We start from the raw sequence: 56,424 nt of genomic DNA, 5'->3' as shown, positions 1-56,424 counted from the left end.
TACCGACACCTATTCGGAACTCTATCCGCATGCCAAGAGCGGCGATATCCGTCTGCTGGCCGTATTCGACACGGAGCGCCAGCCCAGCCTGCCGGACGTGCCGACCGCGCAGGAGCAAGGCTTCGACGTGGTGATGACGACGACGCGTCTCGTTATTGCTCCGAAGGATACGCCGGAGCCGGTGGTCAAGACGATTGAAACAGCGATCCAGGAACTGATCAACGACCCCGACTACCAGGCCCAGGCCAAGGAACGTTCGGTCAATATTCGTTTCCGGGCGTCCGCGGATGCGGCCAAGGTCTGGGAAGACATCGATACGAACTTCGGTCCGATCGTGAAGGAATTCCGCGAGAACAACTGAGACGCTGAGTCTCCGCGCTTCTTATGCTCATCAACACTAGGGGCGGCCACATCGGCGGCCGCCCCTAGTCTCCGTCAAGAGCGGCCGCTAGCCTTGCGGCCGAGATCGAGCCCGGTGAATGACTGCTCCGGCGCGGGCATCAGCCAGCGAAAACCTTTCTCCAGCAGTTGTTCGACATTTGCGGCATCGACATGCGGATGGCCGCAGACGACATTGTGCTCCTTGCAGATCGCCAATATTTCGTCGATCGCCTTGGCGACCTCGGGATGGTCGTATTGGCGGGGGAAGCCCATATCCTGCGACAGATCCCCCTCGCCGATGATGACGACTCCGATGCCCGGCACTTCCTTCAGCATCGACGGCAGGTTCTTGATGGCGCGAACCTCCTCGCACATGATTCCACAGATGATTTCGCCGCGCGGGTTGAGCGGCCAGACATCGGCACGCTCGTAGTATTCCTGCTGGGTCAGCCCCCAGTAACGGGCCGCGTGACGCGGCGCGTCGCCGCGCATACCAGCCGGATGGTAGTAGTCACGCGACGGCGGACGCGGATAGCGGCAGGCCGCGACAGCGTTCCGAGCCTCATCGACTGTGCTGACGTGCGGCCAGATCACCCCATAAACTCCGACATCGAGTACCTGCTTGGCGATCCACTGATTCATCTCGATGCCGTTGACCGGGATCCGCACCATCGGTGTGGTGTTCGTTGCGAGGCTCGCGGAGCCGGCGATCTGCCTGCGATCCAACATGTAGTAGAGACATTCGCGCAGCAGACGGACATCGAATGGCGTGTGCTCCATCTCGAACACCACGCCATCGTATTTCGAGCCTGCCATCGACACTGATGTGCCGTAGTCCGCTCCCGAAAAGGTGACAAAGGCGGGTTTGCCTTGTTCGAGCGCGCGGATCGCGCCGTTGAGCCGCGGGATTTCACTCATGTCCGGTTCTCCCTGGATTGATGCGATAGGCTGTATGGCATTGTATCCGCACGGATTCAACGGTATGACTCAAGCGGGTAGCGGGAGCGGGCCCGTAAGAAGCCGACCACCATTCATCGCATCGGAGCAGGAGTGATCGGAGGCACGCAAGGAATCATCATACGGCGGATCGATCGCATGCAGGCGACCGCCGCAATGCTGTGGATTGCATTTGGCGGAGCCATTTTCTATTTCGGCTGGCATCTCGCCATGTTCAGCCGCCGTGGCGGACCCGGACCGGGTTTTTTCCTCAAGGGTCTCGCGGCCCTGCTGCTTTTCCTCGCCATGATGAGGCTGGTGGCGCTCGTGAGGGAAGCGCTCCACGGCGACGCAGCATCGAGCGTGGACGACGTTGATCCAGCGCAGGAGCGGTTCGAGACCGCCAATATCGCCAGGTTTGCAGCGCTTGTCGCCGCCCTCGCTCTGTACGCCTATCTGTTGCCCAAGATAGGTTTCCTGCTGGCTACCGCAGCCTTGTGCTGGGCCACCCTGATGCTGGCAGGGCGTCATCCGCTGCGCTCGCTCGCCGAAGCGGCAATAGCCTCCTTCTTCGTGTTCTTCTGCTTCACGCACGGTCTCGGCGTGCCTTTGCCGGGGGCGCAGTTCACGCTGCTGCGCGGCCTCGGCTTCTAGAGTTCAGGACTGATCATCATGGCCGGCCTAGAGGGATTGCTTCACGGCTTTGCCGTTGTCTTGACCCCGGAAACTCTGCTGTTCGCCCTTCTGGGCTGCATTGTCGGCATGTTGGTCGGCGTGCTGCCGGGTGTCGGCCAGAGCACCGGCATGGCGCTGCTCATCCCGCTGACCTATCACATGGAAGCGGTCGACGCGATCGTCATGCTGTCCAGCATCTTCTATGGCGCGGCCTATGGCGGCACCATCACCAGCGTGCTGATGAATGTGCCTGGCGAATCCGAAACCGTGGTCACAACGTTCGACGGCCATCCGCTTGCCAAACAGGGGCGGGGCGGACCAGCGCTGTCCATCGCCGCGATCGGATCGTTTGTCGGCGGTTGCTTCGCCACGCTTATCCTGGCCCTTTCGGCCGCCGCGATCAGCCGCCTAGCGCTGCGACTGGGTCCGCCGGAGTATTTTTCACTGATGGTGCTCAGTCTCTGCCTGGCGGCCGGCCTGCTCGGACGCTCGGTGGTCAAGGGCCTTATCATGGTGGTCTTCGGGCTTATTCTGACCCAGGTCGGGCCAGACCCGGATCTGGGCGTGGCGCGGCTGACCTTCGGGCTGCCGACCCTCTACAGCGGCATTCCGCTTCTGGCCCTGATCATGGGCTTTTTCGGCCTCGCCGACGTATTGCTACAGGTGTTGAAGCCGCCGCCGCGTGAGCAAGGGCTTGCCTCCGTCGGCCGCATCCTACCGACCCGCGCCGATCTCAGGGAAAGCGTGGGGCCGATCGCACGCGGCAGCCTCGTCGGCTTCCTGCTCGGCTTGCTGCCAGGCATGGCCGGCGCGGTCTCGACTTTCTTTTCCTATTTGATCGAACGCCGCGTCAGCCGCACCCCGGAAATGTTCGGCAAGGGTGCGCTGGCGGGCGTCGCCGGACCGGAAACCGCCAACAACGCCTTCGCCAATGCCAGCTTTCTGCCGCTGCTGACACTCGGTATTCCCGGCTCCGCCGCCCTTTCGATCCTGGTCGGCGCCTTCCTCATCCAGGGGATCACCGTAGGGCCGCTGCTGTTCGTCGAACACGCCGACGTCGTCTGGGGGCTGATCGCCTCGATGATCGTCGGCAACGCTATTCTGTTACTGCTCAGCCTGCCACTTATCCGCATCTGGATATCGATCCTGTATGTGCCGCGCGACCTTCTGGCGGGCATCATCGTGCTGTTTGCCGTGATCGGTATCTTCAGCGTCAACAACAGCGCCAATGACATCTACATGCTGGTCGTCTTCTCGGTCATCGGCGTCGGTCTCAAGCTTGCCGACTTTCCGCTCGCACCGGCGATCCTTGCATTTGTGCTCGGCAGGCCGATTGAAGCTTCCCTGCGGCAATCCCTCGTTATCGCCAATGGCGATCTGTCGGTGTTCGTCACCCGCCCGATCTCAGCGGTGCTGCTCACTATCGCGACAATTGTGGTGTTGCGGACGGCTTGGTCCCTGTTGCGGCCGAACCACGTTACGGAGGTCCTCGATAAGGCCACGAGCACAAAAGACGACTGAACCAGCCCGCCCCGAGCCGCTCATAGCTTTCCTGCCCTAAGCTGAAATCGGTGCGACGTACGAGTTTGAACGGCCGAACGGCGGAGAAATACTTACAGCAGACCCTGGCGCTGGCGACCCCGTCGCCTGGGGCCGGTCGCCTGCGCAGGCACACGCATGGTGCTAACAACTCCGACCAAGCCGACGTCCTTACCGTTCGCTGACTTCCCACGCGCCGACGATCCGTTCTCGCAGCAGCGCAGCGTTTTCCTATGTCACAGCCAGTCTGCACGCAGCCGCATGTATCGCTCAAGGCACTTTGCGAGCCATCGGTTCTGCGATAAGCGTGACTGGTCCGCTGCAGAGAAGGAAAAGCAACAGCGATTAAGTCAGTTATGAACCAACTGCTTGAAAAGCCACACCAAAATTTTTGAAGATTTTGGTGTAAGCTATTGATATTTATAATATGGTGGGCCCGGAGGACGTGTTCAGACTGTTGATTTCATTATATTTTTCGTGGGCACATATCGACGAACCTTCCCGTATAATTCCGTATGGTTCTGCCGCAGGCATGCAAGCTGCCGCCCCTAAACCGCCTGATAGGCTCCCGCCATGGCGGATCGGCAACGCCGCCGCCTGCCTTATAGGCCTCACGGCCGACAAATCGGACCAGCCGGTCATTGCCGCGCACATGGGCGTTGGTAAGGAACGAGCGGATACTGCCCGGGTTACGGCTCCATACATCCTACTCGAACCACGCCGCCTCTTGTGCCATGTGGTCGTCGCTCACCACGCTGGCCCTGGCCTTCTTAAGGGTCATCGGCCTGCATATCATCGAGGATGCGCGGCGACAGGGTCGCCAGTTTGAGCCGCTGGCGCACCGTGACAACGGAGTTACCGAAGCGCGAGGCGATGTCCTCGGCGGCCATGCCCTGTTCCACAAGGTCGCGGTAAGCAATGACGTGTCCACCGGGTGCATGGCCTCCCCCCGGATCTGCACGGAGCGAAGTGGAGGAGATGAGGGAAACCGCCAGCGGCGGCTTGCTGGGAGAGAGGGCCGCGCGCCTATTTCCGGTCAAACAAGAAACGTGCCGCTAGGCACATCCGTCTCGGTGCAGCCGTGCCGCGTGAGCGTCCGCATCAAAGAAGGGCGTATAAGGCAGAAGCACCGAGATGCCCGTCAGCGGGATCAAGTCAGTTCGGTGCGGGAGAAAGTTCGTGGCCCTGAGACCGGTTAACGGGGCGGCCGTAGGAGCATCAGCATAGAGCCGCCGTCAGGCGGGATGCGGGGCCTACCGTCCCCGGCGAAGGGTGCCGTTCAGGATTCCATCCATGGAATTTTTTGGTCAGGACAAGATCGATGGCGCGTTCCGATCCTGAGCGCAGAGGCCGGCCTAAGAACGGCCCATCGCAAACACGGAATTCCGGGTTTCAGGATTTCAGGATTTCAGGATTTCAGGATTTCAGAAGGCGATGCCACCTGCGCCGTTTCGGTGTCTATGCGCGAGACGGTGAAGGCACCGGTCGGCAACGGCCGAAGTAGTATGTGTTCTGAGCAGGTCATATTGAACTAGGCCATGCGTCGCTCACGCCGCAGCATCTGGCGATCGTGATAGGGTGCTACGTCTGGGTTCCAGCGATCTCTGATGGCAAGCGCTCGTGCATAAGCCAGAAACCATATTGTTGATAACCGGTCGGACACTACTGGTTGGTAGCTTGACTCGATTGTTCGCAATGCGTGTGTTTGCGCAGGCGACATATTGGGGGTGCCATCATGGCTGCTGGGCTTTTGCGCGCGGGCGTTCTGACGCTCGGGCTTTTCGTTGTTGGTTGGAGCCTATCCGGCCAATTATACGCCCAAGAGCTCAACACCGAACCCGAACAGTCCCCAGCATTACCTCAGCCGGCCCCCGGATACGGCAATAGCGGTGGCGGCTTTAACGAACAGGCACCGAACGACCCGTCGAGTACGGCGAGCGATGACAAACCCGCGGTTGAGGAGCCCAACGTTGACGACGGCCTTGCCGAAATGCCAGCCCCGGATGCCGCCGAGGCACAGGCGTCGGCTGCCGCCGCAGCGGTGTCGGGCCCGATCATTCCCGACAAACTGGAAGGCACAATCGAAAAGCCATCAATGCCTGGCGAGATGGATAGCACTGGCAACCTCACTTACGACATTCCCATTGAAGTGCCGGCGTTCCGAGGTCTCGAGCCCTCCATTGCCCTGAACTTTAATTCTTCCCGCAAGACCAAAACCGGTGGGCTCTACCAAGGCTGGCTGGGCTATGGCTGGGGGCTCGACGGTTTCGACGTCATCGAGCGAGCAAGCCCGGGTTATGGACTTCCCGATTTCGACGCGTCTGATATTTATCTTCTCAACGGTGCGGAACTTGTGCCTTGCGCACAAGCTGCAGCCGGCGCACCCTCTTGTGCCGCTGGTGTGGGTGGGACGCATGTAACTGAAGTCGAGAGCTATCGTCGCATCGCCCTCACCGGCTCCGGTCCGTCAAGCTTATGGAAAGTGACGGATCTCGACGGAACGGTTTCGACCTTCAAGACAATTGCTGCATTGTCGGGGGTGACGCCGACGTCCGGCACACCCGCTTACAACTTGGCAGTCAACCGTTGGCTGCTGGCGGCGGTGACGGACACGCACGGCAATACGGTCTCGTTTGCTTACGCATGTCCCGATATGGCGGCATCGCCACTTACCGCAGTCTGCTACCCGAATACCATCAGTTACACTGGCGCCGTCATCACCTTCTACCGGGAGGCCCGGGCCGACGTGATTTTGATGGCCAATGGCTACGATATCGCGGCGACCAAGCAGCGCCTCAAGACGATCAGCATCAGATCCGGCGGGGTTTTGCGCTCTGCCTACACGATGACGTACGACCAAGCACCATTTTCCAACGCCTCACGGCTGATGCTGGTCGAGTTGCACGGCTTGCACGGCGATGCCGATGCGACGGTTTCGTCGGCAGGCGTGGTTTCCGGCGCCGTCAAGAAGCGCATTGCCAGTTTTGACTACCTGGACACGACAGCCAGTTACGTCGACGCACCTCTCGATGGCTTGCTGCCTTATACGGCGACACCACCAAACCCTGTCCAGGGTTCGACACGGGTGACGGGTGGGCTGCAAACAGCAAGCGATTTGAACTTCGATGGCAAGGATGAACTCGTCGCCACCGTCTCACCGCAAAAGTGGCAGGTTATTCCCGGCGGGGGTGGAGGGGGATACTGGACTTCAAATGGTGCTGCTTCCCAGTTCCATCTGATCTTCAATGCCAGCGGCACGATAACGAAGCGAAGTCCCTCCAGCTTGAATGTCCCTCTAACTGGCGTGCCGTTTGACGCAACTTATCCAGATGGAACAACAAGCTTAGCGGGGAGCAACCGCTATCTGGGGCGCTTTGATGCTGCGAGGGTGTTCAAGGACTACGCCATTTCAACCACGACAAAAACGGTTGCTCCTGAAGGCAGCAATGGAACACCAGGGCCGACTACCTTCAGGCGGAGAAATGCCATCTCCAAAACTGATGCCGACCTCGACGGCATCGGTTATCCCTGTGCTACAGCACCAGCCATCTATTCTCCTGTCTGCGCAAAGCTGCCACCTGAGATTAACGATGCGAGCAGCCTCGGCTCGCCGGTTCCGGTCTTTGTTGCTGATATGGAGGGCGACGGTATCGACAGCATTTATCGCTGGGTCGATCCGCGCGGATCAAGCTATCTGACGCGATTTTTGGGCGTTGGCGATTTCGAAGCCAACGGCCGCCAGCGGATGCTCACGTCGGATGGGACTGCCGAGCCCAATGGCAGCGCCTGGAAATTCGGGATGGCTGCGCCGGTAGCCGATTGCGCAAAACCTGTACCGTTTCCTCAAAGCCAGGGAACAATCACGCTGCATTCCTGCGCTTTGGTCGACATTAATGGCGACGGAGCAACAGACGTCGTTCGTTACTATGTCAGCTTCGTGCAAACCATCGACGGCAAGCGTCACGAGCCGGCTGACAGGCGGGCGTACGTTTATCTTTCAACGGGAAATTCGTTCAAGGCGCTCGCATCGGGCAGCCAAGGATACTTCACCATTTCTGGGCCGCCGAAATTTACCGACTACGACGCAGACGGCAAAACAGACATCATTTTTGGGCCGGAAAATTTCGCTGCAGGAAATACGCTTTACCAACAAAAGGTCTATGCACTGCAGTTCGGCGCGTCGAACCTGCTCGTTCAGTACGCACCGCTCACCTCGATGAGTGGCGATCAAATACACGATTACAATGGCGACGGTCTGCCGGATTTCCTGCGAGCAACACCAAACGGCGTCCAAGGCGTGGAATGGGCACTTAAGCTATCGGCACCCAGTTCGGGACGACCGAACATGTTGCGAACGATCGTCAACGAACTAGGTGCAATCATTTCTGCATACTATTCGCCGTCATCCTACTGGTCCAACGGCTACATGCCTGACGTGATGCACCCCGTGACCAAGCTATCGGTTAGCGACGGCCGCGATCAAATTGCAGACACGAGCTACACCTACTTCGGTGGAAAATACGATCCAAAGTCACGAAAGTTCTTCGGCTACCAGAAGATCGTCGAGACCAAGCCGCTCGCCAATGGCGAGACCGCCGCTCCGACCGTCGAGACGACCTACCGGCAGGATGTTGCAAGCTACGGCCTACCGGAACTCACGGTCTTCAAGGACGGCGCTGGCGTGGTGAGAAAGCAGGTCGACGAGACCTGGAGCGTCAACGCGGCGTCAAAACCTTATTGGTCTAAAAACACGAAAACAGACACGAGGTTGACGGAGCAGGTTACGCTGCCCCTCAGGGTGGAGCGCGCTTTCGATCAGTGGGGCAATCTCTATGATGAAAAGGATCATGGCCGGACGGATTTGTCAGGCGACGAACGCCGAACTTATCGCTTCTATATCCCCAACACAACGGCTTTCATCACGTCATTGCCAAGAAGCGAGGCGATATTCAATACCTTCGACAGTGGCGCTGATGCGGTCCGTTCTGACTATTTTTATTATGATGGTGCAGTCACCTATCTCGCATCGCCAATCAAAGGCAACGTCACCAAAATCCAGCATGTGAATAGCTCACAGGTCGACGTTTTCGAGAAGTTCACTTACGACGACGACGGCAACCAACTGACGGCGATCGACGGCGCCAACAACGTCACCGCGACAAACTATGATCCTACCTACAATCTTTATCCGACCTTGGTGCGCAGCCCGCGCTATTTCGCCAATGGCAGCCTGCCGGCCGACGTCAGGCACAAGACCACGGCGCTCTACAATCCCGCCTGTGGCCTGCCTTCCGAGCGAATCGATCTGAATCTTGTCCGACACACCTACACCTACGACCCGTTCTGCCGGTTGGCGGAATACAAGAACATGACGACCGGCAACTACCGGAAGATCACGTACTACAACGAAGGCAATCCCGCGAGCCAGAGCCGGTATGTCAACGAACCGCTGCCTAACAGTGGCATAGAAGCCAGCACCGCGATTTATTACGACGGTCTTGGCAGGATATGGCGTGAGTTTGCGCGCGGCGACGTCGCCTCCGTCAATCCCGTGCGCCTCATCGAAACCCAGTATGATCTCCGCGGCAATGTCGCGAAGAAAAGCCATCCCTATTTCTATCCTCCCGACCCCACCAAGTCGCCGCAATTCACGACGACCACCTACGACTGGGCCGACCGGCCGTTGAGGGTCGTAAATCCGGACGGCTCGGATCGAGAGTACGATTATTTCCTCTATCCCGCGATGTTGCCCAACATCGCCAACGTGCCGCTTAACGCGGTTTATCTCGTCGATGAGCTCGGCCGCGGCACCTACAGCTATTTCAACAGCTGGGGCGACCTGATCCGCACGACCTGGATGATGGCTGACGGCAGTGAGCAGGTCGAACTGCATACTTACGACCAGTTTCATCAACTGATCAGGGTGCGGGACAATGGTGGCGCGGCCTGGGCCTATGCCTACGACATGCTGGGCAACCGGCTGTACGCATCGGATCCTGATCTCGGATTGTGGACCTATAAATACGATCTCGCCAACCGGCTGATCGAGCAGCAGGATGCCCGCGGCCGGGTGACGATGATGAGCTACGACCAGCTCGGTCGGCTGCTGAAACGCTGGGTTGTCTCGACCGGCGAGGTGCTGGCGGAAAACACCTATGACGAACCGCGCAGCACCTTTGCCAATATAGGCCAACTCACCACCACAAAAAACGCAGCAGTCACGCATATCATCGACTATCACCCGAGCGGCGCCGTGACGCATCGCGAGGTCGAGATCGACGGGGTCGTCAGCGGATTCGCCTATTTCTTCGATGACGGCCACAAGCCGATCTGGCAGAGATACGGTCCGGCGCCTTACGTCGACATCGGCTCCAGCAACGCCAAATGGACCTACACCGCCAACGGGCAGCTCGATTCCATTCCAGGCTACATCACCTCGACCGAGTACGAAGCCGACGGCCAGACCAGAAAGATTACCTACGCCAATGGTGTGACCACTGAATTCTATTACTCCCCCACTCGCCGCTGGCTGACCGCCATTGCGACAAAGAGTGGAAACGGCTCGGTTCTCTTCAACACAGTTTATACCCGCGACGCCGCCGGCCGCATCACCGCCATCAACGGCGCAGCCGCCGTCGATGACTGGACCTACACCTACAACCATCGCGACTGGCTGTTGTCGGCGAACAATGCCGGCAACAATGCGCTCGACGAGGTTTTTTCCTATTCGGCCAACGGCAATCTGCTCTCCAGGGACCGGCTGACAGATTTCGGCAAGGGCGACTTCACCTATCCGGCGATGACCTCAGCCAAACCGGTGGGTGGCCTCCCCGGGCCGCACGCGCCGACGAAACTCGGCGCCGCGACCTTCGTCTATGACTCCAACGGCAATCTGACGTCCGATCCTTCCTATACGCCAGGCACGCGCACCTTCACCTGGGATGCCGCCAACCGGCTGTCCAGGGTGAACATCGGCAGCGCCGACACAAGCTTCTTCTACGGGCCCGACGGCGCGCGGGTGAAGAAGGCGCATTCACTTGGCGCCGTCACGCTTTACCCTTCCGCCGATATCGAGATCGACGCGACGGGAGGCGCCGCGGCGATCGGACCCAACGACATCACCCGCTATCCGCATCCGGACATCAGGGTCGTCGGCACGCAGAAATTCTGGCTGCACCGCGATCATCTGGCCTCGGTGCGTCTGGTCACCAACGAATCGGGCGCGGCGACGGAGAAGGCCATCTACGCCGCCTATGGCGAACGGCTCAAAACCGACGGCCTAGCCGAAGCCGACGCCATCGCCCGCAAGAAGGGCTATATCGGCGAGCGCTACGATCCCGAGACCGGGCTGCAATATCTCAACGCCCGCTACATGGATCCTCACTTCGGCCGCTTCATCTCGCCCGACGACTGGGACCCGGCGCTGCCCGGCGTCGGGACGAACCGGTATGCCTATGCGCTGGATGATCCATCAACAAGAGCGATCCAAACGGGCATGCATGGCCGGAAGCCTTTATGTCGCAGGATGCACGCGACGAACTAAACGCTGCGAACGCTGAAGTTCATGACGAGCTTGCCGATCAATTTGAGGAGCAAGGTCAAGCCGACTTAGCCAATGAGCACCGCGCGTTAGCCGACGGGCTCCGCGACAAGGTGGGTTCATCAACGACCGGAACCGCTGTCAGAGAAGGCCTGGATGTGTTGGGGTGGCAACCGCAGTGCCCATCGGCAAGGGCGCGGGTTTTGTTGCCGGTCTTGCGACCCAAGCTGTAAAGATGCAGGAATAGCACGCGCTGTTGATCGATCTGGTGTGGCGATCATCAACAAATCGCTGGCAGGAAAGGTTCATCCCGTAACAGGGATACGCTACGACGGGCTTGGATTTCCGATCTTTGATGGCCAGACGGTCAAGATCGGCAAATTCCGGAGCCGGAGGCTTGATGAAATTGCTGCCAATAGAGCCTTGGGGATCGAGCGAAAGCCTCGTGGTTATACATCGCATCATCACCAAGACGGCAAGACCATGCAGTTGGTTAAGAGCCAACCCCACAAAAATACGAGCCATTCAGGTGGGTTCTCGATCTCGCAGAAGGGCGGCTATTCAGGTGGCGGCGGATTGTGGGGGGCGATCAAATCAGCCTTTGGATTTTGAACTGAAAGGTAAGAGTTGTGGTCCTTGTCATTGACGACCCAGTCGCACGACCTGCTTCTGAGGAACTTGTGGATGAGTTTGAACGCCAGACCAGGCTTCCTTTGCCTGGTTCTTATCGGGACTTCCTGCTGAAGCACAATGGCGGTCACCCAGCGCCCGATTTTATTGACATGCCGCCCGAAGACGATTTTCCAGCTCAGTTTAATGTTTTCTATGGTTTGGACGCTGACGAATGGTTCGACGATGCTTGGACAAAGTTCAAGTTTTTCGACACCTGGATTCCGTTCGGCCTACTCATGTTCGGCGCATTAAGTCTCGAATGCGCCGAACTGTGCTTTGACTTTCGGAGATGCCCCGGCTCGTCGGTCTATACTCGCTTCCGCAATTTTTTGTTCGGCAGTGAGTTACTCGACCCAATGAAAGAAAATATTCCGGTGAAGTTCTTTGACTGGCGGTATTTCAATGAGACTCGAAAATTCCGAGAGAAAGGCCTGATGCAGCGCACGTTGCTCTCGGCCAGCAACTACTGGCAAAATTGAGCGCGGAACCAAAGGACTGGCAGCTTGAGGCAAATAGACCGCCACGGCTACCTACCCTGGTTCAGCGGAGGATTGCAGAGTTAGGTCGGAACTAGGCCACCGGAGTGGCGTTCCATCAGTCTTACCATGAAATACGCAACAGCTTTTCTGCGGAGAGGCAAGAGTAGACAGCGCCCCCAGAATTGCGAAAGCGTGGACCAAGATCGTCCGGAGCGAAAACGCACGTAGCCGCAACAAGGATTGCCTCCGCGTCCCCTCTGACTGCCGCCAACAGTCCATCTCCCCACAATTCCTGTGAATAGCGCAAATGAAACGCCACCGGCGCGTGTCTACCGGACCCGTGCGCCGCTACACTGGCATACCGGGTTGGAAAGTCTGTCGGGATGCGGATTTGGGTAGGGGGTCTGGCGTTTCTGCTGCTGGCGGTGGCTGGCTGTAACACCTCGCCCGTCAAGGACTCCTTCTCCGATCTCGTCGACGGGCTGCATGCCAAAAACTCGCCGCTGCGTTCCGGCAGGGGCGGAACGCAGCGCGTCAGCACGGCCCGACAGGCGGCCGCGGGCTTTTCCGGCGCCGAGCACATGGGGTCCGGCAGCTTTGTTTCGAGCAACGCGCCGACGCTGGCCTCGGTGACCACGCCCGACGGCGGCCAGGGGTTCGAGCTGAACCTGGTCAACGCACCGGTCGTCGAAGCCGCGAAGGTGGTGCTCGGCGACGCCCTCAAGGTGAGCTATGTCGTCGATCCGCGCGTCACCGGCACTGTGACGCTCCAGACATCCTTGCCCGTATCGCGCGAGGCGCTTTCCGACATCCTGGAATCGGCGCTCATCGTCAACGGCGCGGGCATCGTGCGGCGCGGCGGCAGCTACCAGATCGTGCCGATCGGCGAAGTGCTTTCCTCGACGCCTTCGGTCAGCGTGCCTTCCGTCACTCCCTCGGGGCCGGGGGTCAAGGCGCAGGTCATCCAGCTCCAATACATCGCCGCCGACGAGATGAAGACGCTGCTCGAGCCGATCAGCCGCCAAGGCGCAATCCTCAAGACCGACCCCAACCGCAACCTGATCGTGATCGCCGGCAATTCCAACGACCTGTCGGCCATGCGCGAGGCGATCTCGGTGTTCGACGTCGACTGGATGCGCGGCATGTCGGTCGCCATCCACCCGCTCACCACCTCCGAGCCGGCCGCCGTCGCCCAGGAACTCGACACCATCTTCGCCACCAAGGAAGGGCCGGGCGCCAAGCTGATCCGTTTCGTACCCAACGCCCGCCTCAACGCCGTGCTCGTCATCACCTCGCGGCCCGCCTATCTGCAGCGTGCGGCAGGCTGGATTGCCAAGCTCGACAGGATCGCCCGCACCAATGACGACCAGATGTTCGTCTACCAGATCCAGAACCGCCCGGCGAAGGAACTGGCCGACGTTTTGAAGGCGGTTCTAGCCGGCGGTTCTTCGGGCGCGAACCCGGCTGCCGCCGAGCCGCCAGCCGTCGCGCCCGACCTTTCCCCGACGATGGTGTCGACCGACGGGACCACGACCGGCGGCACCGACGATCCGTCGCTCGCCGCGCGCATGGGGATAGAGCAGGCGTCGGCCGCCACATCCTTTGCCTCCGTCGCCTCCAATCTGGCCGTCACGGCGGACGTCGAGAACAACGCGCTACTGATCCAGACGACGGCCAGGGAATATGAACGCATCGAGCGCATCCTGAAGCAGCTCGACGTGCTGCCGACGCAGGTTCTGCTGGAAGCCATCATCGCGGAGGTGACCCTGACCGATGACCTCAAATTCGGGCTGCGCTGGTTCTTCGAGAGCGGCGATTTTCAGTGGTCACTCTCCGATGTGGCGAGCGGTTTTGTCGGCGCGTCGTTCCCGGGCTTTGCCTGGACCTATGCGACCAACGACGTCAAGGTGACGCTCAACGCGCTTTCCAGCGTCACCGACGTGAATGTGGTTTCGTCGCCGACGCTGATGGCGCTGAACAACCAGAAGGCGACGCTGCAGGTGGGCGACGAGGTGCCGATCGTCACCCAGCAGTCGACTGGCACGGGCTCGGCCGACGCGCCGGTCATCAACTCGATCACCATGCGCGACACCGGTGTCATCCTGAACGTCACGCCGCGCGTCAACAGCTCCGGCCGCGTCATGCTGGACATCGAGCAGGAAGTCAGTGCGGTGGTGCGCACCACCTCGTCCGGTATCGATTCGCCGACCATCCAGCAGCGCAAGATAACGACCCGGGTGCTGGTGAACGATGGCGAAAGCCTGGCGCTTGGCGGCCTCATCCAGGAGAAGAACAACCTGACGCGCGGACAGGTGCCGATCCTCGGCGATATCCCGATCCTCGGCAATGCCTTCAAGAACAAGACCGATAGCATCAACCGCACCGAGCTCATCATCTTCATCCGGCCGCGGGTGGTGCGCGATATTCATGAAGCGCGCGATGTCACCGCCGAATTTCGCGAAAAGCTCACCTTTGAGACGCCGCTTAAAAAGCGGCGCGGCGGCGCCAACCGCACCGAACAAGACTTCAAACGGCTGGCCTATTGAGGACGAGAATGGGTGTCACGCTCCTTTTCGGCATCGTGCTGGCAGCAATCCTCGGCGCAATCGCCTGGATCGACTTCCACAAGATGATCGTTCCCGATGTCCTGAGCGCACTTCTTGCGGCCGGCGGGCTTGCCTATCAGTGGGCCATCTTTCCGGAAACACTTTGGCTCCAGGCGCTTTCGGGCCTCGTCGTGTTCGCCGCCTTCTGGCTCATCCGCCGTGTCCATGCCGTTCTGACGGGCCGCATCGGCCTCGGCCTCGGCGATGTGAAGATGGCCGGAGCCTCGGCCATCTGGATCAGCCCCTGGAACCTGCCGCTCTTTGTTTTCGTGGCGAGCTTCTGCGGGCTGGTCTTCGCAATCGGCCGGTATATGCTGAACGGACGGCCCGCAGCCGCGCGTCAGCCGTTCGGTCCGTTCCTCGCCGCCGGTCTTTTCCTGACGTGGATCGGGGAGCAGCAAATTCCGTATCTTCGTGGATTGTGAGACGACGATGAACATGCCTTGCAAAACCGGCAATCGCGCCATCCGAGAGGGCCATCATCCCCAGGCCGGATTCACGCTGGTGGAGATGCTGGTCGTGCTGGCGATCATCGCGCTCATCACCACGCTGGTCGCTCCGCAGATCCTGCGCTACCTCGGTTCTGCGCGCGTCGATGCCGCGCAGGCGCAAATCCGCAACATTTCCAGCGCCCTGGAGCTCTACTACATCGACAATGGCGGATATCCGACCGAGGAGGAAGGCCTGCAGGCGCTGGCGGCGGCGCCCGGCTCCGCGACGCGCTGGAACGGTCCCTATATGAAAGGCATCGACAAGCTGGCCGACCCGTGGGGTCACCCATACCTCTACGACAACAGCGGCACCGCCTTTGTCGTCCGCTCTTTCGGACGCGACGGCAAGGAGGGCGGCGAGGGCCTCGACAAGGATCTCACCAACTAATGCATCGCCCGAAAGTGTCCCTCGGTTTCGGGACAACGACATGCATCAAATCGAGGAATCTAAAGCGCGGCCGCCAAATCCAATTCGGCGCGACGCGCTTGAGGCTCAGTACTCCACAGGCCGCTCAACCGGCGGCGTGCCGGCAGCCAGTTTGAGAATAGCCTGACCTGTCGCCGTCATTGTCTTGCCGTTCCGTTCCGCGACAAGCGTGATCCGCACGGCAGCCGGCAACCCCGCGCGATTGTTCCAGGTTTCGCTCCACAACGGGGAATGTGTCGCCATATCGTAGCTGAGATACTGGAATTTGAGAGCCGAAAGGTTGCCTGCCAGATCGACCGAACCGGTCGCTGCGGTGCGGGCCGTTTCGTCGACCCGGCGCGGGACAAAATCCTGGACAAGCGTCTTCAGCGGCTCGCCGCCTTGCAGCGAAATCCTGGTCTCCCGCAGGCCGAACGACAGGGTTCCTTGCCGCGCAATGGTCACGAACCGGAGTTCCGACGCGTCGCCTTTGAACGAAATCCGCTGCTCGACATAATCCTCCACGAATGTCAGTGGCATGGCGTTGCCGATCGATGTTTCCAGGTAACCAGCCAAGGCATCCAGTTCCATCTGCGCCGAAAGATCGGTCTGGATCCGCTTCATGGTGCGGAACTGGCCGATGAAGGCAACCATAAGACCCGACATCACGGCAAGCAGGATCAGCGCCACCAGCATGTCGATCAAGGTGAAGCCGGCGTCCCGGTCGGCTGGTGGGGGAAGCGGCCTGGCATCGCTGGTCGTCATTCCGGATTGCCCGCCGGCAACGGTTCGGGTTCCACCGCCAGCATGCCGTCGGGAGCCGGCAGGACGCTGACATAGGTGGCAGACTTCGCCCCGTTCCGCGGCGCGACTTCGATGATGACCTCGACAGGTCCGGCAACCTCGCCGCTCGAAAGCGGGCGGATGCCGGCCTGCCAGGAAGGGCCGCTGGCGAGCAAAGGCTGGCCCTTGTAGGCCTTGAGAAGGCGCGGCAGCTCTTCGCTCATCACGCGCTTGACCAGCACCGTTTCCACCGCGTTGTTTTTGGCGCGGCTCAGGCTTATTCCGGCCTGCGACACAGACTGCACCGCCAACCCCAGTCCAAGCGACAGGATGACGAAGGCCACCAGCATTTCGATCGTCGAGAAACCGCCGTCCTTCCCGCCGCCGTCCATGATCATCGGTCCTTGAGCATGGTCGGCACGCCGGTGAGCCACGGCACGACGACGCCGGCGGTGTTGTTGCGCCGGTCGGCGAGAACAATCCTGGCGCCGCTCGAACCGCCATCCGGGAAAAACAGCAGCGTCGCCGTGCCGTCGGCGGCGATGAGTTCCTGTCCGATCAGCAGCAATGGCGTCAAATTGTTCGGGATGGCGACGGTCTGCCTGGCGACCGCATAGGAGACTTCCCGCTTCTCCATGTCGAGGTTCATGGTTTCGACCGTTCCACGCGAAATCGCGTTGGTGCGGGCCTTCAGAAATACCGATTGAAGTTCGTAGGCGACAGCCTCCGGGTCCTTGTCGCGGCCGCCGCGGCGCAGCGTCGGCACGGCAAGTGCGGCAACCGTCGCCAGGATCACCAGCACCACCATCATTTCGAGCAGGGAGAAGCCTTGCTCTCCGGTTCGGTCGGCGAAGCCGGTCGCGTCACACCTCATTGGACGGCGATCTCGTTGATGCTGAGCAGCGCCGTCATCACCGACACGACGAGGCCGCCGATCATCAGCCCGAGGCCGATGGTGATCGCCGGCGTCAGGAAGGTCACCATGCGGTCGATCGAGCGTTTCAGCCGTGTTTCGACCAGCACCGAAGAGCGCTTCAGGAGCAGCGGCAGGCTGTTCGATTCCTCGCCGATGCCGACGAGGGTGAGCGTCGGGCCGTCGAATATGCCGGTTTTGGCGAATGCCGCCTGCAGGCGCTCACCGTTCGCCACATTATCCCTGACGCTTTCCAGGCGCTGCCGCATGTCCGGCACCGTGCAGGTCAGCGCGGAAAGCCTGAGCGATTCGATCATCGCGACGCCGTTTTCGGTGAGTAGCGACAGCGTATCGAGATAGCGCACGACCGCGCTTTCCCGCCGCACGCGTCCGATGACCGGCAGCGCCAATCCGGCTCTCGAAAGCAAGACCCGGCCGGCAGGTCGCCTCAGCAACAGGAAGATGCCACCGATCACGGCCACAAGCGAGGCCAGCACCGCCGATCCGTTCTCGGTCAAAAGCCTGCCGAACCCGGCCAACAGCTTCACCACAAGCGGCTTCTCTACGGCCCCCGACTCGAACACCGGCTCGATCGCCGGCATCAGGAACAGCGACAGGAAGAGGAAGGCGCCGATCACCATCAGCACTAGGAAGGCCGGATAGACCAGCGCCTCGATGATCGCGGAGCGGCGCTCGGCGCGGTAACGATAGCCTTCCGTCATGCGCGCGATCACCTGAGCGATCCTGCCGCTTGATTCACCGCTGGCGATCATCGCGGTCATCTCTGCCGGCAGTTCCGGCAGCGTCGCAAACGCTTCGGAGAAGGACTTTCCGTTGGCGATCTGGTCGGAAATGGCGAGCAGGCGGGTGCGGTTGCTGGGCGAAGCTTCCGCCGACGCGACGACGCGCAGCGCCGCCGCAATGTTGAAACCCGCGTCGAGCAGCACGGAGAGTTCGGCGAGCAGCTTGGTCAGGTCGGTCTTGCGCCGGAACATCCACCAGGACGACGATGCCGTCGTGGCCGTACCGCCGGCGGCCTTGGCGTTCACTTCGTCCAGCGCGAACGGCCGTTTGTTCGACTGCGCCAGTTTGCGCGAAGCGTCACGGCGGTCGGCCGCTTCGATCACGCCGGTTTCCGGCGAACCGTCCTCGAGATAGGCGCGGTAGGCGAAGGAAGCCACGGTCAGGCCTCGCCGAGTTCGATGACGCGGCGCACTTCCGCTTCCGTCGTCACGCCGTCGCGGACCAGGCCGCGGGCATGGTCGAGCAGCGACAGCATGCCTTCCTGCCGGGCCGCGGCGTGGATGTCTTCCTCGCGCGCACCGCTGTTGATCAGCGCCGCCGTCTTCTCGGTCACCGGCAGCATCTCGTAGGCGACGACGCGCCCCGAATAACCGGTGTTGCGGCACGAGGGGCAGGCGGCCTGCGCCGGCGACGCGGCCGGTTTTGCAGAGCGGCCCTTGCATTGCGGGCAGGTGCGCCGCAGCAGCCGCTGGCCGATGACGCCGCGGATCGTGGCGCCGAGCAGATAGCTGTCGATGCCGATATCGGTGAGCCGCGTGAAGGCGCCGGCGGCGCTGTTGGTGTGGAGCGTCGACAGCACCAGGTGGCCGGTCAGCGCGGCGCGGATGGCGATTTCCGCCGTCTCGCGGTCACGGATTTCGCCGACCAGGATGACGTCCGGGTCCTGGCGCAGCACCGAACGCAGCGCGGTGGCGAAATCCAGATCGATCGCCGGCTCGACCTGCAGCTGGGTGACCCCCGCCAATCGATATTCGATCGGGTCCTCGACGGTGAAGATCTTGGTGTCGGTCGAGTTGCGTTCCTTGAGCAGCGAATAGAGCGTCGTCGTCTTGCCGCTGCCGGTCGGGCCGGTGATCAGCAAGATGCCGTTCGCCGCATGCGACCATGCCGAAAGACGGTCGCGCGCCTGCTGGTCGAAGCCCAGCGCGGCAAGCTCCAGTTTCACGCGCGAGCGGTCGAGGATGCGCAGCACGATAGCCTCGCCGTGGACGCTGGGCACCACGGAAACGCGCAGGTCGATGTTCTGGCCGCGTACCACGACGCGCATGCGGCCATCCTGCGGGATCCGCCGCTCGGCGATATTCAGCTGCGCCATTATCTTGATGCGGGTAACGATGCCGGCGTGCAATGATCGCGGCGCCGTTTCCACCGGAGTCAGCATTCCGTCGAACCGGATGCGGATGCGGACATTGTCTTCTTGCGGTTCAACATGGATATCGGTGGCGCCGCGCTCCACTGCCTCGTTGATGACTCTCGTGACCAAGCGGACGACCGGTGCTTCGCGCGCGATATCGCGCAACCGGTCGATGTCGTGGGCGGTGGCCTCGCCATCGAACTCGCCGATCCGATCGTCGCCGCCGGCTTCCGCCGGCAATTGCAGCATCTTGAACTGCCCGGTGATCTGGCTGCGGGTCGCAATGCGCAACGTCGGCGTACGGTCGAAATGAAAAGCCAAGGCGTCGATCACCCCGCCGGAAAATGGATCGCAGGTTGCGAGCAAAAGCGTGTCAGGTTCGAGGGCCAGAGGAATGATGGCGTTGTCCTCGCAAAACTGCAATCCGGCAGAGTTGATCAAAGCCTGATCGAGGTCAGCAAAATCTCCTGGGCCGGGTAACTTGAGGAAGACGGTTAAGTGACTGGCCAACTCGTCTTCGCGCAACAGGCCAAGTTCGGTCAGCACCGTGTCGAGCGGATGGGTTGTGGAGGCGAGTGCGTGAGAGGCTCGGCCGGCGCCTTCCGACGACAAGACATCCGCGGCGACGAGATACCGTAGAAATTCTTCGATATTGGCGCGGGCTTCCTGGATGGTCATCGGGTAGCCACCAACTCAGCGATGTCGCGTTGCAACGAGCGTGGGCAAGGATGCGCAGCCTGGGTCGGCCGTCCGCCGAAACTCGTCTCGAACAGAGGTTCGACGCGCCTGAACGGCGGGTTTGGCGAGGAAGACGGTTCGGCGAGGAACCCGGCATAGCCCTTTGCCGCCCTGGCCTGGTCTTGCACCGCGACTTCAACCGCAAAAATTCGCATCGAGCTGCCGCCGGCGCCGTCATCTGCGGGTAACCTCAACAGGCCGGCGAGTGCCGCCGGTGCTCGCGATGCAGCCACGGCACTCTGGCCGGAGTGCACGGTGAACGCGCGGTGGAGATCGGCAGGCTCCAGACTTGCAAGAGGCTTCAGATCGGACAGTTCGATCACGGATTCGAAGGGGCCGCTTTTCAGACCGCCAGTCACCGCTATGGCCGGGCGGGAATCCTCGGGCTGATAGCTTCGGTACTTGACGATGGTCTCGGCGGCGGTGGCGGCGCCCGTCACAATGCCGATCGATCGCAAGCCGACGGCCAACGTCGCTTCGTCGGCGACGTTGAGATCGATCAGCCCAGCCTGGTCCTGGAGCCTTATGCCGATCGTGTATTTGCCGGCGGCGCATGAGACAGGCGAGGAGTTCGGCGGCAGTTCGGCCAGCAATGCAGCGCCGTCGTTGCCGATGACCCGCAGGGCGACCAGCGTCGACAGACCGTCGGCCATTGTATCGAGGCGGGACTGATCGCGGGTGTTCAAGGCAATCAGGAAAGTGGTGCGCGCCGCCACGGCGAAAGGCGCGACCACGGCCGCGACCAAAAGCAGGAACACCAGCACCGCTATCAGCGCGAACCCAGATTCGGGACCATTGGCGGCTGGCAGTACGGAACCGGTCATTGCCCGTCGCCTGGGCCGCCGGAGATGGGATACAGCGTCACCATGAAGGTCTCTTCGTCGCGCGCCATCGTCACGGCCTGGTTGTTTATGGAGGCAAGGATCCAGCCATCGAGATTGTCGCCCTCGGAATACCAGCGAACGTCCGGGTTCTCGACGAGCCCGAGCAATGCGCTTTTTGTTCCGCCGGAAATGCTGATACCGACAAGCATGAGATTCGGCTTTGGCTCCGGTTGCGTAGGAGGTTCGGACTCCGCCCCGGCAAGCAGCGCGACCTCGTCGCCGACAACAGGTGCCGCAGTCACCTCGGGCGGTGGCGCCACGAAAGGACGCCGGTTGGCGTGAAACAACGGGCGGAGCAGGGTTTCGGTTGCCTGCAGTTGAGGCAGGTTATCGCTGCCGTTGAACAAGGAACTGTCGGGTTGCAGCGCCGGGGAGCCAGCTTCGGAGATGACCGCCGATACATCCACCGGTCGTTCCATCCAGCGATGGTTCAGCCAGCCCATCGCGCCGAGCATGGCGGCCATTCCTGTGAGCACAAGCAGCCTTCTCATGGCGCCGCCTTTTTTTCCGGCGCCTTGAAGTCCTGCCTGAGGGCTCCATAAAGGCGAATTTGCACGGAGATATGCGGCGCTTGCGTTGCGCCCGGCAATTGATCCGGCCCACTCAGCCAGATCGACGCTTCGCGGATGATCAGCGGCTTCGACGTTTCGATCGCAAAAATCGCGTTGTGCACGGCATCCACCGTGCCTGAAAGATCAGCTCGGATTCCGACATACCGAGCACCGTCGATGTTCAGGTCGGGAACGTTGCTGGCCGACAGGAGATTGACGTTTCGTTCGCCGACCATTGCGGTCAGCCTCGTCTGCATGTTGCCGCGCACCACGGCCTCGCTGTCGCCTTCGAGAAAATCCTCGCGCTCGGTCGGCAAGGCAGTGTTGCTTTCCTGGACCAAAAGCGGCTTCAGAGCCGCGATCGCTTGCAGCCGACCGACGGTCTCTCGCTTTTCAAGGACGTCGGCGCGAAGGCCGATCAGCGATGACACGGCGATCCAGGAGGAGGTGGCAACAGCCGCAAGAATGGCCAAAAACAGCAGAAGTGCTATTAGACGCCGCGTCCGCAACGGTGCATTGATCACCCTGGAGATCGGCGCTGCCATCAGCGTTCCAATTCCATCTCGATAGTGAAACGCTCACCTTCCGTGCCGATCGCCTTTGCGACCGGGGCGGTGAAGGTCGGACCGGCGAACAGCGGTGAGGCATCGAGAAGGGCAATCAGCCCGGCCGCCGATTTGGAAATGCCGGTAAAGGTGACCTTGCCGCCGTTGACCGACAGATCGCTGATCCAGGAATTGTCGGGAATCACGCGCGTCATCTCCTCCCATATGCGGACTAACGGTATCGCCTGCTCTTTTTGCGCACGAACGCTCTCGATACGCTCAATCTGCTGTTTGCGCTGCTCGGCCAGCGCCCGAACGGCCTTCACCTCGACGTTCAGCGTTTCGATGGTCTGGTCGAGTTGGCTGAGCCCGCTGGTGTAGCGCCATTGCGCGTGGGCAAAGGTTGCCGTTGCACCGACGATGCACGCGACGATGCCCGCTTTCAGCAGAGTGCCGGCAGTCGCGTCGCGTCGCGTCCGCCGTGTCAGGAACCGGTAGTCGTCTGGATCGAGTTCGATCGTCTCGTCGCCATTTCGAACCTTTACGGCGGCCAGTCGGGCCGGCGCGCTTTCGACCGCCGCGACAAGCGGGACGAGCACCTTTCTCTTGACGATGAAATAGCGATGTCCGGGCCTATCTCTGTCGCCTCGCGCGAACAGCGGCACGACGCCGGCGGGTTCGAGTGGCGTCGACAGCTGGATGTCGAGCGCGGCCATGTTTCGGGCGCGGCGCTTTGCCAACCGGAATGGACTGAGCTGCCTCTCAAGATAGCATCCGGGCTCGAGCACAAGTTCCACCAGCGGCCTTCCCGCGCGCTTTTCCAGGCGGACCAGCCGGCCCAGGGCGTCGGGCAGTTCGTGCAGGGAGACCTCGGCGATATTACCATCGGCTTGCTGCCGGATGCGGGCCACCGACTTGCCAACGCCCACGATGGTGTGCGGACGCCGGTCACTGCGCAGCCGGGCCGGCAGCATCCGGACTAGTTCATCAAGCCACCAGTCGCGGAAATCGGCGATGTCGGTTGCAAACGGCATAATCATGTCGATCCGCATCTCGATCCCCAACCCGTTGCCTATCAGCGCGATGCTAGCAAATCTTCCGACGCAGTTCACGCTGGCACAAGCAGATACCCCGCAAAACCACAGGAATCATCGCGCGAAATTTGTTTGTTGTTTGCCGAGGCGGAGCTGTTCGATGCGCATGCTTTACGAGCAGCCCACCCCAACCCCTCACGGGCTCAGCTTGGAATGCGAGCCTGACGCAGCGACTGCAAGATCTTCGCGGAGGCTTACCTGCAGCACGAGAACGACCCCGCAAGCGCTAGGATGTTGATGACGCCGCTCATCACCCCGATGCCGACAGACGCGCGTCGGAACGCGGCCAAAGCCGCAGCGAGTGTGAAGCGCAGCGGCGTATCTGGCGCCTGCATGCGCACGTCAGCCTCTCATCTCAACCGACGAACTGGAAGTCTTCTTGATGAAGGTTTGCCAGCGCGATATTCTTCAGCGTTATCGTGTTGTTGACATCAGCCGTGATCAGCGTGTCGGCGCCAACCTGGCTAGCCACGGCCAAGACCGCAGCAAAATCGGCAAACACATCGTCTGCGAACTCGATAGCATCGACTGACCCGACACCTGCCGTAAAATCAGTGATTGTGTCCTTACCAAAACCAGGATCGAAGACGAACACGTCGTTTCCAGCGCCACCCGTCAAGCTGTCGTTCCCCGAATTACCGATGATCGTGTCATTCCAAGTGGTGCCGACAATCGTGTCGTTCGCCGCCGTGCCCCTGATCCAGGCATTGCTATTGATCGTCGCTAGGTTCCATTCCGAGCCGTCTGCGAATACGATCTTCTCGACACCCCAGTTCTGGGTTGTTGAATAGAATTGACGTTGAACCGTGATCGTTCTCCGGTGGCAACCACGTTGATCGTCAAATTTTGACCGGCGCGGGAGAATACGAGATCATCAGCATTCAGATTGCTAAACGACAGCGTATCGACATTCGCAGTCGACGAGGAATCATCATTGATGATGTCACTGCCGTCCTCTGATGTGTAGTGGTACGTGTCGCTACCCGCCTTGCCGAGCATGGTGTCGTTACCAGCCCCACCGACAATCGTGTCATCCAGCGTGGTGCCTGTAATCGAATCATTTCCACTTGTGCCGCGGAACCATGCCGCCTGACGAACCTGTTCGCGATTCCAAATAGTTCCATCCGCGAAAAGAACCTGTTCAATTCCTGTGCTGGTCGAGCCAAAATGGTTGGTGATCGAAAGGATTTCACCTGTGGCAACCATCTTTATCAAAAGGTCGTTGCCGGCCCGCGTGAACGTAACGTCAGTTGGATTCGTGTTTATCAACCGAATTGAATCGACGTCGGCGGAGCCGGTCGTTTCGCTGATCGCATCATTGTCATAACCAGCGCCCCACTGATAGATATCAGATCCAGCAAGGGCTACGCCGTACCTTCGGCACCTATCTCGCCGAATGCAACATCCAAGCGCGCGCTATCATGGAAGCGATGGGGCATTCTTCAATGACGGTGACAGACGGATATGTCCGAGAGGCCAACAAGAAGCGAATGGCTGTCGACATGGCCCGCGCCATCAACGAGCGTGAGCCCAAACGCGATGCGATGAAGCAGCGAGCGGCTCTGCACGTCGTCAAGTAAGTGAAATCAACCGAACATACGAAGGGTGGCATATCGGCTACCCTTATCTTTGGGCCCATAATAGGCCCAAAACGTTTTGGGCTAGGGCGTATTTTTTTCAATAAAATGAGTGGCCAAATCTAAACTGACTCAACCAACCCCTGGAAATTCCACAAAGCGGGGTTCTGCCCTCCATGCGATCCGCCAAACTTGCCTGATTCATAGGGTGATTATGACAGGCATTCCAACGCGTTTCACGCTCGGCTGATGCGCAACAAAAAAGGCCGCTAATGGCGACCTCCTTCTTCTAAGCAATGTCGGGACTGGGAAAAGGCTAGGTTCAGGCTGCCGCAAGAAGCGGTTTTATCTCTCTGCGTTGCCAGACCAGCGTCTTCTTCGGTTCCAGAACATGGGGCTGGATACCAGCAGCGCGCAGAATACGAGGTACGTCTCGCAGCTTTTGTCCGAGAGCCGAGAAGCGCTCGGTGATTTCGGAGGTAAGTATAAATTCTCTCTCAAAGGCACCAAGCTCTGTCACCGTCGGCTTCCTTGAAAGGAAACCTTCACGCACGAGCTGGTTCACGATCACAGGTGTTGTTTTGAGCACTCCTGCCGCGTCCTGCTGTGTAAAGACAATACCGGGATCCAGGCTGCTCGAAACAGCGTCATTGAGAAATTGTAAAGCTGCCGCGTCACGGACGGCAAGGGAGGCCATCAATGACTTTCCTCCTACGCACCAGACTTCGAGCTGACCTCCGATAATTCTGACGAAGATCTCGGGCCATGGATTCGCAAGTTTCGGGAGCAGCCTGCCGACGGCCCTGGCAATTGTCATTGCTGTAGCGGGCGGAGGAGTCCGAGAAGCCATGTCTTCGCAGCTTCGTCTCAAGTCTTCCACTGATGACTTGCCTAGTTTGGAAGGGAGCAGGTGAGTGAATGGCCCCGAGAAGAAGTCAAAGCGAGGCCGCGGACGTCCGCAAATAGGTGATGGCCGATGTCGGCAGCTGAACGGCAGGCAGCGCGGCGCAAGCGCCAGAATGAACCGAGGTGAAGCTGGCGCGGCTCCAAGACGACATCACCAAGATCCTGGGTCTGACCGAACGCCTTTACGCCTCGATGTACCATCCGGACGGTCTGGATTTCCGCATTGACCAAAACTGGGTCCGCCTGCTGAAGGCAGTTCACGAGGCGGCCTACGCCGCAATTCCCGATCTGACTCCGGAGAACCTGGCGTTTGCATTTCCGACGGCTGCAAAACGCGCATCTCCGATGCATAACTTTTAGGCCTACGGGATCGTTGAATGCGTGGTCTCGATACGCGGTTGGAGACCCCTTTTCATCACAAGCGCGATGGTCGCATGGAAGGCGGTCGCGCGTTGTTGTACTGATCGCGCTTGCGCCGAGGAGCAGTCGGCCGGCTGAGAGTTCTGGAATGACGGCACGGGGGCCGGCAGCGGTCGGTCCGCTTGCGGTGCAGGGAGATCGATAGCTGCCCGTCAACCTGCAAGGGCCGATGTCGTGGCTGATCCGATTTTCTTCTGGGACCGGGCCTTCCTGCGCCGATCAACCCGCAAATGTCTCCGACGACACGGTTGCGGACGAACCTTTGTCCAGTCTCCCTTGGATTATCGATTGCATATGTTCGCCGAGGCGTCCTTCCGGGCATTGCAATCGACCGTGCTTCGTCCTGCTTTGCCGCCTTCGGCTGGCAACCCAAGTTGGCCAACCTGGTTCGTGTAGTTGTCTCGGGTATTTTGATCGACAACGGCGACAGGAGCCGCAATCGCCAGCCCGGCTGCGGTGCCCGCGACTGCGGCCGCACCTGTGGTGACGGCTACGATGCTGTCGCCGAAGCCGACCCGGCTGTCCGTAAGAGCCTGGCCATCGGAAATGCGCGCCCCAATGAGTTGGACGATCTCAGGCGACTCAGCAAATTTGCCATGGTTGAGTTTGTCTCCGGATTTGACCTTTGTCAGGTCGATGACCGTGATGTTGTTTGCTGCAAGTTCCTCCTTGTATGGAGCTTTTTCCGGGTCGATAGATCCCAGCCGGGCGACGCTGCCCCAGACCCGCCGCGAAACTGCCAGTGCGCGGTCATCTTGCGAAACGAAAAGCGTGAATTGGGGGTGCTGTTTGCCCATGTCGGCAATTTGGGAACGGAACACGTCGACATCAACGTCAGGAGCAGCGAGCATGATGTTTTTGAATTTCGGCGGCAGTCCGTCGTTTCGGATGGCCATCTGGCGAAGCGCCTCCAGCGCCAGCCAGTTCCCCATTGAATGGGCGAGGATGGACACTTCCTCTATCTCTGGATCGCGCCCCAGATATTGAAACAGCGTCTCAAGCGCATTGCGCGTGTAGTTGGTGCTTTCCCGGTCATATCCGTAGGCAAAAGTGCTTCCACGCGAAGGCCATGTGACCAAAATGGGTACGCTGTCGGTTCGGGCGTCATTGGCAATTTGGGCAAACCGAAAGACCGAGTCTTCGAACCGGTTGTTGAAACCGTGGATAAACACCAGGACGCTGCGATCCGGACTCTTCCTAACAGAGGCGCTGAGCCAGCCCTTCGCCGCCTCCGCGGTGAGATCCGCGCTTCTGAGGACCGCGAAATCGGTGGCGGGATTGGGCGGAAGTTTTTTTGGCCATGCGACCTCACCAACCTTGCGGACATTGTCTGGTGGAATTGAAACTGTGATGTCGGCAAATGCCGGAGACAGTCCACGTTCGCCTGTAAACATCTCACCTGGATTGGCCGAGCGGCCGCGGGTCGTTGCAACCAACATTTCCACCCTGCTCGAGGATGGGGAGGTGTCGGCCACCGGTATGAGCACGTTCTTCGGACGTTCCGCGCATCCAGACAGGACAGTGAGCAGGATAGCGGCTAGCAAAATGCAGTGAATACTTTCAGCAAAAGAGAGCGACGTCGCGCGCGCTAGGCGGTCGCTGGTGCTCACTGTTGTACCTTTTTGCCCAAATACGGCCTCGGTGATTTGCGCATGTTCCTCATCCTCACTTTGGCGTGTACCAGATCGGCGACGTGTAGGCGCGCTCCGTGGTTGTCATTGTGGCTTCCGGCGGCATCGTGATGCCGAAATACTTGGCATCGTAGGCGGTCCAGCGTGGCGTCGGAATCTCGATGACGCGACCATAGTAGAAGGCTCGCTGCGCGGGGTCGAACTCGGGATCGGTCCAGACAGCGATCAGTTCCGGAGCGCCGATTGTATTAGTCCATGTAGCGTTGGCGATATCGACCGTGTCGCCGACCGGCGGCAGCTTTCGATCGGCGCCGGGTTTGCGGTCGCCTGCCCAGGCAACGTCGTAGACCTGCTCGTGCACTTCGCCCGAAGCATCGAGCCAGCCCTTGACGATCTGGTAACGGTCGAGGTTGGCGCCGATCGGATCCTTCAGCGCGGCGACGAGGAATGTTGGCGCCTTGCCTGCGGGCGCATTGGTCAGGTCGCCGCCCATCGGCACGCCTTTGCTGTAGCCGGCTATGGCCGGGCTCCTCGAATTGGCGTCGTCTGCTGTGAAGTCGAAGCCGCCGAAGAAGCGGACCAGCATTCGCCGGCCCGTAGTGGCATAGGTTTCCTTGCGCTCCATTGCGTCAAAGATCGCCTCGCGCGTGTTCTCCGTCGCCCAGACGCCGGCATAGCCGGAAGCGGTCTGCTCCCAGCCCATGATGGTTGCCTTCTCGGCCTTGACGAACGGGTGCGTGGCGCGGTCCGGCCCCGGCTCGCTGCTTGATGTCTTGCCGAAGAAGTTGTCCTCGTCGACGGCAGACAGGCCGGTGTGCGCATCGGTCGAGCCGACCATGCCGAACTTGTAGGGGTTGACGCCGAGCTTGGCCTCGAGCTTGAGGCCGTTCTTCAACGCCGAGCGCGCATATTCGAACTCCAGCATATCGGGCGTCTTCAATACCGTCAGGTCGAGGTTGCCCTTGTCCCACCTCTCGAAATTCGCGAACTCGTCATTCGGCGACAGGAAGGGATGGGTCTCGCCGTCGCCTTGCCCCAGATGATAGTCGGCATAGCCAAAAACCGGAACGGTAGCGACCTCGCGCAGTCGGCTGAAGGTGACATCCAGCGGGTGGACGGCGCCCGTTCCATCGACCGCCAGCATGAAATAGAGGACAGCGGATCGCGGCGGCAGGTCGGCGACCCGGCCCAGCATGTCGTCGAGCGACAATTCATCAAGCCATTCGAATTTCACGCGATCGGCAAACGGTTGAAACTCGCTGCGCAATTCACGGGCCCAGAATTGCTCGTTGGGAGAATTGCCGACGACGACCGCTATGTTTGTCGTCTCGGGCCGCACGCGCAGAATGTTCTCGACGAAGGCCGGAAGATCGAGCTTGACCCCGATGTAGGTGTCGTTGGCTGTGAGGCCTGCATCGGGCATGAGCCGCGAATCCACCCCCGATATCACCACGGGTGTGTCGGAAAACAGCTCTTTCCGATATTTCTCGACGAAGGCCGCGGCAGGCCCACCTTGAGCGACGATCAAATCCGGCCTGCGCCCGGAAAAGAGATCCTGCAGATATTTGACCAGCGAATCGTCGCTCTCGGGCTTCTGAAACCGAGCTGTAAAAATCGACGCCTCATAAAAATCAAGCGGCTCCGGCGAGCGCTTCACCAGCGCCGCATGAAAGCTCTTGGTCATCTCGCTGAAGGGCGCAAAATCTCGGCCGAACGAGTGCAGCAAAAGGACGCGCTTTGCATCCGTCGCGTTCGCTCCAAGTGCCGAAAATAGGAGGAGGGCTCCAACCAGCCAAACCTCAAACAACACCGTCCTGGAGGGATCGTCCGTCATAGCCTCAGGTGCAGAGCACTTCGCGGATTGCCATTCACATCTTCAAGATAGCAGTTGCGGGGCGCGAGCGAAATGACATCGCGATGCTCAGCACCGAGAATAAACCTGGGGTCGCCCGGCGACACCGACTCCATGGGGCTGTGTTCTTTGTCGAAGTGGTTCACCCACATCGCTTCAGGCAAAAAATGCGCACGAGCGTCGACTCGGCAATAGCTCGAATGCCCGCTTCAAGCGCTCAAGACTCTCCGGTTGTAGCGCGACCGAGGCCTCCAGCGTGGTCGCCGCTAACGTCCGCATTCCGGCGGTGGCAAAGCTGACCGAAACAGCTGAGATGGGGGCGCGTTGCTGCCATTCGCAACGCCGAGAATGAAGGTCTTGAATGGGGTCAAACTTCGCATTTGGCGAAGGACTCATTCCCGCAATTCCCGAGTGGGCTATTCACAGGCACCCTTTGCCGTCTTCATCTGGCGCGTCAGCTGCTTGAACGTACGTGGTCCGAAACCTGTGTCCGGACAGTCGACCCCGACATCCCGGGAGCGGTGATAGTTGGGCATCTCACCATGAGCATGGCCGTAGAAATGCCAGCTCCCTTTCAGGATTCCAGGCCACGTCCGGCATGGGTAGTGACAGAGGAAAATACGCTCGCCCTCATCGGTGACTTCCAGCTGCTGCGTCGGCGGCTGATCCCACTCGAGCGAAGTGATGACCGGGTGAATCCTGTTCTGCCGCTGATAGTCGTGGTTGCCGAGGATCAAGTTCCTACGGCCCATGAGGCGCGAGAAGATTCCGCGCACGCGGTCGCCGTCGTGCAGGCCCATGGAAAAATCCCCGAGATGATAAACTACGTCATCCGGTTTCACGATGGCGTTCCAGGCGCGGATCAGGAATTCATCCATGTCGCGGATGTCGGCAAACGGGCGGTTGCATGCTGTCGGCGACAGCATGCGCGCATGCGAAAAATGGGTATCCGCGGTGTAGTATCTTGTCGGGCCAAGGAAGTGTAAGGTCTGGCGCAATGGGTAGCGTCAGGCGGCGCTGCACGATCTTCTCGAATTCTTTCTCGACGCGCTTGCCTTCCGAGGTGGTGTTGTTGCCAATGGAGGTGAACACGACCACCGATCCATCCATATCGGCGCTGCCGCCCGCTGCCTTGTCTTCCACGACTGCCGGGTCATCGACGGCGGAAGCTTCTTTCTCCTCCTGTTCCCTCTTTCTCACTGCGCGCTGGATTGCAGCCTCGAAATCGCGTTCGTAGCCATGCAGCATGCGGAACACCGATCGACGCGGTGTATAAAGGCCATCGACCTTGCTCGTGTGTTCGAGAGTGCGCGACATCACCGCCAAACCGAGCGCGCGCCCGACCATGCGCAGGCCATCTCGTTCGTTGATGTCCCGCAGCGCGACCGTTGCAGCTTCGCCCGCGATCGATGCCGCAGCATCCGGATCGCCGAAGGAGGCGAAATAGTACTGGCACCGCAGCCGGCAGGTCTCGACGGGCACACCGTTTACCTCCTCCACGCCATCGAGGCACTGGACCAGCGACTGAACGCCGTCTTCGCTCTGCTCGACGGTCAGTTCCTCCAGGGCGGCGGCGAGCGATGCAAGCGCGAGATCGCCGCGCTTCCTGATCCGCCGTGACAGGCGCTCGGCATATTCCCGGATGTCCTCGTCGAGATTGTTCTGGAAGAAGTTCATGCCGCGCAGCAGCTCCTCTCAGGCGACGGCTGAAATGACGCTCTTGCGAATCCTTGGAGATCATGGCCAACCCTCAGGCATTCAGGCCGGGGTTTTCGGCAAGGCGGCCGAGCCGATACCAGCGCGACAGCGTTCGCGCCCAGCTACGGTCCTTCGACAGCAGCCACAGCTCCGACGTGCTGATCAGGCGGTTCTCACCGACAAGCGTCGAATGGCCGGTCGACAGTCCGGCGAGGCAGGGCACCCCCCTCTTGGCGAGGACCCACCGATCGAGAACCGGAGCATCGTCGCCGGCCATGACTTCCGGCGGCAGGCCGCGATGAATGCTTTCCATATCGGCGAACAGCGCGGCTAGGCGCGCCATCTCGCGGGCGAGCTCGGCACTGGGTTCGTTACGCTGGTTGAACAGCAGCATCAGCAAGTCTCCGTCTGTCCAAGGATCCGTTTCATTCGGATCCTTGTGATTCGCTGGAATCAGCGGGACAGACATACGGCGTCGCAGCGTCGGCGTCCACGGCGTCGATTACGGCGTCGCTGACGCCACGCATGATCGCTGTGCAGGGTTCACGGCACTACATGGTCACGAATTTGGCTAGGGATTACCGCTAGCCATCTAGAGTGCAGACTAGGTGACCGCTAGGAATGGGATATGGATGTTCCCAATGAACTTTTGCGGGCTGCTCGTGTTGCGCTCAACATCGGTCAACGGGAGCTGGCTAAGCTCTCCGGAGTGGGCCAGCGGACAATCCTGCGCATCGAACGCAACGACGAGACGGTTACCGTCGAGACGCGTCGGCGCCTACAGGACTTTTTCGAGAAGAAGGGCATTACCTTCACCCCGGATGACGGAGTATCAGGTCCGGGGCTTCGGATCCGCAGGGACCTCATTCAGCAGGGCAATTTGAGGTTCTGAGCGTCGGCTCTGGTCGTTCCGGCAAGTCGAAGCGTTACGCCTCCTAGGGAAATGACGACGCTAAGCTGGAAAGTTGCGGTTCTAAGCCGGAGTTCATATTAGCGATTCGTATCAGGCAGTTGGCATCCGGCGATGGCCGCAGAAAATGCGTAGTGTGCGTTGGATGCGGCGAATTTTTACGCATTTGAATTGAGATTCTACTCAAAAAATAGAGATCTGTCGGTCTCTATAACAGTACGAGGTGCACTTTGATTCAGGTGATTTGTAACAGGCGGCGATCCGGTCTTTTATATAGCGAAATTGAGGCTTAACACGAAATATGGCGGGAGAGCCCCACGGAAATTTCTTTAGAAACCAGAGACTTCGAGCATGCTCTACTTGCACCCGCGTCAAATCGAATTGTGGCGCGCGGCAAAATTAATTTGGCAACTCACGGTAAGCATGTGGATGGTGGGCCCGGAGGGACTCGAACCCCCAACCAAGCGGTTATGAGCCGCCGGCTCTAACCATTGAGCTACAGGCCCCACGCCGGCTGGATTAGTTTCTTTTTTGATGCCGCACAAGACGCCGCGCCGCAATCGCCACATAATGTCGCCGTAACGACGATGCCGTAAGGGCCTTCCGAAACGGAGAATGACATGAGACGAAATTTCCTGCCTTTGACGCTGGCGCTGGCGCTCGCCACCCCCGCGGTTGCCGCCGCCGCGGACCAGCCGCCGCCGCGCATCGTCGTGACCGGGGAGGGCGAAAGCACCATCGCGCCCGACATGGCCCTTCTGTCGCTTAGCGTTATGCGCGAGGCCGCCACGGCGCGCGAGGCGCTGACTGCCAACAACGACGCCATGGCCGCCGTCATCTCGGCGCTGCAGGCATTGGGCGTCGCCGAACGCGACCTGCAGACCGCCGGCGTGCAGATTTCCCCGCGCTACGACTTCACGCCCAAGCCGGACGGCACACAGGAAGGCAGACTGGTCGCCCACCAGGTCACCAACACGCTGTCGGTGCGCGTGCGCGACCTAGCCAAGACCGGCGAAATCCTCGACAAGACGGTCAGCCTGGGGGTCAACCAGGGTGGCGGAGTCACCTTCACCAATGACGATCCGTCCAAGGTGATGACCGAGGCGCGCAAGAAGGCGGTCGCCGATGCCATTGCCAGGGCGACGACATTGACCGAGGCCGCCGGCGTCAAGCTCGGCAGGGTACTGGAGATCTCCGAAACCTCTCCTGTCCAGCCGCCGATACCGATGCTGCAGAAATTCGCCGCCCGCGCTGCCGCCGATTCGGTTCCGATCCAGGCCGGTGAGAATGCCTACCGTGTTCAGGTCAACGTCACGTTCGAACTGAACTGACCACCAGTCGATCGCACAAAAAGAAGCCCGGAAGGGTGACCCTCCGGGCTTCTTTTGTTTCTATCGCGAATGTCGATGTCCAGTCGCGATGTCAGCCGATGACCGGGCAGCGCGGCGCACGCGCGAAGGTCACCACGGCGCGGCCACGATAGGAGCGGCCGACCACGGTGATGGTGCGGCGGCTGACGTCGGCAACGCGAGCGCGGCGCACGCCCATGCGTTCCGCCTTGTTGAGGGCACGGCCCGGCGTGCAGCGGCGATCCCAACGGTCATGGCGGTCGCGGTTGTAGTGACGGCGACCCTCGCGATACTGGACGCTGCTGTAGCCGCCGGAGTAAACGTCGCCCTGGCCGCCGAATTTGAGATAGATACCGCTTTCCTGAGCGGTGGCCGGAACCGCGGTGAGGGCCGTAATGCCGATAAGAGCCGAAACGGCTGCGGCTTTGAATTTGCTGAACATGATTCTCTCCAATGTTCGAGGATTGTCGACCTGTTCGCCGAAGCGATGGGGAGAGAATGCATGCGGCAAGCTGAACCGGATGCGAACTACCCGTTCATCCTGCATTCACATGGCAACACTTTGAGATATATTGATTTTTCTAAGAATCAGAACAATCGATAAGGCCACTACAGCTCTTCTTCGACCATGTGATCGAAATATTCCTCGGGCGCTGAAAGGTCGGTTTCCGAGGCCGTCACGCGGCCACGCACGGAAATGCCGGCCTCATGCACTGTGTCGGCGCTGCCCGAGACCAGCGGATGCCACCAGTAGAGGTCCTTTCCCTCGGCGACCAGCCGGTAGGCACAACTTGCCGGCAGCCAGCTGATGGTGCGCACATTCGCCGGTGTCAGTTTCACGCAATCCGCCACCTTGGCCAGCCGATGCGCGTAGTCGCTACAACGGCAGGTGCCGGCATCGAACAGCCGGCAGCCGACCGTCGTCCAGTAGATTTCGCCGGTGTCCTCGTCCTCGAGCTTGGCCATGCAGCATTTGCCGCATCCGTCACACAGCGATTCCCACTCCGGCCGGCTCATCGCCTCCAGCGGCTTGGTTTTCCAGAACCGATTTTCCATGGCGGTGGTGTGAGCCGGCGCGCCGGCGAGGTCAAGTCCCGTCAAGTCCGCCGGCTGCCGTCAAAACCTTGGTTTCGCCATGTTGGCGCCTTCTCGCGGACGGTCAATCGCCCAGCAAAAACCCGAATGCCGCCCGCACAGGAACCAATTGGCATGTTGGGTGTTTGGCCAGCGATGGGACGGAACGACAGGAGAGATTTCATATGAAACGCCAACCCGGAATCCTGGCAGGCACCGCACTTGGCCTGCTGATGGCGTCAACGCCGCTGGCGGCATTCGCATTTGGAGCGACAGCATCGCCCGCGCACCAGGCCGATATCGCAAAACCTTATGTACTCGCCCAGGCTGAAGAAGGAGGCGCCGAAGGCGGAGGCTCTGAAGAAGAACTGCTGAAGAAGAAAAAGCCTCAAAAGGAAAATGCGGCCCCTGCGGAGGAAGCGCCGCCGGCAGCCGAAGAACCGGCGCCCGAGCCCGAACCGGCGCCGCAGCCCGAGCCTGAACCTGAGGCGGCACCCGAACCGGAACCGGAGCCTGCACCCGCACCTGAAGCGCCGGCGGAAGCCGCGCCTGAGCCGCAAGCCGAGCAGCCGGCCGAACCGGCTCCGGAAGCTCCGGCTGAACAGGCGCCGGCGGAGGAACCTGCACCTAAGGAGCAGAAATCCGAACAACCCGCCCCCGGCAAGAAAAAGCAGCCTGAAGCTTCAAAGGAGGAGCCTGCCCAGGCTGAACCGGCACCGGCACCTGATCCTGAAGCGCCTGCGGAACAGCCGAAGGCCGAGCCTGCCCCGGCGCCCGAAGCACCTGCTGAACAGGCTCCTGCCCCGGAAGCACCTGCCGAGCAGGCGCCGGCCACCCCCGAGGCCCCGGCGGAACAGCCACCGGCTGAAGCGGCGCCCGACCCGTCGGGCGAGCAACCCGCGCAGCCTGCCGAGCCTGGTGCCGAACCCGCGCAGCCCGGCGCGGAGCCGGCCGCGCCGACGGGCGAAGCACCCGCGACACCCGCTCCCGAGGGCCAGGCGCCCGTGCTCGACAGCCAGAAGCAGCCGCCGGCTGCGGACGGCCAGCAGCCCGCTCAACCCGCCGCTCCGGCGGATCCCGCACAACCGGCGGACCCCGCCCAGCCGGCACAACCGGCTGACCCCGCCCAGCCGGCACAACCGGCTGACCCTGCGCAACCGGCCGATCCGGCTCAGCCAGCCCAGCCGGCAGAACCGTCGGCGCCGCCTGCCGATGACGGCGCAGCACAGCAGGACCTAACGCCGGCTGACATCCAGCCGGTCACGGCGGAAGAAGGCCAGCGCATCGAGGTGAAGCCGGAAGAGTTCGTCCGCGAACGGCCGGCACAAGCCGAGATCGTCAAGGAGGTCGGCGACCGCACCATCATCCAGATCAACAATCAGGTGATCGTGCAGAGCAACGACCGTCCGCGCCTGACCCGCGGCGCCCGTGACGTCTATTACGAGGAGCTGCCCCGCGGCAGGACCCGCGAGGTCATCGAGCGTGAGGACGGCACGCGCGTCATCACCATCCGCAACCGTTATGGCGACGTCATCCGCCGCTCGCGTATCGCCCCGGATGATCGCGAAATCATCCTCGTCTATGTCGACGAGGAGACATACGACCGCGACGGCGAATGGCGCGACCCCGGCCTCGATCTGCCGCCAATGCAACTCACCATCCCGGTCGAGGAATACATTCTGGATTCCGAAAGTGTCGAGGATCCGGAAGCCTATTACACCTTCCTCGACCAACCGCCGGTGGAACGGGTTGAGCGCCTGTATTCCATCGACGAAGTGAAGCGGTCTGCGCGCATCCGCGACAAGGTCCGCCGCATCGACCTCGACACCATCAACTTCGCGTTTGGTTCTGCCGAGATCGCCGAAAGCGAAATCGCCAAGCTCGAAGGTGTCGCGGGCGCGATGGAGAAGCTGCTCAAGGAAAATCCGGCGGAAACCTTCCTGATCGAAGGCCACACCGACGCGGTCGGCTCGGACGACGCCAATCTGGCGCTGTCCGACCAGCGCGCGGAAGCCGTCGCCGAGGCGTTGACCAATGTTTTCGGTATCCAGCCCGAAAACCTTGCGCCGCAGGGCTACGGCGAGCAGTACCTGAAGGTCAACACGGAGGCCCGCGAGCCGCAGAACCGTCGCGTCGCGATCCGCCGGATCACCTCGCTGGTCGCTCCGGTGGCAAGCGCCAACTGATCTGACGCTCCCTCTCCGCCGGCGCGCGCCGGCGGAGCAGGTTCCCTGCCCCGTCCCGTTCATCGGGACGATGGCGAAAGCCCGGGCGTCTCCCCCTTTCGGCCGGGCTCTTCTTTTTTGCCGTTGCAAACATGGCGGTCGCTGGCATAGAGGCTGAGCCATTCCGTCGGAAGTCATCTCATGAAGCGCCTCGAACTTTTCATCGAATCGATCATTCTGGCCTCGCGCTGGCTGCTTGTGGTTTTTTATCTGGGGCTGGCCGCGGCGCTGGCGATCTACGCGCTTTCCTTCGGCAAGAAGCTTTATGAATTCGCCGTCATGGCGATGGCCATGAACGACACCGACACAATCCTGAAGATGCTGGGCCTCATCGATGCGGCTCTTGTAGCCAGCCTGGTCGTGATGGTGATCATTTCAGGCTACGAGAACTTCGTCAGCCGCTTCGACGAGACCGGCAGCGAGGTTCATTGGCTGGGCACCATCGACGTCGGTTCGCTGAAGATCAAGGTCGCCTCAACCATCGTCGCTATCTCTTCCATCCATCTCCTGCTGATCTTTCTCAACCATTCGAGCTTCACGCCGCAGCAGTTGATGTGGCTCACCATCATGCATCTCGCCTTCGTCGTCTCCGCGTTGATCCTGGCCTACATCGACCGCATCACGGCGATGACCAAGGGCGGCAAGAAGCCCGCGGAAGGCGATCTCGGCCTCTAGATTGACGGCATTATCTCCGGTGGACGAACGGCCGATCGAGGCCTGGTCCGTTTGACATCACGGCCTGTCGCTCCATACTCCCTCTCGGTGGGCAACCAATCCGTGCATTCGGGAAGGAGACATTTCGATGACCGCTGTTCCCACCGACGCAGCCGGCAAGGCTGCAGTCGAACCAAGCCTCCATCGTGTGATGGGTCCCTGGCTGCTTTTGCTCTTCATCGTCGGCGACATTCTGGGCACAGGCATCTATGCGTTGACCGGCCAGGTCGCCAAGGAAGTTGGTGGCGTTGTCTGGCTCCCGTTCCTGGTGGCGTTCGTGGTGGCCCTGATCACCGCCTTCAGCTATCTCGAACTGGTAACCAAATACCCGAAGGCAGCAGGCGCGGCACTCTATACGCACAAGGCGTTCGGCATCCATTTCATCACCTTCATCGTCGCTTTTGCCGTCATGTGCTCCGGCATCACCTCGGCATCGACGGCGTCGCGCGCCTTCGCGGTCAATTTCTCCAGCGCCTTCGGCCTGGGGCTGGAACAGGGCAGCGGCATCATCCTGCTTGGGCTGGCCTTCATGGCGGTCGTGGCGATCATCAACTTCCGCGGCGTTGGTGAAAGCGTGAAAGCCAACGTGGTGCTGACCTGCATCGAACTGACCGGTCTGCTGATCGTCATTCTCATCGGGTTCTGGGCCATCGGCGCAGGCCAGGGCGATGTCTCCCGCATCACGCAATTCCAGACTCCGGAAGGCGTCAGCGCGGTCTGGCCGGTGATCGCCGCAACGACGCTCGCCTTTTTCGCCATGGTCGGTTTCGAGGATTCCGTCAACATGGCCGAGGAGACGCAGAACCCGAGCAAGATCTTTCCGAAAATCCTGCTTATCGGCCTGCTGCTCACCGGTCTGATCTACGTGCTTGTCTCGATCTCGGCGGTTACCCTGGTATCGCCGGAGGAACTCAGCGAAGGCGAAGCGCCGCTGCTGAAGGTCGTGCAGGCCGGCGCACCGAATTTCCCGATCGGTATCTTCGCCTTCATCACCATGTTCGCGGTGGCCAACAGCGCCCTGATCAACATGCTGATGGCGAGCCGCCTTGTTTACGGCATGAGCCGTGAACACGTGCTGCCGCCGGTGCTGGGGACCGTTCATGCGACGCGGCGCACGCCCTATGTCGCCATCGGCTTCACCACGCTGCTCGCCTTCGGCCTGATCACCTTTGTCGGCAGCGTGCCGCAGCTTGGCGGCACCACCGCGCTGTTGCTGCTCTGTGTGTTCACCGTCGTCAACGTGGCGGTTCTCGTGCTGCGCAAGGACAAGGTCGACCACGAGCACTTCAAGGCGCCGACCATCCTGCCGATCATCGGGGCGATCGCCTGCGGTTTCCTCACCGGCCCCTGGACCGGCCGCAATCCCGACCAGTACAAGATCGCCGGCGTCTTGCTGGCCATCGGTGTTGTGCTCTGGCTCGTCACTGTGATGATCAACCGCTCGATAGGTGTAACGCCGTCGGTGCCGGATTCTGCCGATCTCGGCAGGGGCGGCCCGGTGAACTGAGCGATCACGTTGCTTGCAATGCAAACCTCCGGTACCATCTATTGGTATTGGAGGTTTGCATGCCGAAGAACACATCGGTGACGCTTGGCGACGACTATGACGCCTTCATCAGAAAACAGGTAGCGAGCGGACGCTTCGGGTCGGCCAGCGAAGCTATCCGGGCAGGATTGCGTTTGCTGGAGGAACAGGAAATCGGCCTGGAACGCCTGCGACTTGCGTTGGAAGAGGGCTACGATTCCGGTGAACCGGAGCCGTTCGATTTCGATGAGTTTCTGGCGTCCAGAAAATCTGGATAGTGCGTCATCTGCGCTTACGCCCTCGGGCGCGGCAGGACATTGAGCAAATCTGGTCCTACAGCCTCGACAATTTCGGCGAGCAACGCGCCACCGAATACATTGAAGCCATCAGGGCCGCATTCAAGCTCCTGCAGCAAAATCCGGGTCTCGCGCGATACTCCGAAAGCGGGCGGCCAAATCTGATGAAGTTTCGCGTCGGCTCGCACATCCTGTATTTTCACGCCACCGTCCAATCGATCGACGTCGTGCGTATCCTGCACGGCCGCATGGATTTCCCGCGACACCTTTGATCAGCCGAACGGCCGCGCCACCTTCGTGTCGGACTTGGCGAAGACCTCGTCCGGCACGAAGAAATCGCCGGCGAGCGGACCTTTCGCGCCGGGCGCATAATGCGAGAAGTCGGTGATGCCGGCCTCGCGCAGCACCAGTTCGTCGATGAAGAAATTGCCGGTCGTCTCGCGCGACGGCCTGGTCAGGATTGCGTGGGCGGCATCCGCCATGATTTCCGGCGAGCGGCTCATCGAGGCGACGCTGTCGCCGCCAAGCAGATTGCGCACCGCCGCCGTGTCGATGGCGGTGATCGGCCACAGCGAGTTGACCGCGATGCCGTCCCGCGCGAACTCGGCGCTCATGCCCAGCGTGCACATCGACATGCCAAATTTGGCCATCGTGTAGGCGACGTGGTTCTTGAACCATTTGGCGTTCATGTCGAGCGGCGGCGCCAGATTCAGAATATGAGGATTTTCCGCCAACTTCAGGTGCGGTATGCACATTTTCGAAACCAGGAACGTGCCGCGCGTGTTGATCTGGTGCATCAGGTCGTAGCGCTTCATGTCGGTCTGCAGCGTTCCGGTCAGCTGGATCGCGCTGGCATTGTTGATGCAGATGTCGATACCGCCGAACCGCTCCACCGTCTTTGCCACCGCGTCCGCGACCTGGGTCTCCTCGCGGATGTCGCACAGAACCGGCAGCGCCTTGCCGCCCGCCGCTTCGATCTCCGCCGCAGCCGTATAGATGGTGCCGGGCAGCTTCGGATGCGGCTCGGCGGTCTTGGCCGCGATGGTGACGTTGGCGCCGTCGCGCGCCGCGCGGATGGCGATGGCGAGCCCGATGCCCCGCGATCCGCCGGAGATGAACAGCGTCTTTCCCTTGAGCGACATTTTCCGGGCCTCCCTGACTGATCCGCCCATCTTGGCCGTCGCGCCGCCGATGCGCAATCGCCACCGCTATGGCTTCAGCCCGCGATGGCCAGCACGATCGAGATGATCACCAGCAGCGGCCCGCCCCATTTGAACAGCGTGCCGTATCGCTCCAGCCATGATGCGCCGCCTGCCGGGTTCTGCCCCGGCGCTGGCATCCATCCGAAGCCGATCGCCGTCATCCAGGCGCCGGCACAAAACATTATGATTTCATCGATGTAGGCGGCAATCATGAATCTCTTTCTCCGGTCCGAAACAGCATCGCCTTCGCGCCGTCAGCCCCTCGCCGTGCCGCCCCGGTTCCAGCCGCGGCCGCGATCGCCCATCAGTTCCGGCCCGTCGGCATGGATCGCCACCGTATCCTCGATCTTGATGAAGCCGCGTGTCGGATGCAGCATCGTCGTCTCCACCGACAGCACCATGCCCACCTCCAGCGGTCGAGCCGCGTCGGTGCCCTCGTAGGCGACCGGGTGGTTGGTCATCAGGAACGGCATCTCGTGGGTGATCAGCCCCATGCCGTGCGCGAAGAAATCGTTGAACTTTGCACTCGGCCCTGCCTTCAGCACGCTTTCGGCGTGGGCGATCAGGTCGCCGCCCAGCGTTCCGGCATGCGCCCTGGAGATCGCCGCCTGCTGCACGCTCTCGATCTCGGCCAGCAGATCGACAAGCTCGGCATCCGGCTCGCCCAGCACTGCCATGCGGCAGAGGTCGCCGATATAGCCGTGATAATTGCCGCCGGAATCGAGAGACATCACCTCGCCTTTGTGCCAGCTCTGCGGCGACACCGCGCGGTTGTGGCTGGAGCCCAGCGTCAGCAGCGCATATTCGAACTGCAGGCCACGGTTGGTTTCCTCGCGCCGCAGCGCGTCGACGATCTCCTGCTTGGTCGAGCCCTCGCCCATCGCCGAAAAAACCGCCTGCATGGAATCGGTGATCAGCTCGGACGCGGTGCGCAGCTTCTCCAGCTCTTGCGGCGTCTTGATCGCCCGCATGCGCTCCAGCATGCCGGTCGCGTCGACCAGCGCCGCATTGCCCAGTCCGCCCCGCAGCACCTCATAGGCATCCGCCGGCAGGAAGCTCGGCTCGTAGCCGATCCGCACGCCGGCGAGGTTGAGCTTCTTCAGGTGCTCGACCGCCAGTTTCGCCGCGTCGACGCTGCCCCAGGTCGCCGTGTGCAGCGTCGGCGTCCAAAACGGGTTGTTGTGGTGCTCCCCGCCTTCCATCTTGTTGGCGACATAGGCGGCATGCTCCGGCCGGCCCTTTTCGTAGACCACCACTGGCAGGTAGCGGCTGTGGCCGATTGCGTCCATCGCCGAGAAAAAGATGAACTTGTAGCCGCCGAGCAGGTACTGGACGTTGTGCTTCGACGTCGCCAAAAGCACGTCGATGCCCGCGTCCTCCATCAGCCGGTCGACGCGGTGATGATCAAAGGGGATCGCGGCATCGGCCAGTGCGGCGGTGTTGGTGTTCACGTCTTTCTCCCTGGGTTTGTGGGGTCGGCAGGCTCGCCCTGATCTGTTTAATCTGGTCCTACCAGATTTGCGAAGGCGATGCCATCGCTTCCGGCGCCCGCCCCTCCTCCTTGAGGGGAGGATGCTGCCCCTCACCCTTACCCTCTCCCCGTGAAGGACGGGGAGAGGGGGGCGTCAACGCTGGCGACTCCCTCTCCCCGCTTGCGGGGAGAGGGTAAGGGTGAGGGGCAATTTCTCAAGACGCGCTTCATCATCGCCACGCCCCGGATTTTTCGCCGGTCTGGCCTTGATCACCCCCGCCCGTGCCTTCGGCACGACCTCCCCTCAAGGGGGAGGTGAAGTCTGCGCGCCAGGTCATGACGTGTCGAGGCGCGCCAGAGCGTCCCGGGCGAGCGCGTGGGTTTCGGACAAAAGGTCGTGCTCTTCGCGGCGCTCCCGTTTCGGCGCCCTGCGCGGCAGCGAACCCGGCGGGCGGCCGGGCCGGAGCGGCGACAGGGCTCTGGCCTTGCCCGCCGCGCGGGCAGCCATGCGCCGGAGCCGCCAGCGCACCAAACGGCGGGCCTGTGCCGGCAAATCGTCGAGCGCCCGCGCCAGCGCGGCGATGCGGCGCAAAATGCCGGCGGCGTCGAGTTCGTCGTCGCCGGGCAAGGCCAGTGACGGACCCTTCCAGCCCGCGCCATGCGGTTTTCCCGAAAAGAACCATTCGTAGCGCTTGGGCCGGTCGGCCAGCGAAAAAAGCGGCAGACGTGCATCGGAAGTTTTGCCGTCGCCGGGCGGAGCGGCTGTGAAACTACCCCCACCCCTAACCCGTCCCCACAAGGGGGAGGGGGACCGGGCCGGCGCCGGCCGCTGGGCCGGGTGTTCGGAGCCTGCGGCGCGCGGGCTCAGGATGGGCAGGCCGCTCGCCAGAACGACGATCAGGCGGCGCGTCGCGGCCTCGACGGGCCTCAGCAGCAGAAGCAGCCTGCGGCAGGCCCGGCGCGACAATGTCCAGGCCTCGCAGCTGGCATCAAAAGCGCGGCCGGCGCGGCCTGTGTCGGCGGCGGCGGAATGCGTGTCGTCGGCCAGCCCGGCATAGACGAAGATGAAGGCGAGCAGGCGCATCAACGTTGTGTGATGGCGCTGCGTCTCGCTCCCTTGCCGATCCTGCCTGTCCACCACGCCTCGCCTCGAAATGAGAATAGGCACAAGGATAAGGCGAGGCCGGAGGGACGTGGAAAAGACGAAAGCGAAATTTTTCGGGAATCCGTCAAGCGATTGAAATCGCTCGAAAGAATCTTCTTCAGGGCGGAGCAGGCGTGGACAGACTGGCGAGTGGCGGGTTGGCTCCACCGGCAAGAGGACGCGATCTGTACCGCCCAGCGTATCTTTGCGGTTACGGCATGGATCCCCGGGTCAAGCCCGAGGATGACGAAGGTGGAGGGTTCATGGATGACGAAGTGGAGGGGTTCATGGCTAATCACCAGCGTTGCAACTGGCGCGAACATCCATCCCTCGTCATCCTATGGCGGAGCGGGAGCGAAGCGACGTCGCGCAGACCATAGGATCCATGCCGAACCATGCGGCCGAGAGCCGGCGGTTCAAGACGTGCCGTCCTCCGCGATCTAGCGGAACCAGTCCGCGCCGCGTCAGTCTTTCTTCATTTGTTCGACCGCTGCTTCCAGCACGGGATCCCGCCCGGCCGCATAATCCGCGAAATTCACGTCGATCGTGGTTTCGGGCGCAATCGAAATGCCGCGCGGGCCGAAGGCCACCGTGGCCCAATAGCAGCTGGAAAGTTCCGTGCAGCCGGTCTCATAGTCGTGGAATTGGGGGCTGTAGCGAACGGCAATTTTCGAGTTCGGCAGCGGGACTCTTTCGCCTTCGGACCAGAACCGGGCGTTGTCTCCCATCGTCTCCCCGATGAGGCTTACCTTGTCGGGTCCGGCTCCCTCGAGCATGGCGGCGGTGGAGAGCCCTGCGGAGAACGTTGCCCTGCCCATCAGCACGAAAACCCGCCCGTTACCCGGCACGAGCCGCGGCAGGGCCTGCGAAAACAGGATCGTATTGAAGAAGTCGCCGCCATTGTTCAGGCGCAGGTCGACGACGATGTAGCGTGGTTGCGTCGGCAGGATCTTCTCGTGGAAGAGACCGGCGAATTTGTCGACCAGCGGCGTTTCGTCGATGCTCCTCACCGTATCGTTGCGGATGTAGAGCACCTTCTTCTCGCCGTCCAGGAACCGGGACTGAAGGTCGCTGCGCTTGCTGTAGAGCGGCGAGCGATCACCGACGCCGTCGAGCAGGTGCGGCCAGCGTCCCGGCATTTCGGCATCGTCGGGAATGAGCACGGAATAGCCCCTGTTGAGACCTGCCTTGCGCTCGTCGCCGGGATCGCCCTCGCCGGACGCCTGAAGCTCGACGGTCTCCGTCTTGCCGTCGGCCAGTCGCAGGGTCAGCGGAACGCGCGCCGTATCGTCAATCGCACCGATCTGCTTGAGGACGACGGGGCTAACCAGATATCCGGGGCTCAGGAACCGTATGCGCTGGTCGGTACCGGACAGATAGGGCTTGATCCGTTCCTGCGCGTCCGCCGTGGTGAGTGAACCAATCCTGTCGATGCGCGCGCCGAGCAGCCGCGCGAACTCGGGATGCGTCTTGACGATATGCAGCCCGTCGGAAAACCACCATGCGCGCACGGGAAGATCGTCGCCGAGAAACCGGTCGATGTTGGCGCTCGTGTGCCCGTTGCGCGCGATTGCCGCGGCCCTCATGATTGCGAGAGCGAACTCCTGCGGCGCTAACTGGTCCGTCGCCGCCATTGTCTCGTCGACAAGCCGGTCGAACTCGAGCCGTTGCTCGTCGCTGAAGCTCTTGTCGAGTGGCGCCCATTCCTCCTTCAGGAAGACGAGGTCTTCGCGCATCTGCGCCGATGCCAATTGGATGTCGTCCGCCCGAGCAGGCGTCGTCGAGTACAGGGCCGCCAACACGAGGCACGCAATGAGACGCTGGGAAATTGTCCGGAGCATTTGATATCCTGTTTTGAGGGAGGTCTGAAGGACGGATCACGGGCACAATGGAGCGCCCAACGATTGCTTGGCGGAACCCATGGGCTGCCAACGATTCGCAGTGGACGTCGCTGTCCAGAATGCCCGATTGGCCGACATGGAAGAGGTCGGTTCTTGCTCTCCTTCCCGCGCCTTTCCGGTGCGCACCGCCATGGAACAATAAGGCTCTGATCTGCGCCGCCGTCTGTGCGAAAAGTCACATACGGCTTCCGGAAAATAGGAAGCTGGAACGGACTTGAGCAATATCCGCGCCTCACCTAGAAATTGAACTGAGCGGGCGACACTTTGCGAGGAAGAGATGCTGCCACCAGGATCACCACGGCAACTTGGCGCCTTCTTGCGCCCGTCGTTGCTTGCGCTGTCCCTCCTTGTCGGCTGTCTCTACCCGGGACCGAGCGCCTATTCCGCTGAAGGCGGCAGTGGCGTTTATGTGCTTGGCTTGCGCAGCAATGGCGCCGGCATGACCCCGCCGCCCGGTCTCTTTTTCTCCAATCAGGTTTTCATGTACGACGGATCGTTTTCCGGGATCTTGGAACTCGACGGCGGCCGCCTGGCCGGCGGTGTCGACACCAGCGTGTTCGTGAATATCCCAACCTTGATTTGGGTCACGCCGGCCGAGGTGATGAACGCCAGGCTCGGGTTCTCGCTGACAGCCCCGTATGGTCGCGTCGGCGTCGACGGTTTTGTCACGCCGATTCTCGAGCTGAGCGACGACACCACGACGTTCGGCGACCCCGCACTTGCCGCGTTCCTTGGCTGGAACAGCGGAAATCTCCATGTGCAGTCCGGTGTCACAGGCTATTTGCCGATTGGCAACTACACGGAAGGCGCGCTGGCCAATGTTGCGCGCCACAGGCTGGCTGCGGATTTTTACGCGGCGGTCACCTGGCTGCATCCGGAGTGGGGAATTGATGTCTCCAACACTGTGGGTATCACGTTCAACGCCGAAAATGAGGCGACGAACTACAAAACGGGAAACGAGTTCCACTGGGAAGGCGCAATTACAAAGCAGCTAACCGAGAGCTTTTCGGTGGGGCTGGTCGGATACTACTACAAGCAGCTAACCGGAGATCGATCTCCCCCGGCGATCCATGCGATCCTTGGAGATTTCAAGGGCGAGATAGCCGGCATAGGTGCCCAGATCGGCTATAACTTCAAGATAGGCCAAGCCCCGGTTTCGACCCGGTTGAGATATTATCATCAATTCAATGCGACGAACCACATGGAAGGCGATTCCGTCTTCCTTTCCCTGAGCTTTCCACTGGCGGTAAGCCGGTAGCAAGTGGCGGGAGCATATGACCGAAGACGAGCAATCCCATAGCGGTCCGGAGCAGCGCAATCGGGGACTGGTTCTGTGGGCTGCCGGGCTGCTGGGGTAGTAATCCTCGGTTATCAGAGTTCCTTCTTCGGGCTGTATTCCCACCAATCGGTTCAGAAATCCGGTCCTTTGTGCGGCGATTTCCTCGACAGGAGTTGGCCACGCGCGCAACAGACACAAACGACCGAAGTACCTGCTCCGAACCGGCCATCCATGATCGACGCGGAAAGGCGCCGCAGTGCTGATGAACTCCTGTTGGCACGGCGCCTTCGCCAGACAGCCCCATCATCGCAATTCTTGAGGCGGATCATGGCGGTTTAGGATATTGTCAAGCGAGCCTAGTTGAGACAAAGCCATGAGCGAAGAGCGATATACAAATGTCGGGATTTTTATCTTTGCCCCTCTTACAATTTTTTTGTAGCGTCAAATTTCATTTTTGACGGGTATTTCAGCGTTCTCATATTACCTTTGATCTGCGTAATAGCATTTTTATTGATTTTGCGATTAATGCAGGCCTTAACAAGGTTCTTTTATAAAGAAGGATTTATAGAATCACTTAAGATCGCACGAAAAGCAAAGTAGAGATAATCATCGCGTTCCGACACCTTCGCCGCTCGCAACCTCACCCCTTCTCCCCCACAAACACCTTCAACGCCTTCGGCCTGATCTTGAAATGCGCCGGCGTGTAGGTTGAGAGCTCGCCGTCGGTGTTGACCGGCCTCGGCTTGCTGGTGCGCACCGTCACTTCGGTGGTCTGGAAGGCGCGGACGTCGTCCCATTTGCCCTGCGTGCCCTTGCGCAGGCTGGGCAGCAGCGCCAAAAGCCGCCACCAGTGATCGACCTCCAGGCTGTAGAAATCGAGCTTTCCGTCGTCGGCGGTCGCCGCTTCCTCCACCGTCATGCCGCCGCCATAGTGCTTGCCGTTGCCGACCGAGACCTGCAGCGTGCGGATCTTTTCGGTGGTGCCGTCATGATCGACGAAGGCGGTGAACAGCCGCGAGCGGATCAAAAGCCGCGCCGCGACGATGCCGTAGCCGAGCGTGCCCCAGCGCTTCTTGGCATGTTCGGTGAGGTCCTGCGCCAGTTCGGCGCTGAAGCCGATGCTGGCGACGTTGAAGAAGAGGTGGCCGTTCACTTCGCCGAGATCGATGTCCCTTAGCTTGCCGGCGGCGATCAGCTCGGCCGCCTTGGCAGGGTCGGTGGGGATGCCGACGGTGCGGGCAAAATCGTTGGCGGTGCCGAGCGGGATGACGCCGAGCGGCATGCCGGTCTCCACCAGCGCGGGTGCGGCCGCGTTCAGCGTGCCGTCGCCGCCGCCGACGATGGCGAGATCGTAGTGGTCGGCATTGCGCGCGATGATGTCGGCGATGTCTTCGCCCTTGCCGGGCTTGATCTCGGTGACCGAGATGTCGGCCTTTTCCAGCACGTCGCGCGCCGACGCCACCGAGCCGTTGCCGCGCCGCGCGCGCGGGTTCACCACCAGCAGCGCGCGCTTGTCCTTGCTGCGTGGCCGGGCGGCAGCTTTTTTCGCGGACGTTTTCGTTGCCGGCTTTTTCGTTGCCGGCTTTGTCGTCGCGGTTTTTTTCGTCGCGGCCAATTGCGCTCCAATCCTGACGCATGACCCCGAAAACCGGAATCGGTTTTTGGAAAGGATTATGCGTCGATTCAAAGTGCTACAGCGTCCTTTGCGCGTCCAATAGGACGCGCGGCGCTGTAGGGTGAGACGCGCTGTAGATAGGACCGGAATGTGGCCGCGGGAAGAGCGGCGCGGCGTCTTCAGCCCCGCGATGCCAACACTTTCGCGAGAAAGTCGACCAGAAAGCTTGCCAGTTGTCCATCCGGGTCGAGATCGGGGTCGAAAATGGTCATGTCCATGCCGGCACAGCGCGGGTCGGCGGCGAGCGCACCCAGGATTTCGACCAGATCGCCGGGGTCGATGCCCGGACTGCCCGGCGAATCCACCGCCGGCATCACCGTCTGGTCGAGTGCGTCGATGTCGAAATGCAGCCAGAACGGCCAGCCTGCCTTGTCGAGCGCTTTTCGCGTTCGCTCCAGCACGCCGGCGGCACCGAGTTCGCGCGCGGCAAACACGTCGATGCGGGTGAAGTCGGTGTCGTTGACGTCCGGCCAGGCAAAATCCGGGTCGCGCCCTTCCCGCTCGCCGATCTGCACCACTCGGCCGTCGGGGACAAGCTGGCCGGCAATGCCCGGCCACTCGGTCAGGAGCGCCTCGCCGCGCCCGGTGGCCAGCGCCAGGTCCATGCCGGCCGCCGAGGCCAGCCCGGCATTCATGTCGTAATTGCCGGGATGGCGGAAATCGCTGTGGCCGTCGACATGGACGAGCGACAGCGGACCGGACCGCCGACGTCCGGCAAGAGCGCCGAGCAGGATCGAGCAGTCGCCGCCGACAATCAGTGGGAATTCACCGCGCCCGACCGTCTTTTCGACGATGTCGGCGAGTTCGAGGTTGAAGCGCCTGATCGCCGGCCCGTTGCGCAGCCGCGTGCCGGGCTGCTCTTCGGTGCTGTAGGCGAGACGCTTGAGATCTACGGTGCTTTTCGGCTTCAGCGCCTCCACCAGCCCAGCCTCGGTGAGCGCCTGCGGGCCACGCCAGGTGCCGGGAACATGCCCCGGCTTCAGCGGGCGCAGACCCAGGTTCGACGGCGCGCGGATGAGGCAGATTTCAGGCATTTTTCTGTAACCTCACTGGGCCAAGCCCCCCTCCGTCTCGCTTCGCGAGCCACCTCTCCCCCATTTCATGGGGGCGAGGAACCCAAGCTGGAGAAGCGCCGGCATCGCGGCAGCAGTTCCTCGCCCTCCAGCCTCGGTTCCTCGCCCCTCAAAGCGGGGAGAGGTGGTTTGCGAAGCAAACCGGAGAGGAGGTTTACGTTCGACTGCCGACCATAGACCGCTCCGGCACGCGACACCACGGCGGCGGAAATTCTAACCTGACAACGTCTGACAATCGGCGCAACCCGTTGCGATTGCACCGCAATCGCCCGCCGTTACTGCGCCTCCGCCTGCGCATACCGCGCGGCGAACTCCGCGCTCTGCGGGATCGGCTTGATGATGTCGATCATCACCCCGTTCGGATCGGCGGTCACGAAATGCCGCTGGCCGAATTCCTCGTCGCAGAGCGGCCAGAGGATCGGCAGCCCGGCGGCTACCGCCTTCTCGTATTCGGCATCGACGTCCCGCACTTCGAAATTGAGGATGATGCCCGACGCCCTGCCCCGCCCGGCTGGCGCCACCGTTTCGTGGTCGCCGTCGACGATGGCGAGGTTGACCCGCCGGTTCTCGGTCGATCGAAGGTGGATATACCAGTCGCTGGTGAACAGTGGCTCGAACGAAAAATGGCGCTGGTAGAAGGCTGCCGTACCGGCCACGTCGCCGGTCAGGATGACCGGATAGCTGATGATCGGTCGCATGGCTTTCCCTCCCGGTCCGTTTGACATACAGTCTGCATGTACTTTCCAAGTAACATACAGGCTGCATGCATGCAACAACCGGCGGAACGGCGCTCCAACCGCGAACGCACCGAAACGACGCGCCGCGACCTGATCGCCGCGGCGCGAAAACTGTTCACCGAAAAATCCTATGCCGAAACCTCGACGCCGGAAATCGTCGCGGCGGCGGGTGTCACCCGCGGCGCGCTCTACCACCATTTCGAGGACAAGCAGGCGCTGTTCCGCGCCGTCGTCGAACATGAAGCCGAACTGGTTGCCGCCGAGATCGAGCGCGCCGCACCCGACACGCTGCCGGCGCGCAAGGCGCTGATTGCCGGCGGCGAAGCCTTCATCAAGGCGATGGCGACGCCCGGCCGCACCCGGCTTCTGCTGCTCGACGGACCTGCCGTGCTCGGCCGCGCCGAGATGGACGCCATCGACGCGCGCCACGGCACCCGCACCTTGCGCGCCGGCATCGCATTCGCCATGCGCGACGGCGTCATGAAGCGCCTCTCGCTCGATGCCGTCACCGCGCTCGTCTCGTCCGCCTTCGACCGCGCCGCCCTGGCCATCGATGCCGGCGCGCCGGTCGAGGATTACCGCAAGGCGCTCACCGCACTGATCGAAGGCCTCACCCCCGGGCGTTGAGTTGCTCAAGCTTGGCTGCGCAGACCTTCGGCAGTTCCACCTTGAAGCGTTCGATCATCCAGCTCGCCGCCGGACCCGGCGGCGTATCAGCGCGGTGGAAGGCATGCAGCGTGTAAGGCCGCGGCGGGTAGGGTTCGAGGTCGAGCGCGACAAGGCGGCCTGCCGCGATATCCGCATCGACCATCCACTCCGGCAAGCCACCCCAGCCGAGCCCTGAAAGGATCAGTTCGCGTTTGGTCGACACGTCGGTCATGCGCCAGGTGCGATAGGCGAACACGCCGAAATCCTTGCCCTTGGTCATGTCGGAAATGTCGGAAACCACCAACTGGATATGCTCGCGCACCACCGCCAGCGGCACCCGCCCGGAATAAAGCGCCAGCGGATGATCCGGAGCGGCGACCGGCGACATGCTGGCATCGCCGATGCGGACCGAGACGAGGTCGGGATCCTGCGCTGCCACCTCTCCGCCAAAGCTGATGTCGCTTCTACGGCTGAGCAACTGCTCCCAGATGATGCCCAGCGCTCCGATGTTGAGCCGAAGCGTCACCGTCGGGAATTCATCGTTGAACGCCTTCAGCACGTCGACCAGCACCGGCAATGGCAACGTCACGTCAACAGCGATGGTCAACTCAGCCTCGAGCCCCTGCTTCAGACCGTCCACGCGCGCGCGGATATCCTGCAGCACCGCGATCATGCGCCTGGCGTCGGGCAGCATCACCTTGCCTTCCGTCGTCAGAACCGGTTCGCGCGTGCCCTCGCGGGAAAACAGCTTGACCTCGAGCTGTGCTTCAAGATTGGCGATCGTGTAGCTGACTACAGACTGCGCGCGGTTGAGCCGGCGCGCCGCGGCGGAAAAGCTGCCGGCCTCGGCGACCGCGAGGAACACCTGCAACTGGTCGAGCGTCGGGTTGGCCTGCATGACAATCCATCCACAATATCGATATATTGGATATATATTTTCCCAATTTTATGAATGGAAGTCGAGGACTATCTGTTTGGCGAAGTTCACGCGTCCCCACCGGACGCCCCCAATGGAGCCAAGAAAATGTCCTCTATCCTGCTTGTCACCTCAAGCCCGCGCGGTGCCGCGTCCCATTCCACCCGCGTCGCCACCGATCTCGCCGCAAAGCTGCAGGCCGCGCTGCCCGGCAGCACCCTGACCACGCGCGATCTGGTTGCCAACCCGCTGCCGCACATCGAGCCGGACTATGCGTCCGGCATCTATACGCCGGCCGAAGCACGCACGCCGCGTCAGGCCGAAGTGGTCGGCGTTTCCGACGCCGCCGTCGACGAACTGTTTGCCGCCGACCACATCATCCTTGCCACCGGCTTCATCAATTTCAGCATCTCCTCGACGCTGAAATCCTGGGTCGACCATATCTCGCGGTCCGGCAGGACCTTTGCCTACGACGAGAACGGCCCGAAGGGGCTTGTCACCGGCAAGAAGGTCTATGTGGTGCTGGCGTCCGGCGGCGTCTATTCCGAAGGCCCGGCCGCCGTCATGGATTTTGCCGTCCCTTATCTGAAGAGCGTGCTCGCCTTCAACGGCATGACCGATATCGAGGTGATCCGCGTCGAAGGCGTCGGCATGGGCGCCGATGCGGTGACCGCCGCGCTTGCCAAGGCCGAGAGCCGCGTCGACGAGATCATTTCGTCGGTGCGGGAAATTCCGCTCGCCGCAGCCGCCGCCTGACGAATCCCACAAATCTGGAGCGCTGCCCGGCAGCGCTCCTAAAGCGCGGCCGCCGATAAGATCCGGCGGCCGCGCTTTAGATTCTTTGATTTGATGCATGTCGTTGCCCCGAAACCGAGGACACTTTCGGGCGACATGCATTAACCGAACAGTCGCTCTCCCTGTTCGTCGATCAGCTGGCGGCCCTTGGTGAGCGAGACATTGACCGCGTCCTCCAACGTGGCGAAGCGGTCGGCGCGGATGAATTTGTGTTCCTTCACCGCGCCGTCGATTTCCTTGGAAACCACGCCGCAGGTCTGGAACTGGCCACCCTCCTTGAACGGCGTGGCGCGGATGGTGAAGCCCTTGTGTTCGGCTTCGGCCGCCACCGCGGGCTCGGCCTTCGCCGATTCGCCGCCGCCACCGAACAGTCTTTTCAGAAATGACATTGAGAGAAGCCTCGCAGGTTGCGCAGGCTTCAAATTAACCGCTTCGCCGCGCCACGTCGAGGCACCGGCTCTTATGCCGCGCGCGGAACCGGCATCTTCGCCGCCTCGTCATTCCAGTGGTTGATGAACAGCTCGGTCACTTCGACATAGTCCGGCAGTTCGAGCAAGAACTCCGCATCACGGTCGAGATGCGAAACCCGCATCGGGTCGCCATCGTCGTCGTGCATCGCCGTCATAGCCTCGACAGAGGGCCAGTAGGAAATCACGGTGAATTCAGCGACATCGCCCTTGATCCGGCAAAATTGCTGGACACCGAGGCAGCCGGGTTTCGCTGCGATCGAGGCAACGCCCTCGCGGGCGTTGTAGTCGAGATATTCGTCCGCACGGTCGGCGCGGGTGCGGCCGAACCAGATGCGTCCGACGATGCTCCTGCCTTTTGACTCGCTCGTCATGGCTTTCTCCAGGGTTGAATGCCTCCGCCACCCTACTGGCTGGAGAACCCGTCGGATGGCCCCAGGTTCCAATCCGCGGTCCGGTTCCTGACAACGGAGTGTCAGCAACCCTCCATCCGTCGGCCGGTCCATTTCATTTTTCCACTTGCATACATACAGTCTGTATGTTTATGTGAAGCTACAGATCGACTCCACGTCCGTTGCGAAAGGAAAACTCATGGACAGGGAAACGAAACAATCCGGCTGGATGAGCGGATTTCGGCGCGCCGTCATTGCCGCCTGCACCTTGTCGGCCGCCATGCTCATCGCCGGGAACACCTCGGCAAACGATCAATCCAGCACCCAGAAAGAGGAACAGCAAACCATGCGCGTCCGCGATCTCTATCCGCTGATCACCACTCCTGCTCTGTTCGAAGCGCGCGATTTCTACGTCAGGCATTTCGGCTTCGACGTGCTCTTCGAGGCGAGCTGGTTCGTCTATCTTTCAGGCCCTGGCGAGGACGGGACACGCGGCGCCACCCTCGCCTTCATGAGCCCGGAGCATCCGTCGAACCCGCCCGGACCGGAAGCCTTCGACGGCCGCGGCATGATCCTCACCGTCGAAGTGGCGGATGCGGGAGCCGTCTTCGACAAGCTTTCCAGGGACGGCGCGCCGGTCGTCCATCCCTTGACCGAGGAAGACTGGGGCCAGCGCCGCTTCATGACGCGCGACCCGGCGGGCGTGCTGGTCGACGTGGTCGAGCAGATCGCACCCAAGGAAGGGTTCTGGGAGAAATATCCGGCGCCGGCGCAGTAGGCGCCAAACACTATTCCCGGCAACGCCTCAAGCTCGCGTCGGCACGCAACAGCGGGCCGACGCGATGTAGCTTCGCGTCATCCCAGCGATGCAATGATCTCGCGATAGGCGGCCTCCGGAAACGCCTTCAGCGTTCGCGTCCTCACGTTTCCCGCCATGCCGAGCTGCAGCGCGAACCTTGCAGCAACCGCGTCGTCCGGCGCCTCGCAGACCGCCACCATATCGGCGTCACCCATCGTGAGGTAGAATTCCTTGAAACTGCCGCCCATGTCGGCGAGCTGCTTCTTCGCCGCGTCGAGCCGGCGCGGCGATTCGCGCACGTTTTTCACGCCTTGTTCGGTCCAGTTAACGAGCATGATGTAAATCGTCACGGCACACCTCCCTCCGGTGCCGTCGAGCGCAGAAATCGCCAAGCGGCGCCGGTCGATCGCCCATCCGCTTGGCTCAAAGTATGATCCTGCCCGCGCGGGCCTGCAAGCGACCTTGTGGAGATGTTCGGACCCGCGCCGCTCGTCAAGCGGGCTGGAAGGCGTCGCTTCTCAGTATCCTGTCGAGCGGCACCGATTGCGTGATCTCCTGTGGCCGCGAGACATGCAGCTCGGCAAAATACCAGCCGGTCGCCTCGGCGCCGCTGGCGTCTATGTCCAGCTGGTCCAGATTGCCGAGAACGTGTTCCTGTTCCTCGGACGAGGCGAAACGGCGCTGAGGGAAGAGGCCTTCCACCTTCTCGGTCACGTAGCCGTGGCTGCTCAGCATGTCTTCCGGTGCGCCGAAATCGAACATGCGCAACACGAAGTGCGCCATCCACGGCTTGCTCTCGATACTCGTTTCGAGGAGCCGTTCCAGCGACGTCTCCGTGACATAGCCGACGCAGCCCGTCGAGATGATGAGGTCGGCGTTTTCGAGCGCTGCGACATCCTTGGCCTTGGGATCTCCTGCCTCGAGATTGGTCGTGATTCCGGCATCGAGCATGCCGGCATCGACCGCGTACGATACCGCCCGCACGGCGGGGTCCACGCCCACCATCTCGAGGCAGGCATCGGCCGGTTCGGCGTAGAGATCGCGATCGCGCGCCAGAAGTGCCCCCGCATTGTCAGGTCCGGCGGCGTAACGTTCATAGAGATCGTCCATCGAAAGCCCGTGCTTGAGCAAGGCGCCGTTGACCCCGTAGGAGCAGCCGAGATCGATGACCTTTATCGCCTCGGATTGCGTGGAGCGGCGACGCGCCTCGATAAGAGATTCAAATCTTGGCTTTGCTTCCTGAGGAATCCTGTAGCCAAGACGAGATAGCGCAGAGAAATAAGATACAGGCTCATCCCTGTTGTAAATCCCGTTCAAGTTTATTTTGCCTGTTTGATCGTATGAAATATTTTCCAATATTTCTTCTCCTTCCTTTTTATGCAAAAAATAGATTTTCGCGCGCTCCGCGAGCACGCGAGTCGATTGTCGATCAGGGATGAAATACCATATCGCACATGGTTGAGAATTTGAACCCCGGATCGGGGTTTTCCCGAAAATGGAGGCCATTGCCGCTGCAAATCACGCGGCCAGGCAGCAGCGAACCGGCGCTTTGCCCTATTTGGCGGGTTCGCGTCTTGGATCAGGAACCGGCATGCAGCACGATCTCGCGCCGGTGCGGTGCCGTCCGGTGCTCGAACAGGTAGATGCCCTGCCAGGTGCCGAGCGCAAGGCGTCCGTCGACGATCGGGATCGACAGCGAAACCGCCGTCAACGCCGCCTTGATATGCGCCGGCATGTCGTCTTGCCCCTCGAGGCGGTGCACGAGATAGTTCATCGACGGATCATCGGCCGGCGGCACCAGCCGCCGGAAGAAGGCCTCGAGATCGCGCCTGACGTCCGGGTCGGCGTTCTCCTGGATGAGCAGCGAGCATGACGTGTGCCGCACGAACAGCGTCAGCAGCCCGGTCCCGATATCTGCCTGGCGCACGAATGCCGTTGCGCGATCGGTGAATTCGTAGAGACCGGCGCCGGAGGTCTGGAGCGTGATGATCGATTGCGGCATGACGCGCTCAGCCCGCTTTCGGCGGCATCTCGAACAGGTCGGCGAAGCGCTGCAGCGCCGTGCGTTCGCCGGCGATTTCCAAGGCTCCCTGCTGCTCAAGTTCCGCCAGCGGCAGCTTGCCGTAGGCCAGGCCCGCAATCGCGGAAGGGCTGCCAGACACCACCGCGTCGGTGCGCTGCGGCTCGCCCCGTTCGGTTATCAGAACGCCGTTCATCACCCCGACGGAAAAAGACTCAGCGCCGAAGCGGAACGCCATCAAAATATCCAGCCCCCTCGCCTTTCCGGCCTCGAATTTGGCGCGAAACGACAGCATCAACGCAACGGGGCTGAGCGGCAAGGTCGGATCATGGCGCGG

The 56,424-nt window shown here is 61.4% G+C and carries 57 protein-coding genes and 1 tRNA gene (2 of these 58 cut by a window edge); 22 read left to right on the top strand and 36 right to left on the bottom strand.

All coding sequences use genetic code 11. The annotated features are described in order from the left end of the window. Window positions 1–361, top strand: the 3' end of a protein-coding gene (locus OHD58_RS24815; protein WP_263806303.1) for a tripartite tricarboxylate transporter substrate binding protein. The gene continues 611 nt to the left of window position 1, outside the view; 361 of the gene's 972 nt are visible here — the last part of the coding sequence; its start codon lies beyond the left edge, outside the window; the stop codon is at window positions 359–361. 74 nt (window positions 362–435) lie between these two features. Here OHD58_RS24815 and OHD58_RS24810 read toward each other — a convergent pair whose 3' ends face one another. Then, window positions 436–1,299 carry an HpcH/HpaI aldolase family protein gene (locus tag OHD58_RS24810; RefSeq protein WP_263806302.1) on the bottom strand — a complete coding sequence of 288 codons (864 nt, stop codon included), beginning with the start codon at window positions 1,297–1,299 and terminating at the stop codon, window positions 436–438. Window positions 1,300–1,476: 177 nt separating this feature from the next. On the opposite strand from OHD58_RS24810, the gene OHD58_RS24805 reads away from it, so the two are divergent. From OHD58_RS24805 to gspG, 8 genes are all read left to right on the top strand, one after another. Beyond that, the gene (locus tag OHD58_RS24805) at window positions 1,477–1,971 is read left to right on the top strand and encodes a tripartite tricarboxylate transporter TctB family protein (protein WP_263806300.1); all 495 of its coding nucleotides are present in this window, start codon (window positions 1,477–1,479) and stop codon (window positions 1,969–1,971) included. Window positions 1,972–1,989: 18 nt separating this feature from the next. Beyond that, complete coding sequence (locus tag OHD58_RS24800; RefSeq protein WP_263806298.1) at window positions 1,990–3,513, top strand: tripartite tricarboxylate transporter permease; 1,524 nt, start codon at window positions 1,990–1,992, stop codon at window positions 3,511–3,513. A 1,753-nt stretch (window positions 3,514–5,266) separates the two neighbouring features. After that, complete coding sequence (locus OHD58_RS24795) at window positions 5,267–11,074, top strand: RHS repeat-associated core domain-containing protein (protein WP_263806297.1); 5,808 nt, start codon at window positions 5,267–5,269, stop codon at window positions 11,072–11,074. Between the two features lie 267 nt (window positions 11,075–11,341). Then, window positions 11,342–11,683: an HNH endonuclease gene (locus tag OHD58_RS24790; protein WP_263806296.1), complete on the top strand. Its 342-nt coding sequence runs from the start codon at window positions 11,342–11,344 to the stop codon at window positions 11,681–11,683. Window positions 11,684–11,700: 17 nt separating this feature from the next. Continuing rightward, window positions 11,701–12,222: an SMI1/KNR4 family protein gene (locus OHD58_RS24785; protein WP_263806295.1), complete on the top strand. Its 522-nt coding sequence runs from the start codon at window positions 11,701–11,703 to the stop codon at window positions 12,220–12,222. Between the two features lie 383 nt (window positions 12,223–12,605). Next, window positions 12,606–14,768, top strand: a complete 2,163-nt coding sequence (gspD, locus tag OHD58_RS24780) for a type II secretion system secretin GspD (protein WP_263806294.1) — start codon at window positions 12,606–12,608, stop codon at window positions 14,766–14,768. A gap of 8 nt (window positions 14,769–14,776) precedes the next feature. Beyond that, window positions 14,777–15,253 (top strand): prepilin peptidase, encoded by a 477-nt coding sequence (locus OHD58_RS24775; RefSeq protein ID WP_263806293.1) that lies wholly within the window; start codon window positions 14,777–14,779, stop codon window positions 15,251–15,253. A gap of 13 nt (window positions 15,254–15,266) precedes the next feature. Then, entirely contained in the window at window positions 15,267–15,707 is a 441-nt protein-coding gene (gspG, locus tag OHD58_RS24770; protein WP_412177290.1) for a type II secretion system major pseudopilin GspG, read from the top strand. A gap of 105 nt (window positions 15,708–15,812) precedes the next feature. On the opposite strand, the gene OHD58_RS24765 is transcribed toward gspG, so the two are convergent. The 11 genes from OHD58_RS24765 to OHD58_RS24715 form a co-directional block, all read right to left on the bottom strand. Continuing rightward, window positions 15,813–16,490: a general secretion pathway protein GspJ gene (locus tag OHD58_RS24765; RefSeq protein WP_263806290.1), complete on the bottom strand. Its 678-nt coding sequence runs from the start codon at window positions 16,488–16,490 to the stop codon at window positions 15,813–15,815. After that, window positions 16,487–16,900, bottom strand: a complete 414-nt coding sequence (locus tag OHD58_RS24760; RefSeq protein ID WP_263806288.1) for a type II secretion system protein — start codon at window positions 16,898–16,900, stop codon at window positions 16,487–16,489. Before OHD58_RS24760 ends, OHD58_RS24765 begins: the two co-directional genes overlap by 4 nt. Before the next feature lie 2 nt (window positions 16,901–16,902). Then, the gene (locus OHD58_RS24755) at window positions 16,903–17,382 is read right to left on the bottom strand and encodes a prepilin-type N-terminal cleavage/methylation domain-containing protein (RefSeq protein WP_263806287.1); all 480 of its coding nucleotides are present in this window, start codon (window positions 17,380–17,382) and stop codon (window positions 16,903–16,905) included. Further along, on the bottom strand, window positions 17,379–18,602 hold the full coding sequence (locus OHD58_RS24750; protein ID WP_263806285.1) for a type II secretion system F family protein: 1,224 nt from the start codon (window positions 18,600–18,602) through the stop codon (window positions 17,379–17,381). Before OHD58_RS24750 ends, OHD58_RS24755 begins: the two co-directional genes overlap by 4 nt. Window positions 18,603–18,604: 2 nt before the next feature. Further along, the gene (locus OHD58_RS24745; protein WP_263806283.1) at window positions 18,605–20,257 is read right to left on the bottom strand and encodes a GspE/PulE family protein; all 1,653 of its coding nucleotides are present in this window, start codon (window positions 20,255–20,257) and stop codon (window positions 18,605–18,607) included. Continuing rightward, window positions 20,254–21,141, bottom strand: coding sequence for a general secretion pathway protein GspK (locus tag OHD58_RS24740; protein WP_263806282.1), 888 nt, complete (start codon window positions 21,139–21,141; stop codon window positions 20,254–20,256). The genes OHD58_RS24745 and OHD58_RS24740 overlap by 4 nt, the downstream gene beginning before the upstream one ends. Then, on the bottom strand, window positions 21,138–21,656 hold the full coding sequence (locus OHD58_RS24735; protein ID WP_263806281.1) for a hypothetical protein: 519 nt from the start codon (window positions 21,654–21,656) through the stop codon (window positions 21,138–21,140). The genes OHD58_RS24740 and OHD58_RS24735 overlap by 4 nt, the downstream gene beginning before the upstream one ends. A 32-nt stretch (window positions 21,657–21,688) precedes the next feature. After that, window positions 21,689–22,297 carry a type II secretion system protein GspM gene (gene gspM / locus OHD58_RS24730; protein WP_263806280.1) on the bottom strand — a complete coding sequence of 203 codons (609 nt, stop codon included), beginning with the start codon at window positions 22,295–22,297 and terminating at the stop codon, window positions 21,689–21,691. Then, on the bottom strand, window positions 22,297–23,271 hold the full coding sequence (locus OHD58_RS24725; protein ID WP_263806278.1) for a PilN domain-containing protein: 975 nt from the start codon (window positions 23,269–23,271) through the stop codon (window positions 22,297–22,299). The genes gspM and OHD58_RS24725 overlap by 1 nt, the downstream gene beginning before the upstream one ends. A gap of 475 nt (window positions 23,272–23,746) precedes the next feature. After that, a complete protein-coding gene (locus tag OHD58_RS24720) occupies window positions 23,747–24,202 on the bottom strand; it encodes a calcium-binding protein (RefSeq protein ID WP_412177289.1) in 456 nt (151 codons plus the stop codon). Continuing rightward, window positions 24,115–24,606, bottom strand: a complete 492-nt coding sequence (locus OHD58_RS24715; RefSeq protein WP_263806277.1) for a calcium-binding protein — start codon at window positions 24,604–24,606, stop codon at window positions 24,115–24,117. Before OHD58_RS24715 ends, OHD58_RS24720 begins: the two co-directional genes overlap by 88 nt. Before the next feature lie 230 nt (window positions 24,607–24,836). Here OHD58_RS24715 and OHD58_RS24710 point away from each other — a divergent pair, with 230 nt between their 5' ends. Continuing rightward, window positions 24,837–24,971: a hypothetical protein gene (locus OHD58_RS24710; RefSeq protein ID WP_263806276.1), complete on the top strand. Its 135-nt coding sequence runs from the start codon at window positions 24,837–24,839 to the stop codon at window positions 24,969–24,971. A gap of 319 nt (window positions 24,972–25,290) precedes the next feature. Here OHD58_RS24710 and OHD58_RS24705 read toward each other — a convergent pair whose 3' ends face one another. Continuing rightward, a complete protein-coding gene (locus OHD58_RS24705; RefSeq protein WP_263806275.1) occupies window positions 25,291–25,665 on the bottom strand; it encodes a hypothetical protein in 375 nt (124 codons plus the stop codon). Between the two features lie 332 nt (window positions 25,666–25,997). Here OHD58_RS24705 and OHD58_RS24700 point away from each other — a divergent pair, with 332 nt between their 5' ends. Further along, window positions 25,998–26,234 carry a hypothetical protein gene (locus tag OHD58_RS24700; RefSeq protein WP_263806274.1) on the top strand — a complete coding sequence of 79 codons (237 nt, stop codon included), beginning with the start codon at window positions 25,998–26,000 and terminating at the stop codon, window positions 26,232–26,234. 341 nt (window positions 26,235–26,575) lie between these two features. Here the strand turns inward: OHD58_RS24700 and OHD58_RS24695 are convergent, their stop codons facing one another. From OHD58_RS24695 to OHD58_RS24675, 5 genes are all read right to left on the bottom strand, one after another. Beyond that, on the bottom strand, window positions 26,576–27,850 hold the full coding sequence (locus OHD58_RS24695) for an alpha/beta hydrolase (protein WP_263806347.1): 1,275 nt from the start codon (window positions 27,848–27,850) through the stop codon (window positions 26,576–26,578). Between the two features lie 109 nt (window positions 27,851–27,959). Next, window positions 27,960–29,609, bottom strand: coding sequence for a DUF3604 domain-containing protein (locus tag OHD58_RS24690; RefSeq protein ID WP_263806273.1), 1,650 nt, complete (start codon window positions 29,607–29,609; stop codon window positions 27,960–27,962). Between the two features lie 584 nt (window positions 29,610–30,193). After that, complete coding sequence (locus OHD58_RS24685; protein ID WP_263806272.1) at window positions 30,194–30,703, bottom strand: hypothetical protein; 510 nt, start codon at window positions 30,701–30,703, stop codon at window positions 30,194–30,196. Next, the gene (locus tag OHD58_RS24680) at window positions 30,648–31,454 is read right to left on the bottom strand and encodes a hypothetical protein (RefSeq protein ID WP_263806271.1); all 807 of its coding nucleotides are present in this window, start codon (window positions 31,452–31,454) and stop codon (window positions 30,648–30,650) included. The genes OHD58_RS24685 and OHD58_RS24680 overlap by 56 nt, the downstream gene beginning before the upstream one ends. 73 nt (window positions 31,455–31,527) lie before the next feature. Further along, window positions 31,528–31,869: a DUF6634 family protein gene (locus tag OHD58_RS24675; protein WP_263806270.1), complete on the bottom strand. Its 342-nt coding sequence runs from the start codon at window positions 31,867–31,869 to the stop codon at window positions 31,528–31,530. Between the two features lie 234 nt (window positions 31,870–32,103). Between OHD58_RS24675 and OHD58_RS24670 the strand changes: the two genes are divergently transcribed. Then, on the top strand, window positions 32,104–32,367 hold the full coding sequence (locus OHD58_RS24670) for a helix-turn-helix domain-containing protein (protein WP_263806269.1): 264 nt from the start codon (window positions 32,104–32,106) through the stop codon (window positions 32,365–32,367). Window positions 32,368–32,815: 448 nt separating this feature from the next. On the opposite strand, the gene OHD58_RS24665 is transcribed toward OHD58_RS24670, so the two are convergent. Further along, a tRNA-Ile gene (locus OHD58_RS24665) sits at window positions 32,816–32,891 on the bottom strand. 114 nt (window positions 32,892–33,005) lie between these two features. On the opposite strand from OHD58_RS24665, the gene OHD58_RS24660 reads away from it, so the two are divergent. Then, window positions 33,006–33,716, top strand: coding sequence for an SIMPL domain-containing protein (locus OHD58_RS24660; RefSeq protein ID WP_263806268.1), 711 nt, complete (start codon window positions 33,006–33,008; stop codon window positions 33,714–33,716). A gap of 91 nt (window positions 33,717–33,807) precedes the next feature. On the opposite strand, the gene OHD58_RS24655 is transcribed toward OHD58_RS24660, so the two are convergent. Both OHD58_RS24655 and OHD58_RS24650 read right to left on the bottom strand, forming a co-directional pair. Then, window positions 33,808–34,176: a hypothetical protein gene (locus OHD58_RS24655; RefSeq protein ID WP_263806267.1), complete on the bottom strand. Its 369-nt coding sequence runs from the start codon at window positions 34,174–34,176 to the stop codon at window positions 33,808–33,810. A gap of 167 nt (window positions 34,177–34,343) precedes the next feature. Then, window positions 34,344–34,790, bottom strand: a complete 447-nt coding sequence (locus tag OHD58_RS24650) for a YcgN family cysteine cluster protein (protein WP_263806346.1) — start codon at window positions 34,788–34,790, stop codon at window positions 34,344–34,346. A gap of 203 nt (window positions 34,791–34,993) precedes the next feature. Between OHD58_RS24650 and OHD58_RS24645 the strand changes: the two genes are divergently transcribed. From OHD58_RS24645 to OHD58_RS24625, 5 genes are all read left to right on the top strand, one after another. Then, window positions 34,994–36,994, top strand: coding sequence for an OmpA family protein (locus OHD58_RS24645; RefSeq protein WP_263806265.1), 2,001 nt, complete (start codon window positions 34,994–34,996; stop codon window positions 36,992–36,994). A gap of 180 nt (window positions 36,995–37,174) precedes the next feature. Continuing rightward, window positions 37,175–37,708 (top strand): TIGR00645 family protein, encoded by a 534-nt coding sequence (locus tag OHD58_RS24640; RefSeq protein ID WP_263806264.1) that lies wholly within the window; start codon window positions 37,175–37,177, stop codon window positions 37,706–37,708. A gap of 127 nt (window positions 37,709–37,835) precedes the next feature. Then, window positions 37,836–39,254: an APC family permease gene (locus OHD58_RS24635; protein WP_263806263.1), complete on the top strand. Its 1,419-nt coding sequence runs from the start codon at window positions 37,836–37,838 to the stop codon at window positions 39,252–39,254. Between the two features lie 59 nt (window positions 39,255–39,313). Continuing rightward, window positions 39,314–39,550, top strand: a complete 237-nt coding sequence (locus OHD58_RS24630; RefSeq protein ID WP_263806262.1) for a type II toxin-antitoxin system ParD family antitoxin — start codon at window positions 39,314–39,316, stop codon at window positions 39,548–39,550. Continuing rightward, complete coding sequence (locus tag OHD58_RS24625; RefSeq protein ID WP_263806261.1) at window positions 39,550–39,840, top strand: type II toxin-antitoxin system RelE/ParE family toxin; 291 nt, start codon at window positions 39,550–39,552, stop codon at window positions 39,838–39,840. The genes OHD58_RS24630 and OHD58_RS24625 overlap by 1 nt, the downstream gene beginning before the upstream one ends. On the opposite strand, the gene OHD58_RS24620 is transcribed toward OHD58_RS24625, so the two are convergent. From OHD58_RS24620 to OHD58_RS24600, 5 genes are all read right to left on the bottom strand, one after another. Next, window positions 39,841–40,710 (bottom strand): SDR family oxidoreductase, encoded by an 870-nt coding sequence (locus tag OHD58_RS24620; protein WP_263806260.1) that lies wholly within the window; start codon window positions 40,708–40,710, stop codon window positions 39,841–39,843. A 74-nt stretch (window positions 40,711–40,784) separates the two neighbouring features. Further along, window positions 40,785–40,982, bottom strand: a complete 198-nt coding sequence (locus tag OHD58_RS24615) for a hypothetical protein (protein ID WP_263806259.1) — start codon at window positions 40,980–40,982, stop codon at window positions 40,785–40,787. A gap of 42 nt (window positions 40,983–41,024) precedes the next feature. After that, the gene (locus tag OHD58_RS24610; RefSeq protein WP_263806258.1) at window positions 41,025–42,221 is read right to left on the bottom strand and encodes a M24 family metallopeptidase; all 1,197 of its coding nucleotides are present in this window, start codon (window positions 42,219–42,221) and stop codon (window positions 41,025–41,027) included. A 354-nt stretch (window positions 42,222–42,575) separates the two neighbouring features. Beyond that, entirely contained in the window at window positions 42,576–43,379 is an 804-nt protein-coding gene (locus OHD58_RS24605) for a hypothetical protein (RefSeq protein WP_263806257.1), read from the bottom strand. Between the two features lie 470 nt (window positions 43,380–43,849). Then, a complete protein-coding gene (locus OHD58_RS24600; protein WP_263806256.1) occupies window positions 43,850–45,136 on the bottom strand; it encodes a peptidase S41 in 1,287 nt (428 codons plus the stop codon). Between the two features lie 427 nt (window positions 45,137–45,563). Between OHD58_RS24600 and OHD58_RS24595 the strand changes: the two genes are divergently transcribed. Beyond that, window positions 45,564–46,544: a transporter gene (locus OHD58_RS24595; RefSeq protein ID WP_263806255.1), complete on the top strand. Its 981-nt coding sequence runs from the start codon at window positions 45,564–45,566 to the stop codon at window positions 46,542–46,544. A gap of 661 nt (window positions 46,545–47,205) precedes the next feature. On the opposite strand, the gene OHD58_RS24590 is transcribed toward OHD58_RS24595, so the two are convergent. The 3 genes from OHD58_RS24590 to OHD58_RS24580 form a co-directional block, all read right to left on the bottom strand. Next, window positions 47,206–48,180, bottom strand: a complete 975-nt coding sequence (locus OHD58_RS24590; RefSeq protein ID WP_263806254.1) for a lipid kinase — start codon at window positions 48,178–48,180, stop codon at window positions 47,206–47,208. A 179-nt stretch (window positions 48,181–48,359) separates the two neighbouring features. Further along, complete coding sequence (locus OHD58_RS24585; RefSeq protein ID WP_263806253.1) at window positions 48,360–49,274, bottom strand: arginase family protein; 915 nt, start codon at window positions 49,272–49,274, stop codon at window positions 48,360–48,362. A 314-nt stretch (window positions 49,275–49,588) separates the two neighbouring features. After that, window positions 49,589–50,011 (bottom strand): VOC family protein, encoded by a 423-nt coding sequence (locus OHD58_RS24580; RefSeq protein ID WP_263806251.1) that lies wholly within the window; start codon window positions 50,009–50,011, stop codon window positions 49,589–49,591. A gap of 69 nt (window positions 50,012–50,080) precedes the next feature. Here OHD58_RS24580 and OHD58_RS24575 point away from each other — a divergent pair, with 69 nt between their 5' ends. Then, entirely contained in the window at window positions 50,081–50,677 is a 597-nt protein-coding gene (locus OHD58_RS24575) for a TetR/AcrR family transcriptional regulator (RefSeq protein WP_263806250.1), read from the top strand. On the opposite strand, the gene OHD58_RS24570 is transcribed toward OHD58_RS24575, so the two are convergent. Further along, a complete protein-coding gene (locus OHD58_RS24570) occupies window positions 50,661–51,596 on the bottom strand; it encodes a LysR family transcriptional regulator (RefSeq protein ID WP_263806249.1) in 936 nt (311 codons plus the stop codon). The genes OHD58_RS24575 and OHD58_RS24570 overlap by 17 nt on opposite strands. A gap of 126 nt (window positions 51,597–51,722) precedes the next feature. On the opposite strand from OHD58_RS24570, the gene OHD58_RS24565 reads away from it, so the two are divergent. Further along, window positions 51,723–52,370, top strand: coding sequence for an FMN-dependent NADH-azoreductase (locus tag OHD58_RS24565; protein WP_263806248.1), 648 nt, complete (start codon window positions 51,723–51,725; stop codon window positions 52,368–52,370). 140 nt (window positions 52,371–52,510) lie between these two features. Here the strand turns inward: OHD58_RS24565 and OHD58_RS24560 are convergent, their stop codons facing one another. Together OHD58_RS24560 and OHD58_RS24555 are read right to left on the bottom strand one after the other, a co-directional pair. Beyond that, window positions 52,511–52,798: an HlyU family transcriptional regulator gene (locus OHD58_RS24560; RefSeq protein ID WP_263806247.1), complete on the bottom strand. Its 288-nt coding sequence runs from the start codon at window positions 52,796–52,798 to the stop codon at window positions 52,511–52,513. A 71-nt stretch (window positions 52,799–52,869) separates the two neighbouring features. Next, a complete protein-coding gene (locus OHD58_RS24555) occupies window positions 52,870–53,250 on the bottom strand; it encodes an antibiotic biosynthesis monooxygenase (RefSeq protein ID WP_263806245.1) in 381 nt (126 codons plus the stop codon). A gap of 217 nt (window positions 53,251–53,467) precedes the next feature. Here OHD58_RS24555 and OHD58_RS24550 point away from each other — a divergent pair, with 217 nt between their 5' ends. Further along, window positions 53,468–54,046, top strand: a complete 579-nt coding sequence (locus tag OHD58_RS24550) for a VOC family protein (RefSeq protein WP_263806244.1) — start codon at window positions 53,468–53,470, stop codon at window positions 54,044–54,046. A 77-nt stretch (window positions 54,047–54,123) separates the two neighbouring features. Here OHD58_RS24550 and OHD58_RS24545 read toward each other — a convergent pair whose 3' ends face one another. The 4 genes from OHD58_RS24545 to OHD58_RS24530 form a co-directional block, all read right to left on the bottom strand. Beyond that, the gene (locus OHD58_RS24545; RefSeq protein ID WP_263806243.1) at window positions 54,124–54,417 is read right to left on the bottom strand and encodes a GYD domain-containing protein; all 294 of its coding nucleotides are present in this window, start codon (window positions 54,415–54,417) and stop codon (window positions 54,124–54,126) included. A gap of 142 nt (window positions 54,418–54,559) precedes the next feature. After that, window positions 54,560–55,480 carry a hypothetical protein gene (locus tag OHD58_RS24540; protein WP_263806241.1) on the bottom strand — a complete coding sequence of 307 codons (921 nt, stop codon included), beginning with the start codon at window positions 55,478–55,480 and terminating at the stop codon, window positions 54,560–54,562. 166 nt (window positions 55,481–55,646) lie between these two features. Continuing rightward, the gene (locus tag OHD58_RS24535) at window positions 55,647–56,069 is read right to left on the bottom strand and encodes a secondary thiamine-phosphate synthase enzyme YjbQ (protein WP_263806240.1); all 423 of its coding nucleotides are present in this window, start codon (window positions 56,067–56,069) and stop codon (window positions 55,647–55,649) included. Window positions 56,070–56,076: 7 nt separating this feature from the next. Continuing rightward, a protein-coding gene (locus OHD58_RS24530; protein WP_263806239.1) for a winged helix-turn-helix transcriptional regulator crosses the window boundary here: on the bottom strand, window positions 56,077–56,424 show its 3' portion. 333 nt of this gene lie beyond the right edge of the window; 348 of the gene's 681 nt are visible here — the last part of the coding sequence; the start codon falls outside the window, past its right edge; its stop codon occupies window positions 56,077–56,079.

The organism is Mesorhizobium sp. ZC-5 (genome assembly GCF_025753855.1).
GTDB lineage: Bacteria > Pseudomonadota > Alphaproteobacteria > Rhizobiales > Rhizobiaceae > Neomesorhizobium.
This window is presented reverse-complemented; position numbering and strand designations above follow the sequence as displayed.

Bases quoted from the DNA above. Each gene is read 5' to 3' on its own strand.
- OHD58_RS24800 (WP_263806298.1), top strand. From the start codon at position 1,990: ATGGCCGGCCTAGAGGGATTGCTTCACGGCTTTGCCGTTGTCTTGACC.
- OHD58_RS24550 (WP_263806244.1), top strand. From the start codon at position 53,468: ATGGACAGGGAAACGAAACAATCCGGCTGGATGAGCGGATTTCGGCGC.
- OHD58_RS24595 (WP_263806255.1), top strand. From the start codon at position 45,564: ATGCTGCCACCAGGATCACCACGGCAACTTGGCGCCTTCTTGCGCCCG.
- OHD58_RS24705 (WP_263806275.1), bottom strand. From the start codon at position 25,665: ATGGCCTCCCTTGCCGTCCGTGACGCGGCAGCTTTACAATTTCTCAAT.
- OHD58_RS24670 (WP_263806269.1), top strand. From the start codon at position 32,104: ATGGATGTTCCCAATGAACTTTTGCGGGCTGCTCGTGTTGCGCTCAAC.
- OHD58_RS24690 (WP_263806273.1), bottom strand. From the start codon at position 29,609: ATGACCAAGAGCTTTCATGCGGCGCTGGTGAAGCGCTCGCCGGAGCCG.
- OHD58_RS24755 (WP_263806287.1), bottom strand. From the start codon at position 17,382: ATGAGGTGTGACGCGACCGGCTTCGCCGACCGAACCGGAGAGCAAGGC.
- OHD58_RS24635 (WP_263806263.1), top strand. From the start codon at position 37,836: ATGACCGCTGTTCCCACCGACGCAGCCGGCAAGGCTGCAGTCGAACCA.
- gspD (WP_263806294.1), top strand. From the start codon at position 12,606: ATGCGGATTTGGGTAGGGGGTCTGGCGTTTCTGCTGCTGGCGGTGGCT.
- OHD58_RS24760 (WP_263806288.1), bottom strand. From the start codon at position 16,900: ATGGACGGCGGCGGGAAGGACGGCGGTTTCTCGACGATCGAAATGCTG.
- OHD58_RS24615 (WP_263806259.1), bottom strand. From the start codon at position 40,982: ATGATTGCCGCCTACATCGATGAAATCATAATGTTTTGTGCCGGCGCC.
- OHD58_RS24645 (WP_263806265.1), top strand. From the start codon at position 34,994: ATGAAACGCCAACCCGGAATCCTGGCAGGCACCGCACTTGGCCTGCTG.
- OHD58_RS24555 (WP_263806245.1), bottom strand. From the start codon at position 53,250: ATGACGAGCGAGTCAAAAGGCAGGAGCATCGTCGGACGCATCTGGTTC.
- OHD58_RS24735 (WP_263806281.1), bottom strand. From the start codon at position 21,656: ATGCTCGGCGCGATGGGCTGGCTGAACCATCGCTGGATGGAACGACCG.
- OHD58_RS24650 (WP_263806346.1), bottom strand. From the start codon at position 34,790: ATGGAAAATCGGTTCTGGAAAACCAAGCCGCTGGAGGCGATGAGCCGG.
- OHD58_RS24655 (WP_263806267.1), bottom strand. From the start codon at position 34,176: ATGTTCAGCAAATTCAAAGCCGCAGCCGTTTCGGCTCTTATCGGCATT.
- OHD58_RS24710 (WP_263806276.1), top strand. From the start codon at position 24,837: ATGACGGTGACAGACGGATATGTCCGAGAGGCCAACAAGAAGCGAATG.
- OHD58_RS24620 (WP_263806260.1), bottom strand. From the start codon at position 40,710: ATGTCGCTCAAGGGAAAGACGCTGTTCATCTCCGGCGGATCGCGGGGC.
- OHD58_RS24725 (WP_263806278.1), bottom strand. From the start codon at position 23,271: ATGCTGCCGGCCCGGCTGCGCAGTGACCGGCGTCCGCACACCATCGTG.
- gspM (WP_263806280.1), bottom strand. From the start codon at position 22,297: ATGGCAGCGCCGATCTCCAGGGTGATCAATGCACCGTTGCGGACGCGG.
- OHD58_RS24810 (WP_263806302.1), bottom strand. From the start codon at position 1,299: ATGAGTGAAATCCCGCGGCTCAACGGCGCGATCCGCGCGCTCGAACAA.
- OHD58_RS24740 (WP_263806282.1), bottom strand. From the start codon at position 21,141: ATGACCGGTTCCGTACTGCCAGCCGCCAATGGTCCCGAATCTGGGTTC.
- OHD58_RS24560 (WP_263806247.1), bottom strand. From the start codon at position 52,798: ATGTCATTTCTGAAAAGACTGTTCGGTGGCGGCGGCGAATCGGCGAAG.
- OHD58_RS24575 (WP_263806250.1), top strand. From the start codon at position 50,081: ATGCAACAACCGGCGGAACGGCGCTCCAACCGCGAACGCACCGAAACG.
- OHD58_RS24775 (WP_263806293.1), top strand. From the start codon at position 14,777: ATGGGTGTCACGCTCCTTTTCGGCATCGTGCTGGCAGCAATCCTCGGC.
- OHD58_RS24765 (WP_263806290.1), bottom strand. From the start codon at position 16,490: ATGACGACCAGCGATGCCAGGCCGCTTCCCCCACCAGCCGACCGGGAC.
- OHD58_RS24570 (WP_263806249.1), bottom strand. From the start codon at position 51,596: ATGCAGGCCAACCCGACGCTCGACCAGTTGCAGGTGTTCCTCGCGGTC.
- OHD58_RS24795 (WP_263806297.1), top strand. From the start codon at position 5,267: ATGGCTGCTGGGCTTTTGCGCGCGGGCGTTCTGACGCTCGGGCTTTTC.
- OHD58_RS24745 (WP_263806283.1), bottom strand. From the start codon at position 20,257: ATGACCATCCAGGAAGCCCGCGCCAATATCGAAGAATTTCTACGGTAT.
- gspG (WP_412177290.1), top strand. From the start codon at position 15,267: ATGCCTTGCAAAACCGGCAATCGCGCCATCCGAGAGGGCCATCATCCC.
- OHD58_RS24680 (WP_263806271.1), bottom strand. From the start codon at position 31,454: ATGAACTTCTTCCAGAACAATCTCGACGAGGACATCCGGGAATATGCC.
- OHD58_RS24585 (WP_263806253.1), bottom strand. From the start codon at position 49,274: ATGCCTGAAATCTGCCTCATCCGCGCGCCGTCGAACCTGGGTCTGCGC.
- OHD58_RS24640 (WP_263806264.1), top strand. From the start codon at position 37,175: ATGAAGCGCCTCGAACTTTTCATCGAATCGATCATTCTGGCCTCGCGC.
- OHD58_RS24565 (WP_263806248.1), top strand. From the start codon at position 51,723: ATGTCCTCTATCCTGCTTGTCACCTCAAGCCCGCGCGGTGCCGCGTCC.
- OHD58_RS24685 (WP_263806272.1), bottom strand. From the start codon at position 30,703: ATGCTGTCGCCGACAGCATGCAACCGCCCGTTTGCCGACATCCGCGAC.
- OHD58_RS24660 (WP_263806268.1), top strand. From the start codon at position 33,006: ATGAGACGAAATTTCCTGCCTTTGACGCTGGCGCTGGCGCTCGCCACC.
- OHD58_RS24535 (WP_263806240.1), bottom strand. From the start codon at position 56,069: ATGCCGCAATCGATCATCACGCTCCAGACCTCCGGCGCCGGTCTCTAC.
- OHD58_RS24805 (WP_263806300.1), top strand. From the start codon at position 1,477: ATGCAGGCGACCGCCGCAATGCTGTGGATTGCATTTGGCGGAGCCATT.
- OHD58_RS24675 (WP_263806270.1), bottom strand. From the start codon at position 31,869: ATGCTGCTGTTCAACCAGCGTAACGAACCCAGTGCCGAGCTCGCCCGC.
- OHD58_RS24630 (WP_263806262.1), top strand. From the start codon at position 39,314: ATGCCGAAGAACACATCGGTGACGCTTGGCGACGACTATGACGCCTTC.
- OHD58_RS24580 (WP_263806251.1), bottom strand. From the start codon at position 50,011: ATGCGACCGATCATCAGCTATCCGGTCATCCTGACCGGCGACGTGGCC.